Source organism: Streptomyces sp. NPDC006602 (assembly GCF_042870385.1).
Lineage (GTDB): Bacteria > Actinomycetota > Actinomycetes > Streptomycetales > Streptomycetaceae > Streptomyces.
Genome location: NZ_JBIAHG010000001.1, coordinates 846,056 through 901,760 on the forward strand (window position 1 = coordinate 846,056; position 55,705 = coordinate 901,760).

Below are 55,705 nucleotides of genomic sequence, written 5' to 3' on the forward strand. Positions count from 1 at the left end.
TCCCCGTCATGACCAGCGGCTTGCCGACAGCACCGTTCAGCGATCTGCCCGTTCACGGGTCCGGCGGAGGTCGTCGGACGCGGGAGTGAACACGCGGCGCAGCGGCAATTGGAGGATTTGGGCCAGGCGCGGCCCACAAACACGCAGGCGGAGCAGGCCTGCGGCGCGCGAGCTTGGCCCAATTCCTCCAATTACTGGAGAACGACAAGGGACTGGCCCACCCGGGCCCCCAGCCCAACGGTCACTCCAGCGGCTCGCGGTTGGGTACCCCCCTTACACCCCCGGCCCGAAGTCCGCCTCCAAGCGCTCTCTCCAGCCCGCGTCCGCCAGCCCTGCCCCCACCAGCACATCGCGCCAGTCCTCCTTGGCCAGCTGCAGGGCGTCGAGGAGGCGGTCCATGCGGCCGCGGCTGCACAGGAGGGTCGCGGCGGCGATACGTTCCTTGTCCTCGCTGTCGCCGCGCTCGGTGAGGTGGTTGACGAGTTCGGCGAGGAGTTCGCCCACGACCTGGCCGTCACGGCCTGGGAAGTCCTTGGCGATGCGCTGTTCGACGCGTCCGGTCAGCCTCATTCGTACTCCCATGCGCAAGCCCTTCGAAACTTTTGACCCTTTTCGTCCCTTTAGGGCGCCACGCTACCTCGACCTGGCCCGCCCGACGGGCTGTCTCGCCAGGACTTGACGGATCGTCGCTTAACCCGACCGACAGCCGGCCGACAGGAACCTTTCTTCACGCTGCCGCGCCCATGACAACAACCCCTCTGGGCGACAGAGCCGAAGCAGCCCACGCAGTCCCTGGAGATGGCCGAAGCCCCCGACCGTCGGGCGGCGGCCTAGCCCTGCGAGTCCGGCTTCCAGTCCTGGGCGAGGAGCCCGAGCAGCACCTCGTCCAGGAACTCACCCATCACCCAGGACGAGGAGCGCAGCACGCCCTCGCGGACGAAGCCGTTGCGCTCGGCGGAGCGCAGCATCGCGGCGTTGTCCGACAGCGTCTCTATCTGCAGCCGGTGCAGGCCGCGGACCACGAAACCGTAGTGGCACAGCACCGCGACCACATCGGTGCCGTAGCCCTTGCCGCGCGAGGAAGGCAGCAGCCCAAGGCCGATGTGCGCGGACCGGTGGTGGTTGTCGATGCCCCACAGCGTCGCGGTGCCGACCAGCGTGCCGCCCTCCAGCTCCACCACGGAGAACGGGACGTGCTGCTGCTCCTTGTCGTCCACCACCAGCCGTGCGTCCTCCGAGCCGGGCGTGATCGGCCGCCACGGCCGGCCTTCGGCCCGCGAGGCGTTGACCACGTCGTCGTAGAGCTCGGCCCGCAGGATCGGGATGTCGTCCTCATGCCGGGCCCTGAGCCCGACCTTGCTGCCTCTCAACATGCAAGCTTCCTATCCGACCGGGCTGGTCGGCGGCAATCCAATAGGAGGTCGTCTCGGTCGGTGTAGCGGCGGTAGCAGCTGAGAGCGCCGGCGATGGCGACGAAGGCCAGGAAGTGCTCGGCTTCGCGCTCGTAGCGCCTGTGCGGGCGGCGGCGGCCGTTGAGACGGCACACGGCGCGCTCGACCAGCCCGCGGTGGCGGCCCAGGCGGCCCATCCCGACCGCCTCGCCTCAGTGACCGCGGTGGGCCCGGGTGGGCTCAGTGGAGGCAGAGGCAGAACGGATGGCCGGCGGGGTCCGCGTAGATCCGCCAGTTGGCCCCTGGGCGGAGCTGGTCCGTCCGCTCCAGCACGGTCGCGCCGAGGGCGAGGGCCCGCTTCTCCTCCCCGTCGAGGTCGTCCACGTCGAAGTCCAGGTGGAGCTGCTGCGGGCGGTCCTGGCCGGGCCATTCGGGCGGTCGGTAGCCGTCCACCTTCTGGCAGGCCAGCGGCGCCCCCTCGAACCCGTGCACTTCGACCCACTCGGCCTCCCCCGGATCCGCGACCACCCGGCCGCCGAGCAGTTCCGCGTAGAACTCCGCGAGCCGTACCGGATCGGCGCAGTCCAGCGCGACCGCCTGCAGCTTTCGAATCACTTCCGACACCCCTCGCCCTTCGGCCACTTCCGCGACGCCTCCGTACGGGAGGGGTCGTACCCGCCGCGACGGCGGCCATGCGCCGCGGCATGCCGGACCCGCAGCAGCGGCGACGGCGAATGCGACTGAGACTGCGTCGACGTACCCGTCTCCCCCGACGTCCGGGCCGACTTCCTTACGCACGTCGCGAACCGACCGACGGTGGCCCCGCCGCTCACGGGGCCACCGCGGCACGTCGCTACGACTCCGGGCACTCCTTCCACGCCATGTGGTACACCGTGCTGATGTCCCCGTCCGTCGAGTCCATCGTCATGAAGCTGACCTTGCCCGGCGCCTGACTGCCGGCCGTCACGCGGAGCTCGGTGTTGATGTTGAAGTTGCGCTGAACTCCGCAGGGGGCCCAGACCAGTTGGGCCCAGTCCGTGGTGTCGGTTGCCTGCCAGTTGTCGTTGAGGGGGCCGGTGAACGGATGGTTCTTGAACACCGTGCTCGACGAGCCCTGGAAGTAGTACGAGGCTCTCTGGACGGCGCTCGCCCCGGACTGGAGTGCGGCGAAGCCGCGATAGTCCGCGCTGGCGATGGCGTACGTGAAGCCCTGCGGGACGTGCACGATCAGGTTGAGCTGGCAGTTCCTGCGGAAGGCCGTGGGGTCGGAGTTGCCGCCGGCCTGGGCGAGGTAGTCGCTGTAGGTCACGGTGAAGGCGGTGTTGTCCTCGGAGACGGCCACCGCGGCCGTGCCCTGCGGACAGCCGGAGCCGTTCACGGTGGCGACCTTGATGACGATCTTGTCCGGGGGCGGGTCCTCGAACCCGGAGGACGGGCCCTGGGCGGGCAGTGCGGCGGTGAGGAGCGCGGCGGTCACGGCGCCACTCAGGAGCAGGCCAGTAGTCACTGTCTCTCCCCTTCGGTGGGATCGGTGGGGGGTGGAGGCCCCCGACTCTCCGAGTTCCGACTCTGTGGAGAAATCGTGGAGTCCCTGTGGAGGCCCGGGGCGATCGCATCGTAGGGAGACCTGGCATGTCATGGACAGGTCGAACTCCGGCCATTCACCCCGGCCCGTTCACACCGCGACCCAGTCGCTCGCGCGCGGGCGTGCCGACCGCTGGGTTTCCTGCCGGGTGAGTGGGGATGAACGGGACGTGACCACAGGTCGTCATTCCGAGTGGAATCTGAGACCCGAATGAGGAGTACTCACAGGCTCAGGGGTTCTCCCAGGCCGCCGGTTCCGCCGCCAGCTGCCGTACCGGCTCGGGCAGGGCGTCCGCCGCGATGTCGGCGATGGTGACGCCCTCCAGGATCCTGCGGACGTTGGCGCGCAGCGCGATCCACAGCGGCAGCAGCGGCTGGGCCGATCCGGTGTACTCCAGGCCGGTGGGGCGTTCGCCGCGCACCGACACGATGGGCCCGTCCACTGCGCGGATGACGTCGGCGACCGTGATCGCGGTGGCCTCACGGGCGAGCCGGTAGCCGCCGCCCCCGCCACGCCGGCTGTCGACGATCCCGCCGCGTCGCAGGTCGCCGAGAATGCCCTCCAGGAACTTGTGCGGGATGCCCTGGACGGCTGCGACGGTCTCCGCCTTCACCGGCCCGCCGCCCTGTCGTACGGCGAGCTCCAGCACCGCCCGTACCGCGTAGTCCGCCCGCGCAGAGATCCTCATACGACAATTGTGCGGCGTCCGACCGTACAGAATGACCCAGCACCCTCGGTCGCGGACGGCACAGGCACAACAGGAGGCGCTCCCTTGGGGCTCAGCAGACGTACTTTCAGTGCCCTCGCCGGCACCACGGCGCTCGGCCTCGCGCTGAGCGGCAGCGGCAGTTCCCCGACGAACGCCCAGGCGTCCCGCAGCGTGCCCACAGGCCCCGCGCCGGGCCCGCCCGCCACCGACGGCGTGCGCCACACGGTGGGCTTCGACCGGTACTCGCTGCTGGTCGACGGCAAGCGGCTGGTGCTGTGGTCGGGCGAGATGCACCCCTTCCGGCTGCCGAGCCCGTCGCTGTGGCGGGACGTCCTGCAGAAGATGCGCGCGCACGGCCACAACGCGGTCAGCGTGTACGTCGCCTGGAACTACCACTCCCCCGCGCCCGGCGAGTACGACTTCACGGGCGTCCGCGACCTCGACCTGTTCCTGCGCACGGCCGCGGAGACCGGTCTGTACGTCGTCCTGCGCCCGGGCCCCTACATCAACGCCGAGGTCGACGGCGGCGGCCTCCCCGGCTGGCTCACGGCCACCGAGGGCCGGGCCCGCACCGCCGACCCGACGTACCTCTCACATGTCGACGAGTGGCTGACCGAGGTGAACGCGATCGCCGCCCGGCACCTGTTCACCCGGGGCACGGGCACGGTCCTGCTCTACCAGATCGAGAACGAGTACGACTCCTTCGCCCGCGACCCGATCGGGCGGGAGTACATGTCCCACCTGTACAAGAAGGTGCGGGCCGACGGGATCGACGTACCGCTGTTCCACAACGACAAGGACGGGAACGGTCGTTGGGTCCCCGGGTCGTTCGACACCGGGGGCGAGAAGGGGCGTTGGCTGTACGGCTTCGACCGGTATCCCGATCCGGCCGAAGTGCCTTTGGACTGGGGTCACTTCGGGGTCGGCGGGAGCACGGGCGGGGCCACGGCCAGTCCGCGGACGCCCGGGTTCCTCCCCGAGTTCGGCGGGGGCTGGTTCGACTCCTGGGGCGGTGCCACGTTCGGGGGGAAGGGGTACGCGGAGGCGCGGCGGACCCGGGACGCGGCCTACGAGCGGCGCTTCCACCTCACCAACCTCGCCAACGGCATCACGCTGAACAACGTGTACATGACCTTCGGCGGCACCTCGTGGGGCTGGCTGCCCGCGCCGGCCGTCTACACGTCGTACGACTACGGGGCGGCCTTCGACGAAGCGCGCAACGCCACCCCGAAGGTGGCGCCGATGCACCAGCTCGGGCATCTGCTGCAACGTGTGCCGGACTTCGCGAAGCTGGACCGGGCGGGGAAGGTGAGGGCGACGAACGACCGGCTGAAGGTCTACCACCTCACCAATCCCGACACCGGCTCCCATGTCTACGTCGTGCGCAACGACACCGACGAGGACATCTCCTCGACCATGCCGGACGCCGGGATCGACGTCCCGTTCACCGTGCCGGCCCGGGACGCGCTGCTGCTGACCGGGGAACTGGCGCTGGGGCGGCGGACGTTGAAGTTCACCACCGTGCAGCCCATGTTCTGCCTCACCGCGGGGCGGCTGGACATCGCCCTCTTCGCGGGGCGGTACGGCGAGATGGCGCAGATCGCGCTGGAGAGCGCACAGGACGTGGAGGCGACGCGGCTGGACACCGAGGCCGCGTGGATCTACGACCGCGGTCTGCTGCGGGTGACCGCGCCCCTCGGCGTCGGCGGGCTGACCCGGGTCAGGGTCGAGGCCGCCGGGTCCGAGCGGCCGCTGCTGCTGCTCTTCGCCGACGAGGCGACCGCTCTTCGGCTGTGGCCGTACGACACCCCGTCGGGCACGGTGCTGGTGTACGGTCCGGCGCTGGTGCGCGAGGTGACCGTGCGCGACGGCACGGTGCATCTGACCGGTGACACGATCGGCGAGACCGGCCTGGAGGTGTGGGGGCCGCGCGGTATCGGTGAGGTCACCTGGAACCGGCGTCCGTTGCGCACGCGGCACAGCGTCACCGGCAGCCTGGTGGCCGAGCGGCTGCTGCCCGGCGTGAGCCCGGTGCCGCTGCCCACGCTGGACTCCGGCTGGCGGCGGCGGACGGAGGACCCGGAGTCCCAGCCGGACTTCGACGACTCGGCGTGGACGGTCGCCGACAAGAAGACGTCGTTCAGTATCACGCCCGTGCCCGAGGGGCAGCCCGTCCTCTTCGCGGACGACTACGGCTTCCACTACGGCGACGTCTGGTACCGGGGGCGCTTCACGGACGCGGCGGGCGTCGAGTCGGTGTCCCTGTCCTACAGCACGGGCACGCAGGGTCTGCTGATGGCGTGGCTGGACGGGGTCGCGCTGGGCACGCACCGGATGCCGGTGCCGGACAAGGAGACGGTGGGGCAGGGCAGTTGGGCGCAGACGGCGACCTTCGACCTGCCCGAGAAGAGCCGCGAGGCGCTCCGCGCGGGGGACGGTGAGGGTGGCCGTGACTCGCACGTCCTGTCCGTCCTCGTCCGGCGGATGCAGCACGACCAGGACGGCGCGGCGGACGACGCGCACAAGGTGGCGCGCGGGCTGACGGCGGTCACCTTCAAGGGGGCCTCCCCCAACGGCGCCTCGCCGGAGCCGGAGGTCAGGTGGCGGCTGCAGGGTGCGGCGGAGCCCGACCCCGTGCGCGGACCGATGAACAACGGCGGGCTGTTCGGGGAGCGGGAGGGCTGGCACCTGCCGGGGTTCGCGGACGGCGAGTGGCGGACGGTGGACCTCCCGCACGCCGACCACGGCCAGGGCGTGACCTGGTACCGGAAGACCTTCCGGTTGGCCGTGGACGCCGGGACCGACGCCTCGATCGGACTCACCCTCGACGACGCCCCGGACCGCGCCTACCGCGTCCAGATCTTCCTCAACGGCTGGAACGTGGGCCAGTACATCAACGACGTGGGCCCCCAGCACACCTTCGTCCTGCCGAACGGGATCCTGCGCACACGTGGCACCAACACACTCGCCCTGGCGGTCCTGTCCGACGGGACCACACCGTCAGGTCTGCGGGACGTACGCCTGACGCTGCTGGGCGCGGCGGCCGGAGGAGTGCCGGTGACACCGGTGGACTCCCCCGGCCGCTGATCGTCGAGGAATCGAGGCTCGCCGAGTCCTACGCCAGCCTGATCACGTTCCAGGACAGCGGCTCCAGTACGGCGGTCAGCGTGCCGTCCGTCAGCGCCGTGCCGTCGACCGTGTGCGGGGCGACCCGCTCAGGCTCGTCGAGGGTGTTGCGGGCGTCCGGGTCGGCGTCCGCGAGGGCGCTGTGCTCGACGACCGAGGTCAGGTCGAGGCCGTTCAGGGCGACTTCGAGCGGCAGCGCGTCGGACCGGCTGCGGTTGACCGCGAAGACGGTGACCGTGCCGTCCTCGGCGCGTACGGCGGTGGCGTGCAGCAGGTCCGCCTCGCCGTACTTCTTCGTCTCGTACGTCGGTGAGTCGACGCGGACGTCGAGGACCTGGCCGCGGCCGTACTTCGAGGCCTGCGCGAACGGGAAGAACGTCGTCTGGCGCCAGGCCGGGCCGCCGGGCTCGGTCATGATCGGGGCGATGACGTTGACGAGCTGGGCGAGGCAGGCGACGGTGACGCGGTCGGCGTGCCTGAGGAGGGCGATGAGCAGCGAGCCGAAGACGACCGCGTCCGTGACGCTGTAGTTGTCCTCCAGCAGGCGCGGGGCCTCGGGCCAGTCGTCCTGCTGGAACGTCTTCGCGTGCTCCTCCCACTTGGGCAGGTACCAGACGTTCCACTCGTCGAAGGAGAGGTTGATCCGCTTCTTCGACTTGAGCCTCGCGCCGACGTGGTCGGCGGTCGCGACGACGTTGTCGATGAAGGACTCCATGTCGACGGCGGAGGCGAGGAAGGAGTCGACGTCGCCGTCCTCCGGCCAGTAGTACGCATGCAGGGAGATGTAGTCGACGAGGTCGTACGCCTCCTCGAGGACCGTCGCCTCCCACGCGGCGAAGGTCGGCATGCTCTGGCTGGAGGAGCCGCAGGCGACCAGTTCCACGCTCGGGTCGATCTGGCGCATCGCGCGGGCCGTCTCCGCGGCTGTACGGCCGTACTCCTCGGCCGTCTTGTGGCCCGTCTGCCAGGGGCCGTCCATCTCGTTGCCCAGGCACCACAGCTTGATGCCGAAGGGGTCCTTGTCGCCGTGCGCGATGCGCTTCTCGGCGAGGGCGGTGCCGGAGGTGTGGTTGGCGTACTCCTGGAGCTCCAGGGCCTCGGCGACTCCGCGCGTGCCGAGGTTGACGGCCATCATGGGTTCGGCCTGCGGGCCGACCTTGCGGAGGAAGGCGATGTACTCGGAGAGGCCGAAGCGGTTCGTTTCGGTGGAGTGCCAGGCGAGGTCGAGGCGGCGGGGGCGGTCCTCGGCCGGGCCGACGGAGTCCTCCCACTTGTAGCCGGAGACGAAGTTGCCGCCGGGGTAGCGGATGGCCGTCGCGCCGAGTTCGCGGACCAGGTCGAGGACGTCCGTGCGGATTCCGTCCTCGTCGGCGGAGGGGTGGCCGGGTTCGAAGATGCCGGTGTAGACGCAGCGGCCGAGGTGTTCGACGAAGGAACCGAAGAGGCGGGGGTTTACTTCGCCGGTGGTGAAGGCGGGGTCGAGGGTGAAGCGGGCAGTGCGCATGGGGTCCTTTCGGGATGGTGCTGTTTCGTCGCCGGGTGCGGGTCCGTCTGTGGCTGGTCGCGCCCGCGCGGCGGTAGCCGCATATCGAGCACAGCCCCGCGCCCCTAAGAGCTCCGAACAAAAGTGGAGCCCGGCTCGCGACGCCTGGCACGCACGCTCGCCGCGTTGCCGAAAGCCCCTAGTAGCTCCGCTACGAGGAGCTTCCGGCGCCTTGCGATCGCACGCACCAGACGCCGCGAGCTGATCGGACTCCACTTTTGTTCGGAGCTCTAAAAGACCATTGGCCAGCCGTTCTCTGTCCAGCTCAGCCTATTCAGCCCCAGCTTCGGCGTGCCCTGGTCCTCGGCGTCGTAGTAGTGGTACGCCAGCCAGTCCTGGCCTCGGTCGGTGAACACCGACTCGCCGCCCGTGCCGACGTACCTGCCGTGGCCGGCGAGGAGCAGGTCGCCGCCGCCCTCCAGCAGGGGCTTGCCCGCGCTGTCGACGTACGGGCCCGTCACCTTCGTCGATCTGCCCACCCTGATCCTGTACGTCGAGTTCACGCCGGAGCAACAGGCGTCGTAGGACGCGAAAAGGTAGTGGTAGCGGCCGTGTTTCACGATGTACGGGCCCTCTACCGCGTACGGCGCGTCCGGGCGGGTCGCCAGGTGGTGGACCGTCGCACCCTCGACCGCCTTGCCCGTCCTCGAGTTCAGTTCGACCATGCGGATGCCGGTCCAGTACGAACCGAACGTCATCCACAGCCGCCCGTCCGCCTGGACGATCGCCGGGTCGATGGCGTTCCAGGTGTCGGTCGTCTCGGAGGTGAAGACCTTGCCGTGGTCGGTCCAGGTGCCGGGCAGGCCGGTCGGGGAGGTGGCGACGCCGATCGCGGAGTGGTTGGTGCCCCAGGAGGAGACCGCGTAGTAGAGCCAGTACGTGCCCGCCCGGTAGGAGATGTCGGGGGCCCACGGGTCGCCGGTGTCGTTGTACTCGTACCACCAACTCGGCGGCTGGGCGAAGGCGTTGCCCGCGTCGTCCCACTGGACGCGGTCCTTCGACACGCGGGCGCCGATCACTCCGCCGGTCGAATAGGCCACGTAGCCGCCGGACTTGAGGCGGATGACGGTCGGGTCGTGGATGATCTGCTGGCCGGTGATCGGCTGCGGGTCGGGGTAGGTGACGTCCGCCGAGGCCGTGGTGGGCAGCAGGGCGAGGAGGGTCGCGGCGACGATCGCCGCGAGTCTGTGGCGCTTCAACTGCACAGCTCCTTCGGGTGGTTACTGGCCCGCGAGGCCGGTGTGCGCGACACCCGCCACGATCTGGCGCTGGAAGAAGACGAAGACGATGATCAGCGGCAGGCCCGCCATGAGGCCGCCCGCCATGAGCTGGGCCCACTGGATGCCGTAGGAGTTCATGACGGTCGCGATGCCGTTCGGCATGGTCATCAGGTCGGGGTTGTTGGTCACCATGTACGGCCACAGGAAGTTGTTCCAGGAGGCGATGAAGGTGAAGATGCCGACCGCCGCGAGGGAGGGGCGGGAGAGGGGCAGCACGATGGTGAAGAAGACCCGCCAGCGGCCCGCGCCGTCGATGAAGGCCGCCTCCTCCAGCTCGCGCGGGATGCCCTGGAAGAACTTGTAGAGGATGTAGACCATCGCGGCGGGCGCACACTGCGGCAGGATCATGCCCCAGTAGGTGTCGACCATCCCCATCTGCTGGACGGTCGTGAAGAGGGGAACGCCGAGGACCGCGGGCGAGACCATGAGGCCGGTCATGACGAGGCCCATCAACGCGCCCTTGCCGCGGAACTCCGTGCGGGCGAAGCCGTATCCGGCGAGCGCGCTGACCAGCAGCACGACGGCCGTCACGCACACCGACACCACCAGCGAGTTCACGAACCAGTTGGTGATGTTGCCGGTCTCGAAGATGGCCTTCCATGCCTGGCCCGTCCACACCTTCGGCAGCCAGTGCGGCGGCACCTCGACGGCCTCGGTCTCGGACTTGAGGGAGGTGAACAGGGCCCAGACGAGCGGTGCGAGGAACACCGCGGAGACGGCGGCGCCCAGGAGGGTGAGCACGATCTGGCTGGGCGTCCAGACCTTGCGGGGCTTGACGCGTATCGGTGCGGCGGTGGTCATCGGCCGCCCTCCTCACGGTTGCGCAGCAGCCACATCCGGGCGAGGGCGACGGCCGCGATGATCACGAAGAAGATGATGGACATCGCGGAGGCGTAGCCCACGCGGTAGCTGGTGAAGCCCTGTTCGAGGGTGTACTGCACGAAGGTGCGGGTCGATTCCTCCGGGCCGGGGGTGAAGTCCATCATCACGACGGCCTGGTCGAAGACCTGGAGCGAGGCGAGGATCTGCAGGGCGATGACGAGGCCGGTGATGTTGCGCAGCATCGGCAGCGTGATGTGGACCATGCGGTGCCAGGCGTTCGCGCCGTCCAGCTTGGCGGCCTCGTAGAGGTGCGCGGGGATGCCCTGGAGGGCGGCGAGGTAGAGCAGGAAGCTGAAGCCGACCGTCCACCACAGGGTGGTGATGACGACGGCGAGCATGGCGTACGACTTGTCGGTCAGCCACGGCGTGTCGATGCCGAAGACGTGGTTGACCATGCCCGTACCGGGGTTGAACAGCCACTGCCAGAGGTTGCCCGCGACGGTGGAGGGCAGCAGGAACGGGGCGAAGAAGCACAGCCGCCACAGCCAGGTGCCGCGCTCGATGTGGTGGGCGAGCATCGCGAGGAGGAAGGCGAGGACCGTGAGGCACGGCACGACCAGGAGCGTGAAGTAGGCGCTGTGGCCGAGCGCGTCCCACATCAGGGGGTCCTGGAGGGCCTCGCGGTAGTTGTCCAGGCCGACGAAGTTCGCGCCGTCGCCGGAGATGTTGGCGTCCGTGAAACTGAGGTAGACGCCGCGCAGCAGCGGCCAGATCACGAAGAGCAGGAACAGGGCGAGGAACGGGGCGACGAACCAGCCGCCGTGCTGGAAGCCCTGCTTGCGGCGGACGGTCGCGCCGGCCGCGGCGGTCCTCGCGCGGGCCGGCGCGAGGACGGTCTGTGCGCTGGTCGTCATGCGACCGCACCTCCCTGCGCGGCGGTCTTGCCGTCCATGGGGTTCTTCATGGCGAGCAGCGCGGTGAGCGTGCTCTTCATGCGGCGGGCGGCGGCGTCCGGCTTGGCGGAGCCCATCGTCGAGGAGACGACGATCGGGCCGACGCGCTGGGCGAGGATGCCGGTGGAGCCCGCGAACCACACCTTCGGCTCGGTGGCCTGGTGGTCCATCGCCGACACGTACTCGTTCTGCGGGCTCAGCTTCTTATAGGCCGCCGTGGACAGGGTCGGCGTGTAGGCGGGGATGTGGCCGCCGGCCGCCCACTGCTGGGCGTGCTTGACGACGTAGGCCGCGAGTTGATGGGCGCCCTCGTTGGTGGCGCCGCCGCGGTCGGACTGGTGCGGCAGTACGAAGGAGTGCGACTCGGCGTGCGTGGCCTGCTTGCCGAAGACGGGCGGCAGTGGGGTCGCGCCGTAGTCGAGCTTGGCGCCGGAGAAGACCGGCACCGACCAGTTGCCCTCCCAGGTGAAGGGGGCGCCGTTGATGAACTGTTCGCCGTCGGCGGCACCCGCGATGGAGTATCCCTCGGTGACGTGACGGCGCAGGAACTCCAGGACCTCGGTGGCCTTGTCGGTGTCGAAGGTGACGTCGGTGTCGGCGTCGTTGAAGTAGGTGCCGCCGAGCTGGGTGTAGAAGGCGACGAAGAACCACCACATGAAATTCTGGTCGTTGGCGTGCACCCCAAGGGTCTGCAGCCCCTTCTTGGTGGCCTTCTTGGCCTCCTTGAGCACGTCGAACCACTCGTCGGTCGACGTGACCGGGACCATCCGGCCGTCGTCGCCGAGCAGGCCCGCCTTCTTCAGCACGTCCTTGCGGTAGAAGCAGAGTTGGACGTGGATGTCGAGCGGGAGGGCGTAGAGCTTGCCGTCGATGACGGCGCGCTTCCACAGCGCGGGGTTGAAGTCCGCTTCCCGCACGCCGTACTTGGTGAGCAGGTCGACGTCCCAGGGGTCCAGGAGGCGGCCGGGCGAGAAGCCGGTGACCCGGCCCAGGTGCATGACGCCGAGGTCCGGTGCGCGGTTGCCCGCCGCCGCCATGGCCAGCTTGGTGTAGAAGGGGCTGCCCCACTGGAGGGTGGAGTCCTTCACGTCGATGCCGGGGTTTTCCTTACGGAAGGCGTCCAGCATGGCGATCATGTTGTAGCCGTCGCCGCCGCTGAAGAGGTTCCAGTACCGCACGCGGGTCTGTGCGCCGGAGGCGAGCGCGTCGGCGCCGGTCCCGAGTGCGGCGAAGCCGAAGCTGCCCGCGACCGTGAGGCCGCCTGCCGCGGCCAGGAGTTGCCTGCGATTCAGGCCAGGTTGTCCCATTCCCCGCCCTCACTGTTCGATATTCCGGATGGTGCTCGTAACTTCGAACGGTGACCGTAGGTTCGAAGCGCTTCCGCGTCAATGGCTGGGACAGCAATCAGCCGCATCGAAAACCTCCCGAAAGTCGGCCGAAAAGAGGCGGGCAGGACTTTCGGAAAGTGACCGTTACCGATTGAACAATGGTCGCGGGATCGCATGACGCGGACAGTTCCGGACGCGTAATCTCGGACGAGCCGCCGAACGGCGGTGAGAAGGGGGAACGATGGACATCGCGGGCGCGCGGAGGACTGCGTCCCGGATCGCCGCGGCGCTGCGGTTCTCGCGGCGCGGCGCCACGATGCGGGGCCTGGCGGCCGATCTCGCCACCGCCCTGCGTACGAGACCCCGTCCCCCGGCCGACGTCCGCGAGTTGTGCGCGGCGCTGTGCCAGGAGATGAGCGGCCGCCGCGGCGGCCGGCCCCTCGAGCTGCGCTTCGAGCGGTTCCCCGACGAGATCGAAGTGACCGGCCTGTGGGTGGAGTTCCAGGACTTCGACCTGGTCATCGTCGAGGAGCGAGCCGAGGCCGTGCAGCAACTGGTCATCCTCGGCCACGAGTTGTGGCACGTCCACGCGGCCCACACTCACCACCACGTGGCCGGTACGGCGGCGGCGCACGCCCTGGCCGACCGGCCCGGCCTGAAGGACACGGCGCTGGCCGTCGCCGCCCGTGACGGCTCCCGTGAGCGGGACGAGGCCGAGGCCGACGACTTCGGCCACCGCCTGGCCGCCGTCTTCCGGCCCCTGCTCTCCCGCACCGGGGAGCCGGGCGCGTCCCTCGACCCGGTGCAGCGGTCCATGGGCTACCGCGGACGCGGAGGTACGGCGCGGTGATCACCGCCTTCGTCGCACCAGTGGGCGGTGCCCCGCACCTGGTGGCGGGCCCGGCAGCCCTCGCGCTGGACTCGTCCCGCCTCCTCAGCGAGCTGCACATCTCCTTCTGGCTCCCGACCGCGGTCCTGACCGCCGCCCTGGCGATCAAGCTGCCCAGCATCGTCAAGATGTGGCGGGACCCGCTGCTGCGCGCCGTCGGCGGCCTGCTGCTCTTCGCCTGCGCGGTGTTCGTCTTCGCGGCCCCGGGCACCATCGCCTGGACCAACCGGGTCACCGGTGTCCCGAACATCTCGTCGCCCTGGGTGTACTCGCTGCTCACCACGCTCTGCGCGTCCTGGCTGCTGCTGATCATCGCCTGGCGCAACGGCCTCACCGACCGCGCGCACCGCACCCGCCGCGCCACCCGCTGGGTCATCTCCGTCTACGCGGGGGTGATCGTCGCCCTGTGGGTGCTGTTCGCGTTGGCGGACGCCCCCGTGGAGCGGCTGCGGGACCTGGACACGTACTACGCCAACACGCCGTTCATGCGCGAGGAGATCCTCCTCTACCTGACCGCGCACACGGTGGCCTCCACGGTCACGGCCCGCCTCGTGTGGAACTGGATCCGCACCGACGGCCTCGACGCCTGGCTGCGCTGGGGGCTCAGGCTCCTGGGCATCGGCTTCACGACGAACCTGTTCTTCGCCGTGTTCAAGCTCACCGCCATCGTCGCCCGCTGGACCGGCCACGACCTGGACTGGCTGTCCACCAACCTGGCGCCGTCGGCCGCCTGTGTCGCCGCCACCCTGGTCGCGGTCGGCTTCATCGTCCCGCACGCCGGCCAGTACCTGCAGGAACGCTGGCGTGTCCGGGTCCGCCACCGGCGGCTGCGGCCCCTCTACCTGCTGATGCGGGGCGCGACCGGCGGCCGCGAGCCGTTCACGCTGCGCGCCACCGCGGAACTGCGCCTGATCCGCCGCGAGACGTTCATCCGCGACGGCCTGCTCCATCTGTCCCGGCATCTCGACGAGGACCTGCGCACACAGTCCTACGACGCCGCCGTCGCCCTCGGCTTCGAGCGCGGCCGTGCGCAGGCCCTGGCCGCCGCCGTGACGATCCTGGACGCCGCCGGGCGACAGCATCGGCCCCCGGACGCCGGCTCCGAGGAGCGGTCGGCCGAACCGGACACCACGTATCTGCTGCGGGAGATCCTGGCCGTCTCCGAAGCACTTCGCCGCCCCGACGACATCAAGGCGGTGCGCGCACGCGCCGCCGCCCCTGCAGAGAGCGTGTCCGCGCATGACTGAACCGTCCTCCCCCCTCAGAACCGCCGTCGTCCTGGGGGGCTCCCACACGGGCATGCTCGCGGCGCGCGCCCTGGCGGAGTTCGCCGACCGGGTCGTCGTCGTCGAACGCGACGTACTGCCCGAAGGACCCGAGCCCCGCAAGGGCCTGCCGCAGGCGCGGCACGCCCACATGCTGTGGTCGGGCGGCGTGCGGGCCGTGGAGGAGCTGCTGCCCGGCGTCACCGAAGTGCTCCGGGAAGCCGGGGCGCGCCGGGCGCCGGTCACGACGGACATGGTCGTCATGGGCCCGCGCGGCTGGTTCCGGCGCTGGCCCGAGTCCCACCATGTGATCCTGTCCGGCCGGGATCTGCTGGACGCGACGATCCGCGCGCGGGTCCTCGCGGATGAGCGGATCCAACTGGTCGACGGGGCCGAGGTGGTGGGGCTCGAAGGTACGGCGGCCGCGGTCACCGGCGTACGGGTGCGGGTGGGCGACGAGGGCGAGCGGGTCATCGAGGCGGGCCTGGTCGTCGACGCCACGGGACGCGGTTCCGGCGCCTGGCGCTGGCTCACGGCCCTCGGGCTGCCCGAGGCGGAGCGGCGCGAGGTCGACTCCGGGCTGGTGTACGCCAGCCGTCTCTACCTCGCCCCCGAGCAGGCCCGGGACGGCTACCCGGTGGTCAACGTGCAGCCCGACCCCCGCGACGAGGGCCCCGCCCGGGCGGGCTTCATGCTGCCCATCGAGAACGGCCGGTGGATCGTCACCCTGAGCGGCACCCGTGGCGGCGAACCCTCCGCGGCGAACGACGACTTCGTGCGGTTCGCCCGCGAGGAGCTGCGGCACCCGATCATCGGCGAACTGCTGGAGCGGGCCGAGCCGTTGACCGACGTGTCGGTCACCCGGACGACCCTCAACCGCCGTCACTTCTACGAGCGGATGCGGGCCTGGCCCGAGAACTTCACCGTCCTCGGCGACGCCCTCGCCGCGTTCAACCCGCTCTACGGCCACGGCCTCGCGGTCGGCGCCCAGAGCGCGCTTCTCCTGCGTGACGTACTACGGCGTCAGGGCTGGGGTTCGCCGGGGCTGTCCCGTCGGGTCCAGAAGGCGGTGGCCCGGCCGACCGGCGCGGCCTGGGACCTCGCCATAGGCCAGGACGTCTTCTACCCCGGCGCCACGGAAACCGGCCCCACGCTCAGAGACCGCGTCCTCGCCGCATACGTCGGCCGGCTCATGTACACGGCCACCGGCAACGGCCGCATCGCCCGCCGCGTGACCGACGTGACCTCGCTGGAGCGGGGGGCGGCAGTACTGCTGACTCCGTCGGTGCTCATGGCGGCGACGGTGGGCCCCCTCAAACCGCCGCTGACCGCCCCACCACTGACAGTGCTGGAGCGAAAGGCGGCCGGGCTGGATTGACCCGCCCGCCCGCGCCGGGCGGCGCGCGGCCGCCAGTGGCGCGGGCAGTCGTGCCGCTGGGGCGATGGGGTCCCCCCGCTCGGGAGAAGCCGAGTGGGGGGCGGGCCCGGGCGGCACCCCGTAGCGCCGGGCTGCGCGGCCCACCCCCTGGCGCCGACACGCCTCAGCCTTCGAACGCCGGTTGCTGCAGCCCCTTCCCCGCGCCCCGCACCACCAGCAGTGACCCCGCCACCGGATGCGGCGCGGACAACCCGACACGGGCTGTCGTGATGTACAGGTCGGTCAGGTCCGCGCCGCCGAAGGCGCACGCCGTCACGCGAGGGGTGGGCAGTTCGATCACGCGGTCCAGTTCGCCGCCCGGCGTGTACCGGCGTACCGCCCCGCCGTCCCACAGCGCGACCCACACGCAACCGTCGGCATCGACCGTGAGCCCGTCGGGGAACCCGGCGCCCTCCTCGATCTCCACCAGCGGACGCCTGTTCACGGGCCGTCCGTCCACGAGGTCGAAGACGTCGACGCGACGGGTCGGCGAGTCGATGTAGTACAACAGCCGGCCGTCGGGGCTCCAGCCCGTGCCGTTGCTCACCGCCACGTCGTCCAGGAGGACCTCGGCCGCGCCGTCACCGGTGATCCGGAACAGCGTGCCCCCGCCGGGTGCCTCGTCGTAGCGCATGGTGCCGGCCCACAGGGAGCCGTCGGGGGCGACGGCGGCGTCGTTCGCGCGCCGCCCGGGCACGGGCTCGTGGTGCAGCCAGCGGAAGGTGTCGTCCTCGTCCAGCAGCCCCACCCCGTCGCGCAGGTTGAGGACGAGCCCGCCGCCCGCGCGCGGCTTGACCGCGCCCACGTGCTGCTCGGTGGTGCGGGACGTACGACGGCCGGACACCGGGTCGTACGTGTTGATCCGCGAGCCCAGGATGTCGATCCACAGGAGCCGCCCGGCCGCCGCGTCCCACGTCGGGCCCTCGCCGAGGGTCGCCTCCGCCGGGACCGCCACCTCGTACACGGCCGTCATGCCACGCTCCGGTATCCGAGCCGCTCGGACAGTTCGGCGGCGCCCTTCGCGGCGAGCTGCTCCAGCTCGATACGGCGCTCGTCGCTCCAGCGGATCATCGGCACCGAGATGGACAGCGCGGCGACGACCCGGCCGGTGCGGTCGCGGACCGGCGCGGCCACACAGGAGACGTCCGGGTTGGACTCGCGGCGCTCCACGGCGATCCCGCGCTGCCGGATCTCGGCCAGGGCCTCGCGCAGCGCGTCCGGATCGGTGATGCTGTTGGGCGTCATCGCGATGAGGTCCGCGTCCTCCGGGATGCGCGCGGTGAGTTCGTGATCGGGGAGGGAGGCCAGCAGCATCTTCCCGACGGAGGTGCAGTGGGCGGGCAGGCGCCGGCCCGCCGCCGAGACCATGCGCACGGCGTGCGTGGAGTCCACCTTCGCGATGTAGATGACGTCGGTGCCCTCCAGGATGGCCACGTGCACGGTCTCGTCGCAGGTCTCGGCGACCGAGCGGGCCACGTGCTGGCCCTCGGCGGCGAGGTCGAGCTGCTCGGCGTACCGGCTGCCCAGCTGGTACGGCCGTACGCCGAGGCGGTAGCGTCCGGGCTGACCGGGCACCTGCACGATGTACTGCCGGGCGGCGAGCGTGGTGACCAGCTCGTGCACGGTGGTGCGCGGCAGCTGCAGCCTGCGCACTATGTCGGGGGCGGAGAGCGTCCCGTCCCCGTCGAGGAAGAGCTCAAGAATGTCGAGAGCCCGGGTCACCGCAGGTACAAGACGTCCCACGACCGGCCCCCTCCCTTACTTCTAAGGCGTCTGCGTTCGAAATTTCAACAGACGATCGGCATGACGAACACAGGCTAGTCATATGCGTTTGCCCGGGCAATGGGCATGCGCGATCGGACGCCCCCGATCGCTTCGGAAACCGGGCGGCGTATCCGGACGCCGAAGGAGGGCCGTACGGCTCAGTCCCGGCTCAGTCCCGCCCCCGCATCTCCCCGAGCGTCCCCCTCAGCCGCTGCGCCCGCAGGACCAGCTCCAGCTCGAAGCGGCGGTCCGGGTCGTCGATCTCCTCGCCCCACAGCTCCCGGATCTGGCGGAGCCGGTACCTCACCGTCTGCGGGTGGACGCCCAGGCGGGCCGCGACCTCCGGTGCCCCGCCCCTGGTCTCCAGCCACGCCAGTAACGTTTCCGCGAGTCGTCGGCGGTGCGTCGGACCGCAGTGGGTCAGCGGGGTGAGGCAGCGCCGGGCGAGGTCGTCGATGAGCTCCTCGGGCTGGAGGAGGACGAGGGCCTCGGTGTGCTCGGTGCAGTACAGGACGCCGCCCGCCGGGAGCAGACCGCGTTCCATGAGGTGTACGGCCGCCTCGGCCCAGCGCAGCGACTTCGCCGCGTCGGCGAGGGGGACCGGGGGGCCTATCGCACCGGCCCATCCGGTCAGGGCCCGGTGCAGCAGTTCCGGGCGGCCCGCCGCGTCGGGTTCCGGGACGACCATGCGGGGCCGCTCGTACTCCATGTCGAGCAGCACTCCCTGCCCCACCGCGGGCGCCACCGCCTCCCGTGCCGGGCGCAGCAGTACGCCCACCGCGACCTTCGCGGGCAGCGGCCAGCCGATGCGGGCGGCGCGTTCGGTGAGGGCGTCGGCGGGGTCGCCGCGGTGGTTTTCGACCAGCAGCAGTTCCATCAGGCGGCGCTGGAGCCTGAGCCGCTCCCCGGCCTGCCGTGCCGCCGCCTCCGCGTACCCCCGTACGGACTGGTCGACCAGGCCGTCCAGGTACTCGTAGCCCGCGTCGACCAGCTCGTACATCGCCGGCGGCGGGATCTCCACGCGCTGGCCGATGTCGGCGAAGCGGCGCCAGGCCAGCCGTACGCCCATGCGGTAGATCGCCTGGAGCGAGTCCAGGCTGCGGCCGCCCAGGCCCTCGCCGCGGCCGAACTCCTGGAAGACGCCGGGCGGTACGGTCGGGCGGCCCGCCGAGTGGTCGGACTGCTCCAGGTGCTGGACGAAGACCTCGATGGCGCGGCGGATGCCGATCATGGCCATCGGTTCGCCGGACTCGTCGAGGACCTCCGGCAGATGCGGGTACTCGCGGCGGATCTCGCGCAGGATCTCCTCGGCGAGCGCGGGCGCCTCCGCCATGGCGATGGCCGCGAATTGGCGGACCTGAAGGCGGGGCACGTCCTGCCAGGCCGAGCGGGTGGAGACGGTTGCCGGGCGAGGCGTCACGGATCAACTCCCCTGGCCCGCTTGCTCGTAGGTGATCAAGGGCGTGTTGGGCTGGTCGGGCGTCGCTTCGAGCAGCGCGACGACACCGAGCGCCGCGCCGACGGCGAGGACGGCGCCGAGCGCCACGGCGAGTGCGGCGGCAAGCAGTCTGGACATCGCAGGGTCAGCCTCTCTGTCCGGCTCGATCCGGAGGTCCCACCCCGGCGTCCCACCCTGCCTGTCGGCCCCAGTGTCGACACGACATTGACACTTCGTCAAGGGGCGCCTACGGTTCCCGGCCCAAGGACCCTGTCGTCACGCTCCCGTCTGCCCCGCGGCGTCCGGCACGCGCATCCGCGGCGTTGTCGTCGGTCGCCGGTGCTCCGCGTCGCCCGCCGCGGCAGCGGCTGATGTCACAGCCTCCTCCGCCTTGCGGCTGCACGCACCAGACCCCGCGGGGCCCGCCCTCCGGGCGGACGACGGGAGCGTGACGACAGGGCCCGGAGCGGCCCGAACTCCGTCATCCCACGCCCCAGGAGTGCCCGGATGCGCCGTACAGCCTCACCTCTTTCTCTGATTCTGCTGGGACTTGGCACGTTTCTGCTGGTGCTGGCGCCCCTGCTCGCCTGGTACGTCGAGCCACGAGCGGCCGTGAACCCCATCGACATCGACACCACCGCCGTCTACCACGGCACGGGCAGCGTCTTCGACACCGAGCGCGTCGAGACCGTGCCCGACCAGCGGATCACCGTCACCCAGCGGGTGCGCGGCAACGTCGCGGACAGCGAGCGCAGCGGCAACGCCGTGTGGGACGTGACGACCACGGTCGACACGGACAAGTCGCTGCCGGCCGCCGATCCGCACGACGCGCTGGAGTTCATCCCGCACCGCTGGGTGATGGACCGCAAGACCACGAAGCCGGTGCACTGCTGCCGGGAGACCCCGTACATCGAGGGCGAGGCCTATCTGAAATTCCCGTTCGACGTGCAGAAACGCTCGTACCGCTGGTGGGACAACTCGCTGGGGTCGACGGTCACGTTGAGCTACCAGGGTACGAAGAAGGTCCAGGGGTACACGGGTTACCGGTTCACCGGCACGGTCCCCCCGTCGAAGGTCGGCACCCGGCTGGTGCCGGGCAGCATCGTCGACCAGCCGAACCGGCCGCAGGTGCTTGCCGAGGAGTGGTACTCCAACCACGGCGTCGAGCTGGTCGTCGACCAGGCCACCGGCCGGGTGATCTTCGCGCAGACGGGCCCCAGGCGCACGCTGCGGGCGCCCGGTACGAAGAAGGACGCGGTGGTGCTGCTGGACAGCCGGAACATCGCCTTCACGACCGCGACGCAGAAGGAGGCGGTGCGGCAGGCCGATCGCGACAGTGGTCAACTGCGCGCGGTGGGCGAGACGTTGCCGATCGGTGCTGCTGTGGCCGGATTCGTTCTGGCGGCCGTGGGGGGCGTTTTGGTGGTACGGGGACGCAATCGTCCCGAATCCGAGGAAACGCCCGATACGCCCAGGGTCCCCGTCACGATATGACATGACGTCAGCTTCAACAAAGCCGGAAATTGTCACTTGCGTGAGTAGCCGTGGCGGACGGCTCGGCGAAAACTGTCCACCCCACCCCGAACACAGTCCGTCCACACCCACCTCGCAAGAAGCTCCCAGATCCCCCACAGGAACCGAAAACCCTCTTCCCCCACGCTGAGTTCCGCACCCTGAGACGAGTTGGAGCACCCATGCCCCAGCACGTGCCATCCCCTCCCCCACTCTCGGCTTCGCTCGAGCGGGGGGACCCCCATCACGCCCCGGCCCCCCGGGGGTCGCAGCTCCCTTCGGCGCTCCCCCCACCGCCGCGCCGAATCGTTTTCCTCGCCCATCGAGATCTGGACAACCCGGCTGCCGGCGGCTCCGAGCTGCTGGTCGACCGACTCGCCGACGGCCTGACCCGGCTCGGCCACCAGGTGACCCTGCTGTGCGGAGGGCCCGCCTCGTACCGTGACTACCGGGTCGTGTCGGCCGGCGGCGAGTTCGGCCACTACCTGCGCGCCCGCACCGCCTTCGCTCGTCAGGTCGGCGACTGCGACCTGCTGGTCGAGGTCTGCAACGGCATGCCCTATCTGGCACCCCTCTGGCACCGCGGCCCCACCCTGTGCCTGGTCAACCATGTGCACACCGATCTGTGGAAGATGCGGTTCGGCGGCCCGCTGGCCCCGGCCGCGCGGATCGGCCGAAGACTCGAGCACTGGGCGCTGGCCGGTGCGCAGCAACGGAACCTGCTGGTCGCCGTCTCCCCGTCGACGGCCCACGCCCTGCGCGCGATCGGCGTGGAACGCGACCGCATCCGGGTCGTGCACAACGGCGTGGAGGAGCCCGGCCCGCGGGCCGACCGCTCCCCCGACCCGCTGTTCGTCGCGGTGGGCCGGCTCGTCGAGTACAAGCGGATCGATCTGCTGCTGAGGCTGTGGGAGCGGGTGCGGCCGGTCACCGGCGGCCGGCTGCTGATCGTCGGCGACGGGCCCGAGCGCGCGCGTCTGGAGCAACTCGCCGGTGCCGGCGTGGAGTTCACCGGTCACGTCTCCGAAGCCGAGAAGCACCGCCTGCTGTGCGAGGCATGGCTGCTGCTGCACCCCTCCGCGGTGGAGGGGTGGGGTCTGGTGGTCACGGAGGCCGCCGCCCGGCAGACCCCGTCGATCGCGTTCGACGTGCCGGGTCTGCGCGACTCGGTCGTGGACGGTGAGACGGGTGTCCTCGCGCCCGGCGAGTCCTCCTTTGCCGCGGCCTGGTGCACGTTGGCTCTGTCCCATCACCGCCGTGAGCTCATGGGCAAGGCGGCCCGTGACCGCGCGGCGCGCTATCGCTGGGATCGGACGGTGAGGCAGTTCCGGGCGGTGGCTGCGGAGGCGGTGCGGGGTTGGGTGCGGTGACGCCTGCGCGCCGTGGCGGGAGGGTTGTCTCGCGAGTGCCGGTCGTTCGTGGCTGGTCGCGCAGTTCCCCGCGCCCCTTTGGGGGCGCTGTGGCGCACCGGGGTATGAAAGATCCCTCTTTTCGGCGTTCCCTCGCCCTCTTCCGGGCCTTTCTGCACGAGCAGGAGGACCCGGAGTCCTGCTACTCGCTCCTCGCCCGGGACGCCGTGGACCAGGTGGAGGAGTACGACGGTCCGGTGGCCGGCCGTACGGTCGTGGACGTCGGTGGTGGCAGCGGCCACTTCACCGAGGAGTTCCGCAGACGCGGCGCCCAGGCCCACCTCTTCGAACCGGACGTACGGGAGCTGGGCGAGAAGCCGCCCGAGGGCACCGTGATCGCCGACGGCTATCTGCTGCCCCTCTCCGACGGGGTCGCGGACGTCACCTTCTCCTCCAACGTGCTGGAGCACGTGGCCGATCCGCAGACCTTCATCAGCGAGCTGGTGCGGGTGACCCGCCCGGGCGGGCTGATCTACGTGTCGTTCACCAACTGGCTGTCCCCGTGGGGCGGCCACGAGTGGGCGCCCTGGCACTACCTGGGTGCCGAGCGGGCCCGTGTCCGCTACCGGCGCCGTACCGGAAGGGCCGCCAAGCACACCCTCGGCGAGAACCTGTTCGCCGTGCACATCGGCCCGACCCTGCGGCAGGTGCGCGCCCGTGACGACGTCCGGGTCGTCTCGGCGCGCTCCCGCTACTGGCCGTTCCTCGCGGAGACCGTGGTCAGAGTTCCCGGGATCCGCGAGGTGGCCACCTGGAACCTCCTCCTCATCCTCCGGCGGTGTCCACCATGACGACGTCCACGGTCCAGGCCCCTCCTCCGGCAGCGGTCCCCGCCACCGCGATCATGTCGGGCCCGCCCCAGGGCCCGAGGTCCCGGCGCTGGCTCCTGGGGTTCTGGGCCGTGGTGTTCGTGCTGTTCCTGGTGGTGCATCCGGGCCGCCAGACCTTCGACACCAAGCTCGGCGTCACCACCGACCCGGGCCGCTTCCTGGCCGACCTGGGCCAGTTGTGGCACGACCAGGGCTCGTTCGGCGGGATCCAGGACCAGTACGTCGGCTATGTGTGGCCGATGCTGCCGTTCTACTGGCTCGGCCACGCCGTGCAACTGCCGGTGTGGCTGATCGAGCGGCTGTGGCTGTCGCTGATCGTGTCGGTGGCCTTCTGGGGTGCGCTGCGGCTGGCCGAACGGCTGCGCATCGGCAGCGGCGCCTCCCGGCTCCTGGCCGCGGTGGCGTACGCGCTGTGGCCGGTGTTCACGATCGTCGTCGGCTCCACGTCGGCCGCCGCGCTGCCCGGCGCGTTCCTGCCCTGGGTCCTGCTCCCGCTCGCCGACGAGCGCTACACCGCACGGATCGCCGCCCTGCGCTCGGCGCTGATGGTCCCGTTCATGGGCGGCGTCAACGCGGCCTCGACCCTGGCCGCCCTGCTCCCGGCCGGCCTCTACCTGCTCTCCCGCCCGCCCGGCCCGAGGCAGCGCAAGCTGATCGCCTGGTGGGTGCCCGGCGTGATCCTGGCGACGGCCTGGTGGTGGATCCCGCTCCTGCTGCTCGGCACCTACGGCGAGAACTTCCTTCCCTACGTGGAGAGTTCGCAGACCACGACCGAGACGATGTCGGCTACGGAGGCGCTGCGCGGCACCGGTAACTGGGTCGCCTATCTGCACCTGGTGGAGTCCTGGCTGCCGGCCGGCTGGACGGTGGCGTCCTCGGTGGTGGTGATCCTCTGCTCGGCGTTCGCGGCCGGGCTCGGGCTCGCGGGGCTGGCCCGGCGCGACATGCCGGAACGGCGCTGGCTGGTGCTGACCGCGCTGACGGCCGCACTCGTCCTGCTCGCCGGGTACGGCGGCCCGTTCGGCGCGCCCTTCCACGGGGCCGTGCAGGACTGGCTGGACGGCGGCCTCGCGCCCTTCCGCAACATCTACAAGTTCCAGGTGGGTCTGGCCCTCGCCCTCGTGCTGGGCATCGCCCACCTGGTGGGAGTCGCCGCCGAGCCGCGCGGCGCCCGCCAGGTGCGCGGGCGTCGTTTCGCCCCGCTGATCGCGGCGGTGCTGATCCTGCCGGGTCTGCTGTGGCCGTACCTCAACGGCTCGATCCTCAACCCGGGTTCCTTCCAGGAGCTCCCCAAGTACTGGCAGTCCACGGCCGACTGGCTGGAGAAGTACTCCCCCGACTCGCGTGCCCTGGTCGTCCCGGCGACCGCGCACGGCATCTACACCTGGGGCTCCCCCATCGACCAGCCCCTCGACGTGCTCGCCGACTCCCGCTGGGCGCAACGGGACTACGTCCCCTTCGGCACCCCCGGCAACCGGCGTGCCATGGACGCGGTGGAGGAGGCGCTGCTGACCGGCGGCGAAGTCCCGGGGCTGGCCGACTACCTGAGCCGGGCGGGCGTGTACTACGTCGTCGTCCGCAATGATCTCGACCCCGACCAGATCGGCAACGTGCCGACCTCGACGGTGAAGCGCACCCTGGAGCAGTCGGGGTACGAGCGGGTGACGGGCCTCGGTCCGCTCATGACCGGCGGCAAGATCCAGCCCGACACCCCGCTCCAGATCGAGGGGCTGTACCCGAGGCAGCGGGCGGTGGAGATCTACCGTCCCGCGAGCGAGGACGTGCCGCGGCCCGGGCAGGCCGGGCTGGCGCCGGTCGCCGACACGGCGGTGGTCTCCGGCGGGCCGGAGTCGCTGCTGCCGCTGGCGACCGAGCTGCGGGGCCGGGCGACCGTCCTGACCGGCGACAACCACCCCGGGCTCGGCACCCCGCCGCTCCAGGTGGTCGGCGACGGGCTGCGCCGTGCGGACACCCGCTTCGGCCTGGTCAACGCGAACACGTCGTACACGTACACCCGCGACGAACGCAACGCGTCCGGTGCCGCCCAGGACGCCGGCGACAAACCGCACCAGATCCTGCCGGTCACGGGCCAGGACCACCAGACGGTGGCCGAACTGCGCGGCGCCCGCACGGTCACGGCGTCCTCGTACGGCAACTGGCTCTTCCACCTCCCGCAGTTCGACCCGGTGAACGCCTTCGACGGCAACCCGGACACGGCGTGGGCGGAGGGCGTGCCGGGCTCGCCGAACGGGCAGTGGCTGCGGATCGGCTTCACGGACGACGAGTTCGACATGCCGTCGTCCTTCAAGGTCACGCCGTTGCCGCAGGAGACCGTGCGGTCGGCGGCGACAAGGGTGCGGGTGGAGACGGAGAAGGGGTCGGTGAGCAGCTTCCTCCGGCCGGACGGCTCCACCCAGAGCATCAAAGCGCCTGAGGGCGCGACCAGCTGGATGAAGCTGACGATCACCGACTCGGTGGCCCGGCGGACCGGGCTCGCGGGCGCGGGCTTCTCCGAGATCGACCTGCCGGACGTCCAGGTGACCCGCCTGCTCCGGCTTCCCACCGACGCCGAGAACGCCGAGAACACAGCCGCCTCCGCCGAGGTCGTCTCGCTGCACCGCACCGCCGACCCGGCCGGGTTCTCCCCGACGGGCACGGAGGCGGGCCTGCACCGCCGCTTCTCGACGGCGACGGCGGGGACGTACGACGTGAAGGCGAGCGCGGTCCCGGTCACCGGCGAGGAACTCGACCGGATGCTGTACGAGATCGCGCCCGACCAGACCGCCCGCATCACCGCGACCGCCGACTCCACGGCCACGCTCGGCGCGGGCCTGTCGGCGCGGAACCTCACCGACGGCGACCTGACGACGGCGTGGATCGCGGGCGACCGACCCACGATCCACCTGCGCTGGCCCGACAAGCAGGCGGTCGGCGAGATCGTCCTGCCCGGCGCGGGCGGCCTGTCCACCCGGCCCACCGAGGTGGACATCAGCTCCCCCGACGGCGCGGTGATCGCCGGCGTCGACGAGAACGGCTGGGTCCGCTTCCCGGCGATCACCACGGACCGTCTCGACATCACCATCACCAAGACGGCCCCGATGACCCTGCACAACCCGGTCGCCGACGAGGACCTGCAACTGCCGGTCGGCCTCACCGAGGCGTACATCCCGGCCCTCGACCAGTACCGCACACCTCAGCCGAAGGCGACCCGCACCTTCTCCCTCCCCTGCGGGAAGGGGCCGGTGCTCGCGGTGGACGGGGAGCTGTACCAGACGAGCGTGAAGGGGACGGTGCGGGACCTCACAGAGCGCCGGCCGGTAGAGGTGACCCCCTGCCAGTCGGGCCGGGACGACAGCGAGTTGGAGCTCTCCGCCGGCTCGCACCGGGTCGAGGGCGGCGACGCGGGACCGCTCACCCTGACCGACGTGACGCTGACCCGGGGCACGGTCACCGAGCCCACACCGGTCGCGCGCGACCTGCGGATCCGGGACTGGCTGGGCGACCGGCGCGCGGTGACGGTCGGCTCGGGCGCGGCGTCCTACCTCACGACCTACGAGAACTACAACGACGGCTGGCAGGCCACGCTGAACGGTAAGGAACTGTCGCCGGTGCGGCTGGACGGCTGGCAGCAGGGCTGGCGGATCCCGGCGGGGGCGGGCGGCACGGTGAAGCTGTCGTACGAGCCCTCGACGACGTACGACGCCGGGCTGATCGGCAGCGCAGTGGCGATCGTCGCGCTCGTGGGCCTGGTGCTCTGGCGGCGCCGCGACCCCAACCCGGACGACCCGCAGCCGCTGCCGCCCGCGCCCGGCGTGTGGCTCGGGGCGGTGGCGCTGACGCTGGTCGGCGCCGTGATCGCCGGGTGGTTCGCGCTGCTGGTCCCGGCGCTGGCGCTCCTCGCGTACCGACGGCACTCGCTCCTCGTACCGATCGCGTTCGTGGCCCTCGCGGGGGCGGGCATCGCGGCGGCGGTGGGGGCTGGGGAGCCGGTCGGCGCGGAGGAGGGGGCGTTCGGACCGGCGGCCCAACTGCTCGCACTGATCGGGTTGTTCGCGGGACTGGTGAGCGTCTGGGAGCGGAGCGGGGCGCCGACGGGGTCCGAGGCGGAGTCCGAGCCACCGACGCAGCAACTCCCGCCGGTGGAGGCCCAGACGTACAAGGGGAGGGACGAACCCGCATGACCAGCACACCGCTGCGCATCCCGTTCCCGGTGGTGGACGAGGTGGCCCGGCACTGTCTCCAGGAGGAGGAGCCGGAGACGGTCCACATCGAGGTGCACCTGCCCGGCCGGTTGGACCCCGTACGCCTACGGAAGGCCTTCACGGAGGCGCTGCACCGGCACCCCCGCATCCTCATGCGGGAGGCTCCGGGCGGGTGGTACCGACGCCGCTACGAGTGGGAACTGACGGCCGAGCCGGACGTGGAGGTGGTGAGTTTTCCGGCGCCGGGGAGGGACGCGCTGCGGGATGCGCGGACGCGGGCGCTGGTGGAGGCACCGCCCCTTTCGGCTTCGCCGCCGGTGCGGTTGGAGGTCGTTGAAGGGGCGGGGCCCGTGGAGGGCAGCGAGGCTACGGACGGAGTGGGTGAAGCACGTGCGGGGAGTCGGGGCTCGCGGGTGGGTTCGCTCGCCGGCGCCGGCGGGGTGCCTCCCTCACTCTCGACCCCGCTCGAGCGGGGGGACCCCCCTCGCCCACCCGCCCCCACTCTCGGCTCCGCTCGAGCGGGGGGACCCCCATCACCCCAGCGGCACGACCGCCCGCGGCTGGGTCGCTCCCAGGGCAGCGTGCTGTTCCTCACCATCAACCACACCGCCCTCGACGGCCCGGCCTGCCTCCGCGTCCTGGCCACCGCCGCGGAGCTCTACGGCGGCAAGGACAACGCCCCGGCAACACCCCCCGTCCGCCTGCCGGAGGCCCCCCAAGACCAACCGCCCGCCCCCTCGAACTGGTCCCGCCCGGCAAGGGTGGCCCCCGGCTCCCCCGAGCCCTCCCCCGGCAACGGTCTCCTCGTCACCGAACTCCCCCTCCCCCACCGTCCCAAGGGCTCCCCCTACACCGTGAACGATCAGCTCATGGTCACCACGGCGCTCACCATCGCGCACTGGAACAGGGAGCACGGCGCCCGCCCCCGCCCCCTGCGCATCACCATGCCGGTGGACGACCGCCCCCGCGACACGAGCATGCCCATAGGCAACGGCACCCGTCTCGTCGAAGTCCCCTTCGCACCGGAGGAGTTGGACCACCCTCCGATGCCCGACCTCCTGCGCCGCACGGCGACCCGCACCCGTGCCCTCAAGTCCCTCCCCCGCCCCCAGCTCGGCCACGGCGCCTCCCTCCTGACCGCCCCGGTGACCCCCGTGGCGTGGCGGGCCGCGCTCACCCGGGGTCTGCGCAGGGCCGCCGCGCCCTGGACGTCGACGACGCTCCTCAGCAACATCGGCCGGATCCCGTACCCCCTGGACTTCGGCGAGGAGGCCGGCCGCGCGCACGCCGTGTGGTTCTCCGCGCCGGCCCGGATGCCCCGCGGTCTCACGGTCACCACCGCCTCCACCGCAGGCCGCCTCCACCTGGCCCTGCGCTGGTCGCGCTCCCTGCTCGGCCACGGCGACGGAGCCCACCTGCGGGACCTCTTCGAGCACTACCTGCACACCACGGAGGCCGGCGCATGACCACCACCGCGCGACCCCCCAAAGACCTACGGGACTTCTACGAGGACCCCGCCGTCCCCGTCGCCTCCGGCCCCTCCCGTTCCCTCCGCCAGGCCCGCATGCTGGCAGCCGCCCTCGGCTCCGAGAGGGCGGACACGATCCTCGACATCGGCTGCGGCGACGGCACCGCCGCGGCCACCGCCGCCCCTCTCCTTGCGGGCCACCGCATCGTCGGCGTCGACTGGTCCCAGGACGCCCTGAAACGCGCCCGCGCCCACCTGACGTACCCGATCCGCGGCGAACTGACCGGTGACGGGCTGCCGTTGGCCACCGGTTGTGCCGACGCCGTGCTGTTCAGCGAGGTGATCGAGCACCTCGTCGACCCGGACGCCGCGCTCGACGAGATCCGCCGCGTGCTGCGCCCAGGAGGCCACCTGATGCTGTCCACGCCGAACCTGGCGGCCTGGTACAACCGCGCCCTGCTGCTGGCCGGCGTCCAGCCGGTGTTCTCGGAGGTGAGCCTGCGGGGCATTCACGGCCGGCCCGGGCGCGAGGTCGTAGGGCATCTGCGGCTGTACACGGCCCGGGCGCTGCGGGAGTTCGTCGCCGCGTCCGGCTTCGAGGTCGTACGGCTCGAAGGGGCCCCCTTCCACGGCGTACCGCGTGCGCTTCGCCCGCTCGACCGGCTGGCCTGTGCCAGACCGTCCCTGGCGTCGATCCTGCTCCTGCACGCACGAAGGACGTAGGCGATGTGGTGGGGAGTGGCCGCGGCGCTGCTGGCGAACGTCCTGTACAGCACCGGATTCGTCCTGGAGAAACGGGCGTTGGCCGCCCTGCCCGAGGTCAGCGTCCGGCAGCCCGCCCGGCTGCTGGGACTGGTGCTGCGCAGCCCGCTGTGGATCGGGGGATCGCTCTCGCTGGCCGCCGGCTTCGGTGCGCAGCTCGCCGTGTACCGGACGCTGCCGATCGCCGCCGCGCAGGGCATCTTCGTCTCCGGTCTGGTTCTGCTCGTGCTGCTGTCCGCCCGGCTGCTGGGCGAGGAGACCACCGGCCGCGAACGGTACGCCCTGGCCGCGATCCTCGCCGCGCTCCTCATGGTCGTCCTGTCGCTGAGCGAGAGCTCCGACACGGTCAGCCAGCAGGCGCCGTACCCGCTGATCCTGCTGGTGTGCGTACCGTCGCTGGCGGCGGGCGTCTGGCTGTACAACTCCGCCGAGCGCCGCACCCGGCACCGCCACCGCGCACCGACCACGGGCGTCGAGTACGGCGTGGCGGTGGGCCTGCTGTACGGCGTCAGCTCGCTCGCCATCAAGGGCATCTCGAGCTACCTGACGGCGAGCGGCCTGGGCGGGGCCGTACTCGACGTGCTCCGCTCCCCGTATCCGTATCTCCTGCTCTTCACCGGCGCCTTCGGGCTCGTCATGTCGCAGGCGGCGCTGCAACGCTGCCGGGCCTCGCTGATCGTGCCCGTGTGCACGACCGTGACCTGCCTGTTCACGGCGGTGCTCGGCACGCTCTCGTTCGGCGAGGCGCTGCCCCACGACCCGCTCAGACTCGCGCTGCGCCTGTCGGGCATCGTGCTCGCCGTCGCCGTACTGCTGAGCATGCCGAAGCACGACCGGGCGCCCCAACCCTCCCTCGGTGCCAAGGAGTTGACCCCACCGTGAAACCCGACGACCCGCTGCTGAAGATCCTGGCGTGCCCGCTGGACAAGGGGCCGCTGCACCTCGTCGTACCGGACGGTCCGGCGCGGACCGAGGCCCTCTACAACCCGCGTCTGCACCGGCGTTACCCGATCCTCGACGGCATTCCGCAACTGCTGCCGTCCTCCGGGGAGCAGGTCTCGGACGAGGAGCACGAGGATCTTCTGTCGCGCCTTTCCGGGGGTTCCCCCCAGACCCCCGGGATGGCTCCATGACCGGCCCCGCGCGCACCTGGGCGGCCCGCCTGGCCCCCCACCTCCCCACCCGCCTGGTCGCGGCCGCCGCCAGAGCCGTGTACCCGCGGTTCGAGCCGGAGTTGGCGCGGCTCGACGAGCTGTGCCCGGCGGGCTGCGGTACGGCCGTGGACGTCGGCGGCTGGTACGGCCCCTGGACGCGGCGGCTGTCCGCTCGGGCCCACCGGGTGGTGACCGTCGAGCCGGTGCCCCATCTGGCCCGGCTGCTGACCTCGGCGGCCCCCGCGAACGTACGGGTGATCCAGGCCGCCGCCGCGGACCGCCCGGGCACGGCCCGGCTGTGGCTGCCGCCGGACGACGCGGGCGACCGGGGGGTGTCGTCGCTGGTCCGCCGGGACATCCACGGCCGCGCGCTGGAGGTGCCCTGCATCACCCTCGACGAACTGGCCCTGCACGACGTCGGCTTCATCAAGATCGACGTGGACGGCAGCGAGCTGGCCGTGCTGCGTGGGGCGACGGCGCTGCTGGCACGCGACCGGCCGGCCCTCTTCGTCGAGCTGGAGTCCCGTATCCAGCCGATCGCGCCGGTGGTGACGTACCTGTCCATGCTCGGCTACGACGGCTGGGTACTGCCCGGTGACAACTGGGTGCCGCTCGCCGCGTTCCCGCTGGAGGCCCACCAGTCGGTGTCCTCGTACGTCGTCGCCCACGGCCTGCTGCGCCGCGTCCTGCCGTTCCGCAAGCGCCCCCGGTACGTGAACTCGGTGCTGTTCCTGCCGGACGGCCGCCGTCCGGGGTCCCCTCGGGTGGGGGACGATGGTTCGCATGCCCTCCGCAAAGCCCGCCGCTAGTCCCTTCACCCCGCTCGACTTCCAGCTGGTGCTGCTGCGCCGTATGGCCGACCACAATCCCGACCTGGTGGAGGAGGCCCGCCACGACCTGGGCGTCTCCATCGCGGACATGAGGGAGGCCAACCGACGCTGGCAGGCGATGGTCCGCTCCCCGCGGTCCCGGTCCGCCGCCTCCCGATACCGGTCGATCCTCGGCGCACCCGAGTCGGTACTCAGCCGCAAGATCGGCGACCTGGAGTGCGAGGCCCGCCTCTGGCCGCTCCCGCTCTGGCCCGACCTCCGCTTCGAGGTGCTCCTCGCCCCGAACGGCGCCGTCTGGAACGAGTGGCTGATCCGCGCCCCGGGAGCCGAGGGACCTTCGCTGCGGACCCTCGACGACCTCACCCCCTGGTCCTGCACGGTGGACGAGGCGGCCCGCGCCTTCGCCCCGGCCCGCCCGCTCCAGGGCACGGCGCCGACGCGCTGGGGGCTGGCCTTCACCGCGCCGGACGGTCAGGGCGCGCGGTGGGAGTGCGTCGCCGAGTTCACGTGGGGGCTGTTGCAGCGGGTGGCGGTCGACGACCGGTCCGCCAAGGGCGGTTAGGCCAGGTCATCGACCCCCGGCGCCACTCCCCCGAGGCTCTGGGTGATCGCGCCGGTGGCGGCGACGAGGAGGGCGCCGAGTTCCGGGACGCGGTCGCGGGTGACGCGGGCGGCCGGGCCCGAGACGCTCACGGCCGTGGTGACATCGCCCTTGTGGTCGTGGACGGGGGCGGCGACGCAGCGGATGTCCAGCTCGTTCTCCACGTCGTCGACGGCGTAGCCGCGCTGCCGGATGAGCGCGAGTTCCTGGCGCAGCCGCTCGGGCGAGGTGAGGGTGGCCGGGGTGCGGGCGGGCAGGCCGGCCGCGATCACCTTGTCGACGACGTCGTCGGCGCTGTGGGCGAGGAAGACCTTCCCGGTGGCGGTGCAGTAGGCGGGCTGCCGGCTGCCGATCCGGGAGTGCATCCGGACCGCCTGGGTGCTCTCGACCTTGTCGATGTAGACGATCTCCGGGGGATCGAAGGTCACGAGGTGCACGGTCTCGCCGCTGTCCTCGGCGAGTCGGTGCAGCACAGGCGAGGTGATCTGCCGGGTGTCGCGCCGCTCCAGATAGGCCTGGCCGAGCAGCGCGTTCTGCGGGCCCAGGCGGTAGCGGCCCGACTCCGGGTCCTGGTCCACCAGCCGCACGTCCCGCAGCGGGGCGACCAGGCGCAGCACGGTGGACTTGCTCATCCCGAGCCCGTCGGCGAGGTCGGTCAGGGTGACGCCGTGCGGATGGCCCCTGTCCTCGGCCAGGTGCATGAGGATGCCGAGCGCGCGCCGCAGGGAGGAGGAGGCGTTGCGGCGGGCCGGAGGAGTGTCGGGTGCGTCAGTCACGTCGACATCCTAACGTGCTGCATAGCAAAACTCCGTGTTACATATTGAAATCCTCCATTGACCGGTCGCGAGCACTCGGGCTAGCTTCGGCGCAACGTTCTGCGAAACGACGTTTTGCATTGCAGAACACCTTCTCCCCGAGACTCCTCGAAGACTCCCCGAGGAGTCACCCTCCCCGAAGGGACCCGCGATGCGAGTTCGTCACCGTACCCGCCCACTGATGCTGGTTTGCACGGGTGTGACCACCGCCGCTCTCCTCACCGCCTGCAGCTCCGCCTCCGGCACCACCGCCGCCGGCACCCAGTCCTCGACACTCCAAACGGTCATCAAGCGCGGCACGCTGAACGTCGCCAGCTGTCTGACGTTCCCGCCCTTCGGTTCGCTCACCAAGGACAACAAGCCCGAGGGCTTCGACGTGGACGTCGCCGGCGCGATGGCCAAGGCGCTGGGCGTCAAGGTCAAGGTCGTCGACACGACCTCCGCCAACCGCATCCCCAACCTGCAGACCAAGAAGGTCGACGCGGTGGTCTGCAACTTCACCACCACCGCCGAGCGCGCCAAGCAGGTCGCCTTCAGCGACCCGTACATCGTCGCGGGCGAGGTCCTGCTGGTGAAGAAGTCCAGCGGCATCGCCACGATCGGGGACCTGACCGGCAAGACGGTCGCCGTCACCAAGGGCTCCACCAACGGGGACGCGGTCAAGTCCGGCAACCCCGGCGCCAAGATCCAGGAATACGACACCTCCTCCGCCGCCGTCCTCGCGGTCAAGCAGGGCCAGGCCGACGCCATGGTCGAGGACTCCAACTTCCTCAACTACCAGGCGAAGCTCGACCCTTCGCTCAAGGTCACCAAGGACTCCGTGGTCCCGCTGGAGTACAACGGCATCGGCGTCCAGTTGGGCGACCCCACCTGGCTCCAGTGGGTCAACACCTGGCTGCGGGAGTTCAACACGTCCGGTCAGGCCAACGCCGTCTACAAGAAGTGGTTCGGCGTCGACCGCGTCTTCCCGCTCAACCCGTCCTACTGAGTTCCGGCGGGCGGCGGGCACCCGGCCAAGGAATGGCCGGGGATCGTCGCCCCGCCGTGAACATGGGGAGGAGCCCTCATGCTCACCGACTGGTCCTACGCCCTCCAGGACTGGCCCACCTACCTGAGCGCGGCCTGGCTGTCGCTGAGACTCTCGCTCGCCGCCTTCGCGCTGGCCTTCTTCCTCGGGCTGGGCGGCGCCCTGGCCCGTAGATCCCGGTACGCCGTGCTACGCGCACCGGCCGCCGTGTACGTCGAGGTCATCCGCAACACCCCCGTGCTGCTGCAGATGTTCGTCGCGTACTTCGCGCTGCCGTCGGCCGGGGTGCGGCTGAGCCCCGTCCAGGCGGGCGTCCTCGCACTCGGCGTCAACGTGGGCGCGTATCTGACGGAGATCTTCCGGGCCGGCATCCAGGCCGTCCCGCCCGGCCAGCGCGAGGCGGCGCGTGTCCTGGCGCTGAGCCCCGCCCGCGCCTTCGCGCACGTGGTGCTCCCGCAGGCACTGCGCAACGTCTACCCGGCGGTGGTGAACCAGCTCGTCCAGATCATCCTGGGCTCGTCGCTGCTGTCCGCGATCTCCGTGCCCGAGCTCACCGGCACGTCGATGGTCATCAACTCCCGCACCCTGCTGACCGTCCAGGTCTTCGGCATCGCCGCGGTGCTCTACCTCGTCCTCACCAACCTGGTGGTGCTGGCGGCCGGGCTGATCGGCCGGGTGGCCTTCAAACCGCCACTGCCGACGGCCGTACGGCCGCGCCCGCCGGCCGCCGTACGACGGCTGCTGCTCGCGCGAACCGCCCATCCCGCCCGCGTCGGCAAGGAGGCGTGATCACCATGGACTGGTCGGTCATCTGGTCGAACCGTCAGCTGTTCACCGACGGACTGTGGGCCACGGCCCTGCTGTCCCTCGCGGCCATCGCCACCGGGACGCTCGCAGGGCTGGTCGTCGCGGCCGTACGCACCAGTCGCATCCCCCTGCTGGCCCAGGTCGCCCGGGTCTATCTGGAGGTCTTCCGCGGTACCCCGCTGCTGATCCAGATGCTGTTCCTCTACTTCGGCGCGGCCTATCTGAACCTCGCGGGCATCACAGTCTTCGGCGCGGCCCTTCTCGCGCTGACCCTTTACGAGGGCGCGTACATCGCGGAGATCTTCCGGGCCGGCATCGAGGCCGTGCCCCGGGGCCAATGGGAGGCCGCACGGGTCCTCGGGCTCAGCCGCGCGCAGACCTTCACCACCGTGATCCTGCCGCAGACCCGGGCGATCGTGCTGCCGCCGCTGGTGGGCCAGTACCTCTCCCTGATCAAGGACACCTCGATCGCCGTCGTCATCGGCTACGTCGAACTCCTGCGCCAGGGCCAGGCGGTCATCGACCGCGCGGGCGATCCGGCCACCACCTATCTCGCCGTCGCCGCCCTGTACTTCGTCATCTGCTACCCGCTGTCGCTCGTCGTGCGACGGATGGAACGAAAGGCTGTCACCGCATGACGACCACCGGCACCACGACCGTGGAAAAGACGGTCGCCCGTATCTCCCTGTCCGGCGTGCACAAACGGTTCGGCGCGCTGGAGGTCCTCAAGGGCGTCGACATCGACGTCGAGCCGGGTGAGGTGGTCGTCCTGATCGGCGCGAGCGGCTCCGGCAAGAGCACCCTGCTGCGGATCATGTGCGACCTGGAGCGCGCGGACGACGGCGAGGTATGGGTCAACGGCGTACCGCTGCACGACCGCAAGCGCGCCCCGGAGATCTTCGGCCAAGTGGGCATGGTCTTCCAGCAGTTCAACCTCTTCCCGCACAAGACCGCGCTCGGCAACGTCACCCTCGCCCTGCTCAGGGTCAGGAAGCTGGCACGCGCCGAGGCCGAGGAACGCGGCCGTGCCGCACTGACCCGGGTCGGGCTCGCCGACAAGGCCGACTCCTATCCGGCGCAGCTCTCCGGCGGCCAGCAGCAGCGGGTCGCCATCGCCCGCGCGCTCGCCATGGACCCGGCGATCATGTTCTTCGACGAGCCGACCTCCGCGCTCGACCCGGAGCTGGTCGGCGAGGTCACCGGCGTCATGCGCTCCCTCGCCGAGGACGGCATGACCATGGTCGTGGTCACCCACGAGATGCGCTTCGCGAAGGACACCGCGGACCGGGTCGTCTTCATGGACGGCGGGGTCGTCCTCGAACAGGGCCCGCCGGAGCAGGTGTTCGGCAACCCGGCGGAGGTCCGCACGCAGCAGTTCCTGCACCGGGTGCTGGACACGTGAGAGAACCGAAAGCGTCCACCCCCGCCCACGACGTGGTGTGCGTCGGCGAGACCATGGCCGTGCTCAGCCCGCCGGACGCGCAGCCGCTCGCCCGTCAGCGCTCGCTCGCGCTGACCGTGGGCGGCGCGGAGTCCAACGTGGCCTGCTCGCTGGCCGCCCTCGGGCACCGCGTCGCCTGGCTGAGCCGCGTCGGCGCCGATCCGCTCGGCCGCCGCGTCCTGGACGACCTCACGGCCCGCGGGGTCGACGTCTGTGCCGTGGAGATCGATCCCGAGCGGCCCACCGGCGTGTACTTCAAGGACCCGACCCCCGACCTGACCCGCACCTACTACTACCGCCGAGGCTCGGCGGCCACGGGCATGGGCCCCTCCCTGGCCCGCCTCCCCTTGCTCCGCGAGGCGCGGCTGCTGCACCTGTCCGGCATCACACCGGCCCTGTCGGACAGCTGCGCGGCCCTGATGGACGTACTGATCACCCACCGGTCCGCCCCTGGCCCGCTGGTCTCCTTCGACGTCAACCACCGCCCCGCCCTGTGGCGGCACCGGCCCGCCGACGCAGCGGACGTGCTGCTGCGCCTGGCCCGCGCCGCCGACGTCGTCTTCGTCGGCCGGGACGAGGCCGAGACCCTGTGGGGCATCGGCAAGTCGGCGGACGTACGGGACCTGCTGCGCCCCGCCCGCGTCGTCGTGGTCAAGGACGCCGGGCACGGGGCGACGGCGTACACCGAGGACGGCGAGGAGACCTTCGTCGCCGCGCCACCGTCCCGGGTCGTCGAACGGGTCGGCGCCGGCGACGCCTTCGCCGCGGGCTACCTGTCGGCGGCGCTCCTCGAAGGCCGCGGCCCCGAGCAGGGCCTGCGCCGCGGCCACCGGCTGGCGGCCGCGGCCCTGGGTACGCGGGACGACGTACCGACCTGATCAGCGGGCCGCCGCCAGGATCGCCTCCACGACCGCGGGCAGCGAGTCCGGATGCAGGAACAGGAACAGGTTCGGCTCGACCAGCTCCAGTTCCATCACCCGCGGCTGCCCGTCCTCCCCGTCCACCAGGTCGACGCGGGCGTACAGCAGTTCGTCCGCGTCCGGTACGGCGGCCAGGGCGCGCTCGGCGACGGACAGTTCGGCCGGGGTCGGGGTCCAGGGCTGCAGGCCGGGATGGGCGACCTTGTCGGCGTCCGAACACGGCCGGCGGCCCGGACAACGTGAGCTGTGTCGTGGCGGATGTGGTGGAGGCGGCGGTCTAGGGCCTGTCCGGTTCCCAGTCCAGCAGGCGGACCTTCGCGACCGTACGGACATGGCGGCGCATCGCGGTGGCCGCCTGCTTCGGCTGCCCCTCCGCGATCGCGTCCAGGATGGCCTGATGCTGCGCCAGGGAGCGGTGGGGGCGGTGGGGTTGGCGGAGGGACTCGGTGCGGCTCTCGGCGATCTGGTCGGCGATGGAGCGCATGAACTCGGCGAGGAGACTGCTGTGGGCGGCCGCGGTGACCGCCGCGTGGAACAGGCGGTCACCCTCGATGCCGTGACCGCCCGCCTCGATCTCCTCGGCCATGTGGGCGAGTGCCGCCCGCATCGCCGCGAGGTCGTCCTCCGTGTGGCGCTCGGCGGCCAGTTCGGCGAGTTTCGTCTCCAGGGCCTCGCGGGCGTCCAGCACGTCCGGGAGGCGCCGGCGGCGCTCGACCATCTCCTCGACGGGCTCGACGTCCAGGCTGTCGCGGACCAGGTACGTCCCGCCGCCGTGCCGCGCCTCCACCAGGCCCTGCACCTCCAGGACCACGATCGCCTGCTTGACCGAGGCCCGGCTGACACCCAGCCGCTGGGCCAGGTCACGCTCGGGCGGGAGGCGGTCGCCGGCCTTGAGGCCGCCCTCTGTGACGTACTGGCGCAGCCGGTCGAGCACCTGCTCGTACAGGCGCTGTTTCGTCATGGGGCGCAGGGCGCCGGTCACAGGCTCGGTCACGGGGTCCCCCTCTCGTCGGGAGCGTAGCACCGGGCCCCCTGATGGCCGAGTGGCTGAGCCAATTTCTGCGCGACCCCTTGACGGCGTCCCCGGCCGCGCCCACGCTAACGAGCCAACCGACCCGTAAGTGGCTGAGCCACTCGTCCACTCCCCCGGATACCCATCCCGCCGCTCGGCACCCAAAGACGGGAGCCCGTATGTCCCCCGAACTCATCTCGATCCTCGTCCTCGTCGTGGTGTTCGTCATCGCCACCACCCGTTCCGTCAACATGGGCGCGCTCGCCTTCGCCGCCGCCTTCGCGGTCGGCGAGCTCGTCGCCGACCTCGACGCGGACGGCATCTTCGCCGGTTTCCCCGGCGACCTGTTCGTCGTGCTCGTCGGCGTCACGTACCTCTTCGCCATCGCGCGGGCCAACGGCACGACCGACTGGCTGGTGCACGCGTCGATCCGGCTCGTCCGGGGGCGCGTCGCGCTGATCCCCTGGGTGATGTTCGCGATCACCGGCGCGCTCACCGCGATCGGCGCGGTCAGCCCGGCCGCGGTCGCGATCGTCGCGCCGATCGCGCTGAGCTTCGCCGCCCGCTACGGGATCAGTCCGCTGCTGATGGGCGCGATGGTGGTGCACGGCGCCCAGGGCGGCGGCTTCTCGCCGATCAGCATCTACGGCACGATCGTCAACGGCATCGTCGAGCGCGAGAAGCTGCCGGGCAACGAGATCGCCCTGTTCCTCGCGTCACTGATCGCCAACCTGGTCATCGCCGGAGTCGTCTTCGTCCTGTTCGGCGGGCTGAAGCTGTGGGCGCGGGGGGCGGTCGCGCCGGACGGAGGCTCCGGCGAGGGCGACCCGGCGAAGGGCGGTGGCGGCGCCCGTACATCTCCGGAGGGCGGTGGCGGCGCCCGTACGTCTCCTGCCGCCACCGGCAACGGCACCAGCCCCTCCGGCACTGCCACCCTCGTCGAAGCCCAGCCCGACACCCCGGACACCACCCGCCTCACCCCGGCCCGGATCGCCACCCTCACCGCGCTGGTCGCCCTCGTCGTCGCCGTCCTCGTCTTCGACCTCGACGCCGGTCTGACCGCGATCACCCTCGCCGTCTGCCTGAGCACCGCCTGGCCGGAGGACAGCCGCAAGGCGGTCGGTCAGATCGCCTGGTCGACGGTGCTGCTGATCTGCGGTGTCCTGACGTACGTCGCCGTCCTGGACGAGATGGGCACCATCACGTGGGCCGGCAAGGGCGTCAGCGAGATCGGCGTCCCACTCCTGGCCGCCGTACTGCTCTGCTACATCGGCGCGATCGTCTCCGCGTTCGCCTCCTCCGTCGGGATCATGGGCGCACTGATCCCGCTCGCCGTGCCGTTCCTCGCGCAGGGCGAGATCGGGGCGGTCGGCATGGTGGCGGCGCTCGCGGTGTCGGCGACGGTGGTGGACGTGAGCCCGTTCTCGACGAACGGCGCCCTGGTGCTGGCCGCGGCGCCGGACGTCGACCGCGAGCGTTTCTTCCGGCAGCTGATGGTGTACGGAGGGATCGTGGTGGCGGTGGTACCCGCGGTGGCGTGGCTGGTGATGGTCGTGCCGGGCTGGGGGTAGGCACGGCGCACGACAGACAGCGACAGTCGGCGATTTCCTCGTCGATTCTCGGCGACATTAAGGAGCAAGACGCGTGTCCTCTCTCTTCCCGGCCCTGACCGACGGCCGGATTGACCGTCCCGCCCTCCGGTTCGGCGACCGGTCCCTGACGTACGGCGAGCTCGGCGCCGCCTCCGGTGCCCTCGCGGCGCGGATCGGCGGGGCGGGCAGGGTGGCCGTCTGGGCGACCCCGGCGCTGGAGACGGCCGTGGCGGTCGTGGCGGCGCTGGAGGCCGGCGTCGCCGCGGTGCCGCTGAACCCGAAGTCCGGGGAGAAGGAGCTGGAGCACATCCTGTCGGACAGTGCGCCGTCGGTGGTGCTGGCGGCTCCGGGCGACGAACTCCCCTCACCGCTACGGGATGTGGAGCGCATCGACGTCGACGTGCGGGCCACCGGGCCCGTCCCGAACGCCGAGGCGGCCGAGGACGAGAGCCCCGCCCTCGTCGTCTACACCTCCGGCACCACCGGCCCGCCCAAGGGCGCCGTCATCCCCCGCCGGGCCGTCGCCGCCACCCTGGACGCCCTCGCCGACGCCTGGCAGTGGACCGGCGACGACGTGCTCGTACACGGGCTGCCCCTCTTCCACGTCCACGGCCTGGTCCTGGGCATCCTCGGCCCGCTGCGGCGCGGCGGCTCGGTCCGCCACCTGGGCCGGTTCGGCACCGAGGGCGTGACGCGCGAGCTGAACGCCGGCGCGACCATGCTGTTCGGCGTCCCGACGATGTACCACCGCGTCGCGGAGGCACTCCCCGACGATCCCGCGCTGGCCAAGGCGCTGAGCCGGGCGCGGCTGCTCGTCTCCGGCTCCGCCGCGCTGCCGGTGCACGACCACGAGCGGATCACGGCCGCGACCGGGCAGCGCGTCATCGAGCGGTACGGCATGACGGAAACGCTCATGAACACGAGTGTCCGGGCGGACGGTGAGCCGCGCCCGGGCACGGTCGGCGTACCGCTGCCGGGGGTCGGGCTGCGGCTCGTGGAGGAGGACGGGTCGCCGATCACGTCGTACGACGGCGAGACCGTGGGCGAGATCCAGGTGCGCGGCCCGAACCTGTTCACCGAGTACCTCAACCGGCCGGAGGCCACGGCCGCCGCCTTCACCGCCGACGGCTGGTTCCGCACCGGGGACATGGCCGTGCGCGACCCCGACGGCTATGTGCGCATCGTCGGCCGCAAGGCCACCGACCTGATCAAGAGCGGGGGTTACAAGATCGGGGCGGGTGAGATCGAGAACGCCCTGCTGGAGCATCCAGGGGTACGGGAGGCCGCGGTCACCGGCGAGCCGGACGCCGACCTGGGCGAGCGGATCGTGGCGTGGATCGTCCCGGCGGACCCCGGATCGCCGCCTACGACACAGGAGTTGGCGGATCATGTGGCGAGCCGTCTCGCCCCGCACAAGCGCCCCCGCGTCGTCCACCACCTGACCTCACTGCCCCGCAACGACATGGGGAAGATCATGAAGCGGGCGCTGGCCCATGACTGACCGCCCGACCGCCCGCGAGACCATCGCCGCGGTCACCGACGACCTCACTTTCACGGAACTCCCGTACCCGGCAAGGGAATCCGGCCCCGACGGGCCCCTCGCATGGCAGGGTTACGACACCTCGCGCGCCCGCGCCGCCGAACGCACCGGCGAGCAGGAGTCCGTGGTCTGCGGCACCGCGCAGGTGGAGGGCACGCCGGCCGTGCTGATCGCGTTCGAGTTCGGCTTTCTGGGCGGCTCGCTCGGCGAGCGCACCGGGGACCGGATGGAGGCGGCGTACACGTACGCCCGCGAACACCGGCTGCCGGTCGTGCCGTTGATCGCCACCGGCGGCAGCCGTATGCAGGAGGGCATGCTCGCACTGACCCAACTCCAGCGTGTGGCCCGGCAGTCGGCGCTCACCAGGGAGGCGGGGCTGGCGCAGATAGCGGTCCTGCGAAACCCGACCACCGGCGGTGGCTGGGCCACGCTGGGCGCGGGTGCCGACGTGATCCTCGCGCTGCCCGGCGCGCAGGTCGGCTTCGCGGGCTCCCGCGTCCGGCCGCCGGACGCGGACCCGGCGGCCTACACGGCCGAGGCCCAGGTGGCGGCGGGCGCGGCCGACGCGGTCGTACAACCGGAGGACCTGCGCCGCACGCTGGGCCGGTGGCTGGGCCTGCTGACGCGTCGGTCTGCCGTCCCCGCCCCGGTGCCACCGCCCCTCGGCGCCACGGACCTCCCGGCCACGGGCTGGGCCGCGGTCCAGCGCGCCCGCTCCCCCCGACGACCGCGCGCCGAAAGCTACTTGGACGCCTACTTCACGCACCGTCTCCCGGTCAACGGCGACCGCTGCGGCGGCACCGACCCCGACGGCATGCTGTGCGGCTTCGGCGACCACGAGGGCCGTACGGTCGCCTACGCCGCCCAGACCGGCACGCCGACCCGCCCCGCCGGGTACCGCACCGCCACCCGCCTGATCCGCCTCGCGGACCGCCTCGGCATCCCGGTGCTGACCCTGGTGGACACACCCGGCGCGGCCAACGACGCCGAGGCCGAACGGCAGGGCGTGGGCGCGGCGATCGCGGACCTGTTCCTCACGGTGGCCGCCGCCCGCACCCCGGTCACCACCCTGCTGATCGGCGAGGGCGGCTCGGGCGGCGCACTGGCCCTGGCGGCCCCCGGCAACACCTGGGCCACGCCGGACAGTTACTTCTCCGTCATCGCACCCGACCTGGCGGCGGCGATCCTGAAGCGAACGCCCCAGGAGGTCGAGGCGACGGCGGACCAACTCCGCATCCGACCGCAGGACTTGGCCGAACTGGGCGTGGTCCGGCACGCACCGGGCGACAACCCCGAGTACCGTCCGTGATCAACCGGGAGTGGATCCAGCCGGAGGCCTGGCAGCCGGGCGGCCGGCCGCCCGGCGCCCGGGTTCAGCGGCTCGGCGGTCACGCTCGTCGGCACCGGCGAGGTCGCCGGCATGGTCACGGCGGAGGGTGCCCCGGGCGGGCGCGACGGCGGATGATGCCCACCGAGGTCAGGTCCGGTACCGGCCCGACCTGAAGGGCCTGGTGCCCACCTCGCACCATGCGACCGCCGCCCGGGCGCGGCTCGCGGGCTGATGGAGCGGGCGGTCCGCGCCGCTCTGGAGTACGACCCGGTACGGCTCTGCACGGCTGCCGCCGACCGGTTCGACCCGTTGCCGCCCGAGGAGGGCTTCGACTCACTCTGGTCGGCGGCGCTGTTCGTACTGTACGAACTCGACGGGCCCGGCGCCGCCGGCACGGTCACCCGTTTCGCCGACCACCTGCAGACCCGGCTGGACGACCTGTTCCGGGCCCTCGCGCCCGCCGAACCGGAAGCGGCCCCCGACCGGTCGCCGATCCTCGTCGAGCCGGCCCACAGCGGCGCCGGCGACGACCTTCCAGTACCCGGCACGCAAACCCGACCGTCGACCGGAGCCTACGCGAGGCCGGCTGCGAGATCACCGTCCCGTTTCCCTCGCGCCGGTGCTCGAGGCCGCCCGCTCCCTCTGACCCGAAACCCCCGTTCAGCCGCACCCCACCCGGCCCACCACAAGACGCGTCCCCACCCCCGCCCCCGCACGATGCCTATGAGGCCACCACCCGGCGGCCCACGGTCTGTGCTCTCGGGAGGACTGCCATGACCGCCAGTCTGGAGCAGCTGCGCCGCTGCCACTTCGCCGTCGACCTGGGCGCGGCGAGGACGCGGGTGTACGTGAAGGGGGCCGGGCTCGTCGTCGACCAGCCGTCCGCCGCCGCCGTGAACACCCGTACCGGCGCGCTGATCGCGGTCGGCGATTTCGCGGAGAAGATGACGGGTCGTACGCCCGACTACATCCGTGTCGTCCGGCCCGTTTCCGGCGGCACGGTCGTCGACATCGAGATGGCGCAGCGCATGCTGCGGCACCTGCTCGGCCACAAGATGCGCCGCGCCCTGCGTCGCAAGCCCCGACTACGGGCCGCCGCCTGCACCCCGCACGACGCCGACCCACTGGCCCAGCGGGCGGCCATCGAGACGCTCGTCGGGCTCGGGGCGCGCCGCGTGGAGCTGGTCGACACGCTCATCGCCGCGGCCGTGGGATGCGGACTGCCCGTCGAGCGCCCGGAGGCCACCATGATCATGGTGTGCGGGGCCGCCGCGACCCAGGTGGCCGTGCTCTCCCTCGGGTCGATCGTGACCGCCGAGCGGATCCCGGTGGGCGGGGAGGCCGTGGACCACGCGATCGTGCAGCACCTGCGTCACGAGCACGAACTGATGCTGCCCAGCCAGTCGGTACGGCCGCTGCAGCTCGCCCTCTCCGGCAACGGCCTGACCTCGCACGGCCCGACCCGCACCGAGATCCACGGGCGGGACGTCGCCACCGGCCTCGCCCGCTCCGTCCAGGTCGACACCGCCGCCGTGCGGGACGCGATCGAGACTCCGCTGACCGCCGTGCTCGACGGCATCGGCAGGGTGCTGCGCAACTGCCCGCCCGACCTGGTGGCCGACCTCGCGGACCGCGGGATCATGATGGTCGGCGGCAGCGCCCTGCTCCCCGGCTTCGACCAGATGCTGCGGCACGCGACGGGCATGCCGGTGCACATCGCCGAACGGCCGGACGTGTGCGCCGCCCAGGGCCTCGGCTACATGCTGGAGGGCAAGATCGAGCCGCTGGTCCTGGACCCGCTGGCCCCCTGACGTCGGCGATGAGGAGACGCGCGTACGGTCCTCAGCGCGCGAACCAGCAGCGCACCGTCGTCCCCTGCGCCCCCGTGTGCACCCGCACCAGGTCGGCGACAAGGTTGACCATGAGCAGCCCCCGCCCGCCCCGCTGATCGCGGGGAGCGGGGCGGCGGCCCGCCAAGGGGTCCACGAGGCGGCCCGTGTCGCGGACCTCGCACACCACGTGCGCGTCCTCGGCCCACACCCGCAGCGTCCCCGAACCGCCCCCGTGCACCACGCTGTTGGTGGTCAGTTCGGCGGTGACGAGGGCCAGGTCCTGCAACCGGACGCCGGCCAGTCCCAGCTGTGCGGCCAGGTCGGTGGCGACGTGCCGGGCCTGCGAGAGCGATTCCGCGTCGAAAGCGAGGCTCGGCACGTCGGCCACGGGCGGCAGCGGCTCGTTGTAGCGGGCCACGACGTCGTCGGGGTCATACGCCCCGCTGTCCCGTTCCCCTCCCGCGCCTGCCTGGATGACGGTCGGGTGGGTGGCGTACGCGTCGGCGACGACCTGCGGTGCGAGGCGCCGGACGTCGTACGGACACAGGATGCTGACCGGACGGCCCTGGAAGGCCGCGTTGATCAGCGCCTCGTGCTGGACGCAGGCGGGGTACTCGGTCTCCGAGCGGCCCGCCCAGATCGGCTCGCCGATGATCCGCACCCGGCGGCCGGGCGGCTGGGCGTCGGCGAAGGCGCGCAGCACGCCGGGGATGATCCGGCCGGGGTTGCGCCCGGCCTCCCGCATGTCCAGGAGCCGTACGGCGTCGGCGTCGGCGCCGAGCCCGTCCCGGATGAGCTCGAGGTTCTCGCCGGGGACGGCGACCGCCACGGGGTCGCCGGCGGCGAGGCCGGCGCGGACGAAGGACACCGTGCCCGCGACGTACTCCTGCTGGTCGCCGTAGAAGAGGGCGGGGTGGACGAAGGGATCGGCGAGTTCGGCTGCGGCACTCATGACATCGACACCTCGATCGCCGAAAGGTCGGGCCAGAACATCTCCAGCACGCGTTGAAGGGTGTCGGGCGGCCGGTCCAGCACGATGCGCCGACCGTCGCCCAGTTGCTGGGCGGCGGCGGCGAGCGCTCCGGCGCCGGCGACGTCGACGAAAGTCACGGACGACAACTCCAGGTGGTAGACGTCTTGGTCCTCACGCACCGCGTGTTCCAGCGCGCGTTCCCACACCGCGTGCGTCGCCAGGCCGACCTCCCCCGCCACGCGCAGTCCCCTGCGCTCGGCCAGGGGGGACACCGTCAGCTCCGGAACCGCGCCCGCGGTCCCGGACAGGCTCAGGTATCGGTTGCCCACACCGCCTCCCCACTCTTCCCGGACTCGATCGCACATACCCCGGACCGCACCCGGCATTCCCATGGACGGTGTGTAGTACGCCGTACGGCGGGCAGGCGCTCAGTCAGCACCGCCTGGGCCCACGGAGTCGGCCCGGCGGACGGGGGCACGCAACGTCATGAAGACTGTCAGTCACCAACAAGGCGGGGACATGACCTCAGCGGCACACACACCTCTCGCGGGGCGGCTGAAGGCCCTGGTGATCGAGAGCCGCGTGGAGGCGGGCCGAGCGGTGCTCGTTCCGCGCGGGGAGCTCGTCCACGGAGCCACGGACATCCTGGCCAAGACACTGGCCGAACTGCCGGACGGCGTGCACAAGTTGGAGCTGGACATGACCGGGGTGATCTTCATGGACACGGCCGGACTGGAGTTCCTGGACACCCTCGGCGACTACGGCCGGCGGCATGGGATACCGGTCGTGACCGTGAACTGGGACGGCCAGCCGCTCCGCATCCTGGAGCTGGTCGGTCTGGACACCAAGGACCCGGTGCGGGCCGTGGACGACGGATCCGCCCCGCGCCCCTCGCACCCGTCCGCCTCCTCGGCGGTGGCCGTGGAACGCGCGGAACAACTGCGGCACCTTCAGGAGGAGGTCGACCAGCTCCGCCAGGCGATCGTCTCCCGCCCGGTGATCGACCAGGCGCGCGGCATCCTCATGGCCACCCACGCCTGCACCTCCGACGAGGCCTGGACGATCCTCCGCGAGGCCTCCCAGCTCTCCAACACCAAGCTTCGTACAGTCGCCGCGGCGGTCACCGCCAGCACCGGCTCCGATGGCTCACCGCCCCCGGAGGAACTCCGCGCGGCCCTGCGCACGGCGGCGGCACGGCGCGAACGGTGACGCGGTGACGCAGTAACTAGTAACGCTGAATACCTCATTGATCCGCCGCTCGGCCGGAGCATAGGTTCCGACGCATGACGAACCTTCGGATCGGTGTGATGTACGACCGCGACTGGGCCCCGGAAGAGCTGCCCGTCTTCGCGCGCCAGGCCGAGGCGCTCGGTGTGGACGACCTGTGGGTGGTCGAGGACCTCGGCTGGAACGGCGGGGTGTCGGCGGCGGCCGTGGCGCTGGGCGCGACGGAACGCGTCCGCGTGGGCATCGGGATCACGCCGGCTCCCTTGCGCAGCCCCGCGTTGCTGGCGATGGAACTGGCGACGCTGGCCCGGGTGTTCCCGGGGCGGCTGGTGGCCGGGATCGGACACGGGGTTCGGGAGTGGATGGTCTCGGTGGGCGTCGCGCCGAGTTCACCGCTGGCTCTGCTGGAGGAGACGATCACCTCCGTGCGCGCGCTGCTGCGCGGGGAGCGGGTCGAACTGGAGGGCCGGGAGCTGCGACTCGACGGCATCCGGCTGGTGCACCCGCCCACCGAACCGCCGCCGCTGGTCGCGGGCGTGGTCCGGCCCCGCTCGCTGGAACTGTCCGGCCGGGTCGCGGACGGCACGCTGATCGCCGAGGGCCACGGCCCGCGCGACCTGAAGAACACCCGGGCGCTGACCGCGAAGGGCGGAGCCGCCGACGACCACACGCTGACGGTGCTGTCCTTCTGCTGCGTCGGCGCGGACCCCGGCGAGGTGGCCCGGACCCTGCACCCGCACACCGAGGGCCACGGCGCCTGGCTCGGCCGCCCGCAGGAGGAGGTTTTCACCGTCTCCGGCAGCCCGGCCGAGGCCGCCGGCCGGCTCCACGAACTGGAGACGGCCGGGGCGGACACGATCGTACTGCGCATCGTCGGCGCCGAGCCGCTGGGCCAGTTGGAAGCCGTACTGGAGGCACTCGGACGCTGAACCTTCGGGACCTCTACCGGGCGCGTCGGCCTTGAGGATCTTCCTGGCCACCGTCTTCGCGGCGCGGAAGTGACCGGACTCGGAGCGCTCCGGATGCTTGACGCTGCGCATCTTCCCCAGACGGGTCGCCCCATGGGGACGGACCCCCATCGTGCGGCGCCGACCCGACGGCGTCGACTTGTGGACCGGCGCTGGGACGGTTTGCCGTGCCGGTCCACGGCCGGTAGAGCGGCACAGCTGCCTCGTCCGGATCGGCGATCTCCGAATGGGTCGCGCCGCGGCCGGGTACTCGCACAGGCCGTACGGCAAGTGCTCTCGGAAGGACGCGGACATGGCCACCATCAGCCCCATCGATCTGCAGAAGGCACTCAAGGGAGCCGACTACCCGGCCGACCAGAAGGACCTGGCGCGGCTCGCACGGGACAACGGCGCCGACAGCTCACTCGTGGAGCGCATCGAGTCCCTGCCGAAGAAGAAGTTCGACGGGCCCAACGACGTCAGCCAGGCGGTCTTCGGATCCGAGTGACCACCCACGACCGACCCAGCGGGTGAACGGGGTCGTCGCCTGGGGCGCGAAGGAGTCGAGCAGGGCGTACGGCTCCTTCAGCGCCCCCTCTGGCCGCCACTCCGGCAGGGGTCGCCGGAGTGACGTCGTCCTCAGTGCGGTACCGGAGTCTTCCGACCAGCGGCACCCGGCTCCTCGGCGGCAACCGCCTCAGCGGCCCCGGGTACGAGCACCCGCTCCGCCATCACCCCGAAGACGAGCCCGAAAGAGGTCCACAGGGTCACCTGGACGGCGAGCGCCGCCAGGCGGAACTGCCACAGCAGGGTGGCCGGGTAGTGCTCCGGGACCTCGTTGAAGGACGGCAGGAACCCGTACGCGAGCCCGACGACCAGGACGAGGAACGCGCCCGCGGCGAGCGTCGCGTTCCAGTTGCCCAGGCGCGGCGCCAGGCGCTTGCCCAGGATCACGGTGGCGACAGCGAGCAGCACGCTCAGCACCACCATCAGGAAGTACAGGGCGGTGCGCCTGCCGATGGTGTCGGGGTCACCCACGGCGGGCGGGTTGGCCGGGTACTTCAAGAACGGCACGACATACACGGCGACCAGGCCGGCGACCGCCAGGAGCAGCGCACTCGCGCGCGGCCCGAAGCGGCCGATACGGCCGAGCGCGAAACAGTACGCGAGGGCGGCGATGCCGCCGAACGCGACGCCGTAGACCAGGACACCGGTGGACAGGCCCGCGGTGGACTGCATCGTGCGGCTGACCAGTTCCTGGCCGTGTTCGTGGGCGTGGGCGTGGGCCTCCTCGTAGGCGATCGCCGCGTCGACGCGCGGCTCGCCCAGGAAGTAGGAGACGGCAAGGGCGAGCAGGCCCGCGGCGAGACCCGCGAGCATGCCGCGCACCAGAAGGTTGCGGACGGTTACCGAATTCATGGGCTCGTGCGTTTCCCCGCGCCGTCAGTGGCAGGGGAAGCCGAGCAGGTGGCGGGCGTCGTGCACCCACTCGTGGACGCTCTCTCCGCTCATCGCCGAGGTGGCGCCCTGTTCGAAGCCGACGAAGTAGAGCAGGACCAGCATGAGGATGCCGAAGAAGACCGCCCACGGGGCGATCGCGCCGATCGGCAGCTTGGCCGGTACGGCGGTGGGAATGGTGGTCGGCTGAGCGACAGACTGCGCCATGGCAGGCCCTCCTGGGGAACTCGCGTCCCGTTTCGGTGGTGCACAGGACGACGGGGCGGGTCTGACTTGCCCTGCTGGCACCTGGGGGTGCGAACCGGGCTTACAGTGGCGCGACCGTGCCGGACTCTCACCGGCTTCCACGGAACCGTCGTCGATGTCCGTCCTGGACATCGTCCCAGAAGGTACCGCGAAGCAGGGGCGCGGCCAAGAGCGCATGGGCGCACGCCGGCGAGCGTGGGACCTGAAGTCCTGGGCGACGCCGGGATGTTGAGCATGGGAACGGGAACATGACAAGCCGAGTGACCTTGATCTCACCCGCGATCAGTGCGGCGCTGCGGGAGGCTCGTTTCGACGACGGTTGTCCGCTCGACGCCGCGGGACTCCGGCTCGCGCGGAGCGCGGCCGGGACGCTCACGGCGGTGGACCGGGCTTGGGTGTCCCCCGCGGTGCGCTGCCGGGAGACGGCCGAGGCGCTCGGCCTGGACGCCGTGCCCGTACCGGAGTTGACGGGGCTCGACACGGGTCGTTGGCGTGGCGCGGCCCTGGCGGAGGTGAGCGCGAAGGAGCCCGAGGCGGTTGCCCTGTGGCTGGCGGATCCCACATCCGCGCCGCACGGCGGGGAGTCGGTACGGGAGTTCTGCGACCGGATCGCCGCCTGGCTCGCGTCGGCCGCTCGGTTCGAGGGCCGGACTGTCGCCGTGGTGGATCCCGAGGCCGTACGGGCTGCGGTGGTACGGACGCTCGGGGCTCCCGACCCGGCCTTCTGGCGAATCGACGTGCCACCGCTGACGGCGACGGAGTTCAGCGGACGGTCCGGGCGCTGGAATGTGCGGCTCGGGCAGCCGCTCGGTGGGGCACGGCCCGGGGCCGGGCGGCTGCCCGAGCCCTCGTAGTCCAGGGCCCTCGTAGTCCAGGGCAGGCTGACGAGCCGTCGTCCCCCCAGCGGGATGACGGCCTCACCCCGTGACGCGGTACCCACTTCGTTCTCGCGCGCGAATCCGCCCGGGTGAATCACCCCGATCCGGGTAGTTCACACACACGGCGACCCCGAAGGTGGAGCTCCATGGTCTCTGCGACACCACGTGTGACCTGGGCGGTGGTCGCCGCCGCTGTCCTGGTCCTCACCGGCGCCTGCGACGACAGCGGCGACGGCGACGCGCCCAGAAGGACACCGTCGCCCGTCACCGAGTCGTTCAGCCCCACGACGGCCGGTACGTCACCGTCGGTCTCCGAGTCCATCACGCCGACAGGGACGGCACCGGCGGACCCGGAGGAAGCCGAGCAGGACATCAGGGAAGCCTGGCGGATCTTCTTCGATCCGGCGTCCTCCCTCGACGAGAGAAGCGAGGCCGTCGAGAGCGGCGAGGAGAACGCGCTGATGATCGACAATCTCTTCCGCGACCGGCTCGGCCGCCGCCTCCGCGCCGACGTGACCTCGGTGTCGTACACCTCCGACCTGCACGCCGACGTCACCTACACCCTCACTCGCGACAGCCGACGGCTGGACACCGGCGGCCCGGGGGCGGCCGTCCTCCAGGACAACACCTGGAAGATCGCGCTGGGCACGGTCTGCGACCTGACGCGGCACGCCAATGACGCCCCCCAGGCACCGGCCTGCGAAGAGCCGACCGACCCAGCCCCTTGACGTGCGGTGCGCCATCACCGCCGCGGCCGGCCGCGGCGAGGCGGGTCGGTGACACGGGCCGGCCGGCGTCCACCGCCTCGAACTCGCCCGCAGCGGATTCTCGCCGGGACACGGCACGCCACCCCAAGCAGTCAGGCATTCCGGCCGACCGACAGGGACACGGTCCGACTTAGGCGTGCCAGTGGTAGCGACGCTCGGGGCGGCCCGCCTGCCCGTAGCGCAGCGACACCTCCGCCTGGCCCGTGACACTGAGGTATTCGAGGTAGCGGCGAGCGCTGACGCGCGAGATGCCGACCTTCGTCGCGCACTCGGCCGCGGACAAGGTTCCGTCAGCCGCGCGCAGAGCGCGTTGGACCAGCTCCGCGGTCTCCACGCTCATGCCCTTCGGCAGAGTGGACGTCACCGTCGGTGCCGCCACCCGTCCCAGTGCGCGGTCCACATCGGCCTGTCCGCTGACCATGGCGGTGTGCGGATTGCCGCGCCGGGCACTGTAGCGTTCCAGCCGGTCCTTGAGGTCGTCGGCGTCGAATGGTTTCAGAAGGTAGTCGACCACGCCCTGGCGGACGGCAGCCCGGACCGCCTCTGCCTCACGGGCGGCACTGATCACCAGCACATCGCAGTCGTGGGCCGCCGTCCGCAGTCCGCGAATGACATCCAAACCGAACATATCGGGCAGATAGAGGTCGAGCAGAACCAGGTCGGGCTGCAACTCGGCGGCGGCGGCGAGCGCCTTCTCCCCGCAGTCCGCCGATCCGACCACGCGAAAGCCCTCGACACCATCGACGAATCCGCGGTGGATCCGCGCCACCATGAAGTCGTCCTCGACAACCAGTACGTCGATCACCGGACTTCCTCCGTCTCCCGATCGGTGAGCTGACCTACGGACATCCGGGCGGTGAACACGGCGCCAGGATGTGTGTTGGCCACCGACACCTCGCCTCCTCTGCGTGTACAGACCAGCCGGGTGAGCGCCAGGCCGATACCCCGGTCGCCGCCCCGCGCGGCCTTTGTGGTGAAGCCGCGGGAGAACACCTCCTGCGCGAGCTCAGGAGCCACGCCCGGGCCCGAGTCACGCACCACGATCTCCACACTCGATGCGTCCTGGCGCAGCTCCACCTCCACCCAGGCGTCGTTGCCCTGGTCCGGGGCCGCGGCAGCGTCGAGGGCGTTGTCGACGAGATTGCCGAGCACCGTCGCCACGTCCGCGGAGTCCGTCGGCTCCAGCCGGTCCAGGGCCGTGAGCTCCGAGATGCGCAGCCGGACCCTGCGCTCCGCCGCGAGCGCGGACTTGGCCATGAGCAGCGCGGCGACGGCCCGGTCGCGGACCCGGCTGGTGAGAGTCAGATCGAGCGACTCACGGTGCTTTCGCAGGGCGCGGACATAACGCACGACCTCGTCGTGCTCGCCGATCTGGATGAGCCCGGAGATGGTGTGCAGCTGATTGGAGAACTCGTGGGCCTGCGCGCGCAGCAGCTCGGTGCTGCTGCGGAACGAGCCCAGTTCGCGTTCCAGCTGGGCCAGCTCGGTACGGTCCCGCAGGGTCGTCACCGAGCCCAGCCGACGGCCGTCCTTGGTGACGTCCATCCGGTTCATCACCAGCACCCGACCCCGGCGTACGACCACCTCGTCGCGCCGCTCGGTACCGTGCTCGGCGCCGTGCTCACCGTCCGTCCCGGCCAGTACGTCGTACAGCCTGCCCCCGATCCCCAGGTCGGCCAGGCTCATCCCGACGCAGTCCTCGGGAAGGACGAGAAGTTTGCGGCCGACCTCGTTCACCAGCGTGAGCCGCAGCTGTGGGTCGAGCGCGATCACGCCCTCGGCGATCCCGAACAGCATCGCCTCGCGGTGCTCGGCGAGACCGGCGATCTCACGTGGCTCGAGGCCGAAGGTCTGGCGCTTGATCCGCCGGGCCAGCAGCCATGATCCGGCGCCCCCCAGCAGGCTCGCGATGCCCAGGTAGGCGAGCAGATACGACGAGGCGCCGTTCAGCCGCTGCCAGGCCGTGGGTGAGGCCCGCCCGATCATGACTGTGCCGAGGTGCTCGCCGACGTGGTTGTCGTTGTCTGCGAGCACCGGGACCTGGGCCACCAGCTCGCGGACCCCGTCCACCGGCAGCTCCCCCGACCAGCCGCGCGCTTGCGCGACGTCGGGCCCGTCGACCGGCAGCCGTGTCCCGACCAGGGTGGGATTGGTGGCGGCGACGATCTCACCGGCGGCGTCGGCGACCGTGACGGAGGTGACGTTCGACTGGGTCAGCTTGGTCTGCAGCAGCGGTGCGAGGGTCTCGGCGGGCGCGGGATTGCGGAGCTGGCTGCGCAACAGTGGGTTTCCGGCCATCTCCTCGGCGAGGGCGGTCACCCGGCGTCCCTCGACCCGGTCGAACGTCGCCTTCGACTGCGCCAGCGAGACCCCGGCGACCGCGACCAGCACCAACACAACGACGGCGAACTGCAATACCAGCAGCTCACCGGCCAGTGTGTGACGGCGTGACGTAACGACCACTATGAACTCAACCTTCAATGCTCACACAAGGCAGACGGGCTGTCCGCGGAACCGCACAATCATGGCGCCGGACTCGCCCAAGCGAAAGAGATGAGCCATGAGAACTCGCAGAGCCGCACTTCTCGGAGCTCTTGCCACCGTGTCGATGCTCGCCGTCAGCGCCTGCGGCGCCACCGCGGAGAAGGAGGATTCCGGGGGCGGAAGCGGGAGCGGCAAGCCCGTCACCGGTCTTCGGCTGATGGTGCCCAACACCCCGGGCAGCGGGTACGACGTCACCGCCCGGACCGTCGCGCAGGTGATGCAGGACAGCAAGGTGGCGTCCGGGGTCCAGGTCTACAACCTGCCCGGGGCCGGCGGCACCGTGGGCCTGCAGCGCCTGGTGAACGAGAAGGGCAACGGCAAGCTCGCCATGCAGATGGGGCTGGGCGTCGTGGGTGCCGCGTACACCTCGAAGTCGTCGGCGACGCTGACCGACACCACGCCGATCGCCAAGCTGATCGAGGAGGCCGGCGCGATCGTCGTGTCCAAGGACTCCCCGTACAAGACGATCGACGACCTCGTCACCGCGTGGAAGAAGAACCCCAAGAAGGTGGCCGTGGGCGGCGGCTCGTCGCCGGGCGGCCCGGACCACCTGCTTCCGATGCAGCTGGCGAAGGCCGTCGGCATCGAACCGAAGGACGTCAACTACGTCGGGTACGACGGCGGCGGTGAGCTGCTGCCCGCCATCCTCGGTGACAAGGTCGCCTTCGGTGCCAGTGGCTACGGCGAGTTCCTCGACCAGATCGAGGCGGGGCAGGTGCGCGTGCTGGCGGTGACCAGCGAGAAGCCGATCGACGCCGTGAAGGACGCCCCCACGCTCAAGGACTCCGGGATCGACCTGGTCTTCACCAACTGGCGCGGCATCGTCGCCCCTCCCGGGATCACCGACGCGCAGAAGAAGACCTGGATCGACTCCGTGACCACGATGCACGACTCGGAGCAGTGGAAGGCCGAGCTGACCAAGCGCGGCTGGGCCGACGCCTTCGTCACCGGTGACGAGTTCGGCTCCTACTTGAAGGAGCAGGACCAGTCCGTCGCCGCCCTGCTGGCAGAGCTCGGCCTGGCATGAGCTCCCAGATCGAGGAACGGAGCGTCGAGGACGCCCGTCCACCGCAGGGCAAGGACCGCGCACAGTACGGTGTGTGCGCGTTCCTCGCCCTGCTGGGCACCGCGGTGATCGTGGACGGGCTCGGCATCCCGCACATCACCAGCAGCACCGACCCGGTGGGACCGCGCGCGGTGCCCGTGCTCCTGGGCGTACTGCTTCTGGTGGTCGCGGTGCTGTACGCGGTCGATGTGGCCCGGGGCGGCCACGGTGAGCCGGAGGCCGGCGAGGACGTCGACCTGTCCCAGGGCATCGACTGGCGCACGGTGCTGCTGCTGATCGGCGCGTTCCTGGTGAACGCGGTGCTGATCGAACGGCTCGGCTGGGTGATCAGCGGCGCGCTGCTGTTCTGGGGAACGGCCTTCGCCCTCGGGAACCGCCACTACATACGCAATCTGCTGATCGCGGCGACGATGTCCCTCACCACGTTCTACGCCTTCGCGATCGGGCTCGGTGTCAGCCTCCCGGCCGGTGTTCTGCAAGGGATCCTGTGATGGAGAACCTGAACAATCTTCTCCAGGGCTTCGAGGACGTCGTTGCCCCGATGAACCTGCTGCTGGCGTTGATCGGCGTCGTGGTCGGCACCGCGGTGGGTGTGCTGCCGGGCATCGGCCCGGCGATGACCGTGGCCCTACTGCTCCCGATCACCTACGGCATGGAGCCGGTACAGGCGTTCATCATGTTCGCCGGCATCTTCTACGGCGGCATGTACGGCGGATCGACCACCTCCATCCTGCTGAACACCCCCGGAGAGTCGTCCTCGGTGGTGACGGCCATCGAGGGCAACAAGATGGCCAAGGCCGGGCGGGCGGCGCAGGCGCTCGCCACCGCCGCGATCGGTTCCTTCGTGGCGGGCACGATCGGCACCCTGCTGCTGGTGCTGGTGACTCCGCTCGTGGTGGACTTCGCGATCAGCCTGGGTGCTCCGGACTACTTCGCCCTGATGCTGCTCTCCTTCATCGCGGTCACGTCCGTGCTGGGCGCGTCACGCATCCGTGGTCTCATCTC

At 71.4% G+C, this 55,705-nt stretch carries 53 protein-coding genes, 3 pseudogenes and 1 riboswitch (1 of these 57 only partly in view); of the genes and pseudogenes, 31 read left to right on the top strand and 25 right to left on the bottom strand.

What is annotated here, in order from left to right:
- Positions 1-273: 273 nt before the first annotated feature.
- From ACFYO2_RS03895 to ACFYO2_RS03920, 6 genes and pseudogenes are all read right to left on the bottom strand, one after another.
- Positions 274-570: a hypothetical protein gene (locus ACFYO2_RS03895; RefSeq protein ID WP_388343573.1), complete on the bottom strand. Its 297-nt coding sequence runs from the start codon at positions 568-570 to the stop codon at positions 274-276.
- A 260-nt stretch (positions 571-830) separates the two neighbouring features.
- Entirely contained in the window at positions 831-1,373 is a 543-nt protein-coding gene (locus tag ACFYO2_RS03900; protein ID WP_388343575.1) for a GNAT family N-acetyltransferase, read from the bottom strand.
- A gap of 56 nt (positions 1,374-1,429) precedes the next feature.
- A pseudogene (locus tag ACFYO2_RS03905) lies at positions 1,430-1,579 on the bottom strand (IS5/IS1182 family transposase); the annotation flags it as partial.
- Between the two features lie 52 nt (positions 1,580-1,631).
- Positions 1,632-2,006 (bottom strand): VOC family protein, encoded by a 375-nt coding sequence (locus ACFYO2_RS03910; protein ID WP_388343577.1) that lies wholly within the window; start codon positions 2,004-2,006, stop codon positions 1,632-1,634.
- A 238-nt stretch (positions 2,007-2,244) separates the two neighbouring features.
- Positions 2,245-2,898 carry a DUF4360 domain-containing protein gene (locus tag ACFYO2_RS03915; protein WP_388343580.1) on the bottom strand — a complete coding sequence of 218 codons (654 nt, stop codon included), beginning with the start codon at positions 2,896-2,898 and terminating at the stop codon, positions 2,245-2,247.
- A gap of 307 nt (positions 2,899-3,205) precedes the next feature.
- Positions 3,206-3,664, bottom strand: coding sequence for an RrF2 family transcriptional regulator (locus ACFYO2_RS03920; protein ID WP_388343583.1), 459 nt, complete (start codon positions 3,662-3,664; stop codon positions 3,206-3,208).
- 84 nt (positions 3,665-3,748) lie between these two features.
- On the opposite strand from ACFYO2_RS03920, the gene ACFYO2_RS03925 reads away from it, so the two are divergent.
- Positions 3,749-6,772 carry a beta-galactosidase gene (locus ACFYO2_RS03925; protein WP_388343585.1) on the top strand — a complete coding sequence of 1,008 codons (3,024 nt, stop codon included), beginning with the start codon at positions 3,749-3,751 and terminating at the stop codon, positions 6,770-6,772.
- 28 nt (positions 6,773-6,800) lie between these two features.
- Here the strand turns inward: ACFYO2_RS03925 and ACFYO2_RS03930 are convergent, their stop codons facing one another.
- The 5 genes from ACFYO2_RS03930 to ACFYO2_RS03950 form a co-directional block, all read right to left on the bottom strand.
- Positions 6,801-8,315 carry an alpha-N-arabinofuranosidase gene (locus tag ACFYO2_RS03930; RefSeq protein ID WP_388343586.1) on the bottom strand — a complete coding sequence of 505 codons (1,515 nt, stop codon included), beginning with the start codon at positions 8,313-8,315 and terminating at the stop codon, positions 6,801-6,803.
- Positions 8,316-8,584: 269 nt separating this feature from the next.
- Positions 8,585-9,553: an arabinan endo-1,5-alpha-L-arabinosidase gene (locus ACFYO2_RS03935; protein ID WP_388343588.1), complete on the bottom strand. Its 969-nt coding sequence runs from the start codon at positions 9,551-9,553 to the stop codon at positions 8,585-8,587.
- 21 nt (positions 9,554-9,574) lie between these two features.
- The gene (locus tag ACFYO2_RS03940) at positions 9,575-10,435 is read right to left on the bottom strand and encodes a carbohydrate ABC transporter permease (protein ID WP_388343591.1); all 861 of its coding nucleotides are present in this window, start codon (positions 10,433-10,435) and stop codon (positions 9,575-9,577) included.
- A complete protein-coding gene (locus ACFYO2_RS03945) occupies positions 10,432-11,370 on the bottom strand; it encodes a carbohydrate ABC transporter permease (RefSeq protein WP_388343593.1) in 939 nt (312 codons plus the stop codon). Before ACFYO2_RS03945 ends, ACFYO2_RS03940 begins: the two co-directional genes overlap by 4 nt.
- Positions 11,367-12,716 carry an extracellular solute-binding protein gene (locus ACFYO2_RS03950; RefSeq protein WP_388343596.1) on the bottom strand — a complete coding sequence of 450 codons (1,350 nt, stop codon included), beginning with the start codon at positions 12,714-12,716 and terminating at the stop codon, positions 11,367-11,369. The genes ACFYO2_RS03945 and ACFYO2_RS03950 overlap by 4 nt, the downstream gene beginning before the upstream one ends.
- 262 nt (positions 12,717-12,978) lie before the next feature.
- Between ACFYO2_RS03950 and ACFYO2_RS03955 the strand changes: the two genes are divergently transcribed.
- Genes ACFYO2_RS03955 through ACFYO2_RS03965 form a run of 3 tightly spaced genes read left to right on the top strand, consistent with a single transcriptional unit; the run spans position 12,979 to position 16,269 of the window.
- Complete coding sequence (locus ACFYO2_RS03955; protein WP_388343599.1) at positions 12,979-13,587, top strand: toxin-antitoxin system, toxin component family protein; 609 nt, start codon at positions 12,979-12,981, stop codon at positions 13,585-13,587.
- 41 nt (positions 13,588-13,628) lie between these two features.
- Positions 13,629-14,873, top strand: coding sequence for an MAB_1171c family putative transporter (locus tag ACFYO2_RS03960; RefSeq protein WP_388343991.1), 1,245 nt, complete (start codon positions 13,629-13,631; stop codon positions 14,871-14,873).
- On the top strand, positions 14,866-16,269 hold the full coding sequence (locus ACFYO2_RS03965; RefSeq protein WP_388343602.1) for a pyridine nucleotide-disulfide oxidoreductase: 1,404 nt from the start codon (positions 14,866-14,868) through the stop codon (positions 16,267-16,269). The genes ACFYO2_RS03960 and ACFYO2_RS03965 overlap by 8 nt, the downstream gene beginning before the upstream one ends.
- 163 nt (positions 16,270-16,432) lie before the next feature.
- On the opposite strand, the gene ACFYO2_RS03970 is transcribed toward ACFYO2_RS03965, so the two are convergent.
- The 4 genes from ACFYO2_RS03970 to ACFYO2_RS03985 form a co-directional block, all read right to left on the bottom strand.
- Positions 16,433-17,281 (bottom strand): SMP-30/gluconolactonase/LRE family protein, encoded by an 849-nt coding sequence (locus ACFYO2_RS03970; protein ID WP_388343604.1) that lies wholly within the window; start codon positions 17,279-17,281, stop codon positions 16,433-16,435.
- Positions 17,278-18,051 (bottom strand): IclR family transcriptional regulator, encoded by a 774-nt coding sequence (locus ACFYO2_RS03975; protein WP_388343607.1) that lies wholly within the window; start codon positions 18,049-18,051, stop codon positions 17,278-17,280. The genes ACFYO2_RS03970 and ACFYO2_RS03975 overlap by 4 nt, the downstream gene beginning before the upstream one ends.
- Positions 18,052-18,241: 190 nt before the next feature.
- A complete protein-coding gene (locus ACFYO2_RS03980) occupies positions 18,242-19,492 on the bottom strand; it encodes a PucR family transcriptional regulator (protein WP_388343610.1) in 1,251 nt (416 codons plus the stop codon).
- A gap of 3 nt (positions 19,493-19,495) precedes the next feature.
- Entirely contained in the window at positions 19,496-19,648 is a 153-nt protein-coding gene (locus tag ACFYO2_RS03985) for a hypothetical protein (protein WP_217240508.1), read from the bottom strand.
- A gap of 369 nt (positions 19,649-20,017) precedes the next feature.
- Between ACFYO2_RS03985 and ACFYO2_RS03990 the strand changes: the two genes are divergently transcribed.
- The 10 genes from ACFYO2_RS03990 (at position 20,018) to ACFYO2_RS04035 (ending at position 32,239) form a co-directional block, all read left to right on the top strand.
- Entirely contained in the window at positions 20,018-21,004 is a 987-nt protein-coding gene (locus tag ACFYO2_RS03990) for a DUF3068 domain-containing protein (RefSeq protein ID WP_388343614.1), read from the top strand.
- Between the two features lie 200 nt (positions 21,005-21,204).
- A complete protein-coding gene (locus tag ACFYO2_RS03995) occupies positions 21,205-22,392 on the top strand; it encodes a glycosyltransferase family 4 protein (protein ID WP_388343617.1) in 1,188 nt (395 codons plus the stop codon).
- 104 nt (positions 22,393-22,496) lie between these two features.
- A complete protein-coding gene (locus ACFYO2_RS04000; RefSeq protein WP_388343619.1) occupies positions 22,497-23,222 on the top strand; it encodes a class I SAM-dependent methyltransferase in 726 nt (241 codons plus the stop codon).
- Positions 23,219-27,442, top strand: a complete 4,224-nt coding sequence (locus ACFYO2_RS04005) for an alpha-(1->3)-arabinofuranosyltransferase family protein (RefSeq protein WP_388343994.1) — start codon at positions 23,219-23,221, stop codon at positions 27,440-27,442. Before ACFYO2_RS04000 ends, ACFYO2_RS04005 begins: the two co-directional genes overlap by 4 nt.
- Entirely contained in the window at positions 27,439-28,929 is a 1,491-nt protein-coding gene (locus ACFYO2_RS04010; protein WP_388343622.1) for a condensation protein, read from the top strand. Before ACFYO2_RS04005 ends, ACFYO2_RS04010 begins: the two co-directional genes overlap by 4 nt.
- The gene (locus ACFYO2_RS04015; protein WP_388343625.1) at positions 28,926-29,654 is read left to right on the top strand and encodes a methyltransferase domain-containing protein; all 729 of its coding nucleotides are present in this window, start codon (positions 28,926-28,928) and stop codon (positions 29,652-29,654) included. The genes ACFYO2_RS04010 and ACFYO2_RS04015 overlap by 4 nt, the downstream gene beginning before the upstream one ends.
- 15 nt (positions 29,655-29,669) lie before the next feature.
- Positions 29,670-30,575, top strand: a complete 906-nt coding sequence (locus ACFYO2_RS04020) for a DMT family transporter (protein ID WP_388343997.1) — start codon at positions 29,670-29,672, stop codon at positions 30,573-30,575.
- Positions 30,572-30,826 carry a Trm112 family protein gene (locus tag ACFYO2_RS04025; RefSeq protein ID WP_388343627.1) on the top strand — a complete coding sequence of 85 codons (255 nt, stop codon included), beginning with the start codon at positions 30,572-30,574 and terminating at the stop codon, positions 30,824-30,826. The genes ACFYO2_RS04020 and ACFYO2_RS04025 overlap by 4 nt, the downstream gene beginning before the upstream one ends.
- Positions 30,823-31,656, top strand: coding sequence for an FkbM family methyltransferase (locus ACFYO2_RS04030; protein WP_388343630.1), 834 nt, complete (start codon positions 30,823-30,825; stop codon positions 31,654-31,656). Before ACFYO2_RS04025 ends, ACFYO2_RS04030 begins: the two co-directional genes overlap by 4 nt.
- Positions 31,622-32,239 (top strand): hypothetical protein, encoded by a 618-nt coding sequence (locus ACFYO2_RS04035; protein ID WP_388343633.1) that lies wholly within the window; start codon positions 31,622-31,624, stop codon positions 32,237-32,239. Before ACFYO2_RS04030 ends, ACFYO2_RS04035 begins: the two co-directional genes overlap by 35 nt.
- Here ACFYO2_RS04035 and ACFYO2_RS04040 read toward each other — a convergent pair.
- Positions 32,236-33,054: an IclR family transcriptional regulator gene (locus tag ACFYO2_RS04040; protein WP_388343636.1), complete on the bottom strand. Its 819-nt coding sequence runs from the start codon at positions 33,052-33,054 to the stop codon at positions 32,236-32,238. The genes ACFYO2_RS04035 and ACFYO2_RS04040 overlap by 4 nt on opposite strands.
- A 220-nt stretch (positions 33,055-33,274) precedes the next feature.
- Here ACFYO2_RS04040 and ACFYO2_RS04045 point away from each other — a divergent pair, with 220 nt between their 5' ends.
- The 5 genes from ACFYO2_RS04045 (at position 33,275) to ACFYO2_RS04065 (ending at position 37,246) form a co-directional block, all read left to right on the top strand.
- Positions 33,275-34,081, top strand: a complete 807-nt coding sequence (locus ACFYO2_RS04045) for a transporter substrate-binding domain-containing protein (protein WP_388343639.1) — start codon at positions 33,275-33,277, stop codon at positions 34,079-34,081.
- A 78-nt stretch (positions 34,082-34,159) separates the two neighbouring features.
- Entirely contained in the window at positions 34,160-34,909 is a 750-nt protein-coding gene (locus tag ACFYO2_RS04050; RefSeq protein WP_388343642.1) for an amino acid ABC transporter permease, read from the top strand.
- Between the two features lie 5 nt (positions 34,910-34,914).
- Entirely contained in the window at positions 34,915-35,565 is a 651-nt protein-coding gene (locus tag ACFYO2_RS04055) for an amino acid ABC transporter permease (RefSeq protein ID WP_388344000.1), read from the top strand.
- Positions 35,562-36,329 carry an amino acid ABC transporter ATP-binding protein gene (locus tag ACFYO2_RS04060; RefSeq protein WP_388343644.1) on the top strand — a complete coding sequence of 256 codons (768 nt, stop codon included), beginning with the start codon at positions 35,562-35,564 and terminating at the stop codon, positions 36,327-36,329. Before ACFYO2_RS04055 ends, ACFYO2_RS04060 begins: the two co-directional genes overlap by 4 nt.
- Positions 36,326-37,246 (top strand): sugar kinase, encoded by a 921-nt coding sequence (locus ACFYO2_RS04065; protein WP_388343647.1) that lies wholly within the window; start codon positions 36,326-36,328, stop codon positions 37,244-37,246. The genes ACFYO2_RS04060 and ACFYO2_RS04065 overlap by 4 nt, the downstream gene beginning before the upstream one ends.
- On the opposite strand, the pseudogene ACFYO2_RS04070 reads toward ACFYO2_RS04065, so the two are convergent.
- Together ACFYO2_RS04070 and ACFYO2_RS04075 are read right to left on the bottom strand one after the other, a co-directional pair.
- A pseudogene (locus ACFYO2_RS04070) lies at positions 37,247-37,501 on the bottom strand (hypothetical protein); the annotation flags it as partial.
- A 64-nt stretch (positions 37,502-37,565) separates the two neighbouring features.
- Positions 37,566-38,270: a FadR/GntR family transcriptional regulator gene (locus ACFYO2_RS04075; protein ID WP_388344003.1), complete on the bottom strand. Its 705-nt coding sequence runs from the start codon at positions 38,268-38,270 to the stop codon at positions 37,566-37,568.
- 209 nt (positions 38,271-38,479) lie between these two features.
- On the opposite strand from ACFYO2_RS04075, the gene ACFYO2_RS04080 reads away from it, so the two are divergent.
- The 4 genes from ACFYO2_RS04080 to ACFYO2_RS04095 all read left to right on the top strand — a co-directional run bounded on the left by ACFYO2_RS04080 (position 38,480) and on the right by ACFYO2_RS04095 (position 44,573).
- A complete protein-coding gene (locus ACFYO2_RS04080; RefSeq protein ID WP_388343649.1) occupies positions 38,480-39,871 on the top strand; it encodes an SLC13 family permease in 1,392 nt (463 codons plus the stop codon).
- Between the two features lie 73 nt (positions 39,872-39,944).
- Positions 39,945-41,393: an acyl-CoA synthetase gene (locus ACFYO2_RS04085; protein ID WP_388343651.1), complete on the top strand. Its 1,449-nt coding sequence runs from the start codon at positions 39,945-39,947 to the stop codon at positions 41,391-41,393.
- Entirely contained in the window at positions 41,386-42,741 is a 1,356-nt protein-coding gene (locus tag ACFYO2_RS04090) for a carboxyl transferase domain-containing protein (protein WP_388343654.1), read from the top strand. The genes ACFYO2_RS04085 and ACFYO2_RS04090 overlap by 8 nt, the downstream gene beginning before the upstream one ends.
- A 794-nt stretch (positions 42,742-43,535) precedes the next feature.
- Positions 43,536-44,573 (top strand): rod shape-determining protein, encoded by a 1,038-nt coding sequence (locus ACFYO2_RS04095; protein WP_388343657.1) that lies wholly within the window; start codon positions 43,536-43,538, stop codon positions 44,571-44,573.
- Between the two features lie 31 nt (positions 44,574-44,604).
- Here the strand turns inward: ACFYO2_RS04095 and ACFYO2_RS04100 are convergent, their stop codons facing one another.
- Positions 44,605-45,546: an anti-sigma factor RsbA family regulatory protein gene (locus ACFYO2_RS04100; protein WP_388343659.1), complete on the bottom strand. Its 942-nt coding sequence runs from the start codon at positions 45,544-45,546 to the stop codon at positions 44,605-44,607.
- Positions 45,543-45,896: an STAS domain-containing protein gene (locus ACFYO2_RS04105; protein WP_388343661.1), complete on the bottom strand. Its 354-nt coding sequence runs from the start codon at positions 45,894-45,896 to the stop codon at positions 45,543-45,545. Before ACFYO2_RS04105 ends, ACFYO2_RS04100 begins: the two co-directional genes overlap by 4 nt.
- A 190-nt stretch (positions 45,897-46,086) precedes the next feature.
- Between ACFYO2_RS04105 and ACFYO2_RS04110 the strand changes: the two genes are divergently transcribed.
- Positions 46,087-46,776: an ANTAR domain-containing protein gene (locus ACFYO2_RS04110; RefSeq protein ID WP_388343664.1), complete on the top strand. Its 690-nt coding sequence runs from the start codon at positions 46,087-46,089 to the stop codon at positions 46,774-46,776.
- A gap of 74 nt (positions 46,777-46,850) precedes the next feature.
- Complete coding sequence (locus ACFYO2_RS04115; protein WP_388343666.1) at positions 46,851-47,723, top strand: LLM class flavin-dependent oxidoreductase; 873 nt, start codon at positions 46,851-46,853, stop codon at positions 47,721-47,723.
- Positions 47,724-47,750: 27 nt separating this feature from the next.
- Here ACFYO2_RS04115 and ACFYO2_RS04120 read toward each other — a convergent pair.
- Positions 47,751-48,074, bottom strand: a pseudogene (locus ACFYO2_RS04120) (DUF6424 family protein); the annotation flags it as partial.
- Between ACFYO2_RS04120 and ACFYO2_RS04125 the strand changes: the two are divergent.
- Positions 48,055-48,249: a DUF2795 domain-containing protein gene (locus tag ACFYO2_RS04125; protein WP_388343668.1), complete on the top strand. Its 195-nt coding sequence runs from the start codon at positions 48,055-48,057 to the stop codon at positions 48,247-48,249. The pseudogene ACFYO2_RS04120 and the gene ACFYO2_RS04125 sit on opposite strands and share 20 nt — an antisense overlap.
- Positions 48,250-48,380: 131 nt before the next feature.
- Here ACFYO2_RS04125 and ACFYO2_RS04130 read toward each other — a convergent pair whose 3' ends face one another.
- Both ACFYO2_RS04130 and ACFYO2_RS04135 read right to left on the bottom strand, forming a co-directional pair.
- Positions 48,381-49,160: a CbtA family protein gene (locus ACFYO2_RS04130; protein ID WP_388343671.1), complete on the bottom strand. Its 780-nt coding sequence runs from the start codon at positions 49,158-49,160 to the stop codon at positions 48,381-48,383.
- A 24-nt stretch (positions 49,161-49,184) separates the two neighbouring features.
- The gene (locus ACFYO2_RS04135) at positions 49,185-49,406 is read right to left on the bottom strand and encodes a CbtB domain-containing protein (protein ID WP_388343673.1); all 222 of its coding nucleotides are present in this window, start codon (positions 49,404-49,406) and stop codon (positions 49,185-49,187) included.
- Positions 49,407-49,442: 36 nt separating this feature from the next.
- Positions 49,443-49,587, bottom strand: a riboswitch (cobalamin riboswitch).
- Positions 49,588-49,693: 106 nt separating this feature from the next.
- On the opposite strand from ACFYO2_RS04135, the gene ACFYO2_RS04140 reads away from it, so the two are divergent.
- Positions 49,694-50,299: a histidine phosphatase family protein gene (locus tag ACFYO2_RS04140; RefSeq protein WP_388343676.1), complete on the top strand. Its 606-nt coding sequence runs from the start codon at positions 49,694-49,696 to the stop codon at positions 50,297-50,299.
- Between the two features lie 170 nt (positions 50,300-50,469).
- A complete protein-coding gene (locus ACFYO2_RS04145) occupies positions 50,470-51,051 on the top strand; it encodes a hypothetical protein (protein WP_388343679.1) in 582 nt (193 codons plus the stop codon).
- 169 nt (positions 51,052-51,220) lie between these two features.
- On the opposite strand, the gene ACFYO2_RS04150 is transcribed toward ACFYO2_RS04145, so the two are convergent.
- On the bottom strand, positions 51,221-51,895 hold the full coding sequence (locus ACFYO2_RS04150; RefSeq protein ID WP_388343682.1) for a response regulator: 675 nt from the start codon (positions 51,893-51,895) through the stop codon (positions 51,221-51,223).
- Positions 51,892-53,553 (bottom strand): ATP-binding protein, encoded by a 1,662-nt coding sequence (locus ACFYO2_RS04155; RefSeq protein WP_388343684.1) that lies wholly within the window; start codon positions 53,551-53,553, stop codon positions 51,892-51,894. Before ACFYO2_RS04155 ends, ACFYO2_RS04150 begins: the two co-directional genes overlap by 4 nt.
- Positions 53,554-53,698: 145 nt before the next feature.
- Between ACFYO2_RS04155 and ACFYO2_RS04160 the strand changes: the two genes are divergently transcribed.
- The 3 genes in view from ACFYO2_RS04160 to ACFYO2_RS04170 are tightly spaced (each overlapping or abutting the next) and all read left to right on the top strand, a layout consistent with a single transcriptional unit that may run on beyond the window.
- Positions 53,699-54,661, top strand: coding sequence for a Bug family tripartite tricarboxylate transporter substrate binding protein (locus ACFYO2_RS04160; RefSeq protein WP_388344006.1), 963 nt, complete (start codon positions 53,699-53,701; stop codon positions 54,659-54,661).
- Entirely contained in the window at positions 54,658-55,191 is a 534-nt protein-coding gene (locus ACFYO2_RS04165; protein ID WP_388343687.1) for a tripartite tricarboxylate transporter TctB family protein, read from the top strand. The genes ACFYO2_RS04160 and ACFYO2_RS04165 overlap by 4 nt, the downstream gene beginning before the upstream one ends.
- Positions 55,191-55,705 carry the beginning of a tripartite tricarboxylate transporter permease gene (locus tag ACFYO2_RS04170; RefSeq protein ID WP_388343690.1) on the top strand. 985 nt of this gene lie beyond the right edge of the window, so only the first 515 of its 1,500 coding nucleotides appear in the window; the start codon lies at positions 55,191-55,193; the stop codon falls past the right edge of the window. The genes ACFYO2_RS04165 and ACFYO2_RS04170 overlap by 1 nt, the downstream gene beginning before the upstream one ends.

Coding starts and splice junctions, on each gene's coding strand:
- ACFYO2_RS03995 (WP_388343617.1), top strand. CDS start 21,205: ATGCCCCAGCACGTGCCATCCCCTCCCCCACTCTCGGCTTCGCTCGAG.
- ACFYO2_RS03990 (WP_388343614.1), top strand. CDS start 20,018: ATGCGCCGTACAGCCTCACCTCTTTCTCTGATTCTGCTGGGACTTGGC.
- ACFYO2_RS04160 (WP_388344006.1), top strand. CDS start 53,699: ATGCTCGCCGTCAGCGCCTGCGGCGCCACCGCGGAGAAGGAGGATTCC.
- ACFYO2_RS03970 (WP_388343604.1), bottom strand. CDS start 17,281: ATGACGGCCGTGTACGAGGTGGCGGTCCCGGCGGAGGCGACCCTCGGC.
- ACFYO2_RS04035 (WP_388343633.1), top strand. CDS start 31,622: ATGGTTCGCATGCCCTCCGCAAAGCCCGCCGCTAGTCCCTTCACCCCG.
- ACFYO2_RS04125 (WP_388343668.1), top strand. CDS start 48,055: ATGGCCACCATCAGCCCCATCGATCTGCAGAAGGCACTCAAGGGAGCC.
- ACFYO2_RS04095 (WP_388343657.1), top strand. CDS start 43,536: ATGACCGCCAGTCTGGAGCAGCTGCGCCGCTGCCACTTCGCCGTCGAC.
- ACFYO2_RS04060 (WP_388343644.1), top strand. CDS start 35,562: ATGACGACCACCGGCACCACGACCGTGGAAAAGACGGTCGCCCGTATC.
- ACFYO2_RS03920 (WP_388343583.1), bottom strand. CDS start 3,664: ATGAGGATCTCTGCGCGGGCGGACTACGCGGTACGGGCGGTGCTGGAG.
- ACFYO2_RS03955 (WP_388343599.1), top strand. CDS start 12,979: ATGGACATCGCGGGCGCGCGGAGGACTGCGTCCCGGATCGCCGCGGCG.
- ACFYO2_RS04135 (WP_388343673.1), bottom strand. CDS start 49,406: ATGGCGCAGTCTGTCGCTCAGCCGACCACCATTCCCACCGCCGTACCG.
- ACFYO2_RS04005 (WP_388343994.1), top strand. CDS start 23,219: ATGACGACGTCCACGGTCCAGGCCCCTCCTCCGGCAGCGGTCCCCGCC.
- ACFYO2_RS04100 (WP_388343659.1), bottom strand. CDS start 45,546: ATGAGTGCCGCAGCCGAACTCGCCGATCCCTTCGTCCACCCCGCCCTC.
- ACFYO2_RS04115 (WP_388343666.1), top strand. CDS start 46,851: ATGACGAACCTTCGGATCGGTGTGATGTACGACCGCGACTGGGCCCCG.
- ACFYO2_RS03930 (WP_388343586.1), bottom strand. CDS start 8,315: ATGCGCACTGCCCGCTTCACCCTCGACCCCGCCTTCACCACCGGCGAA.
- ACFYO2_RS04110 (WP_388343664.1), top strand. CDS start 46,087: ATGACCTCAGCGGCACACACACCTCTCGCGGGGCGGCTGAAGGCCCTG.
- ACFYO2_RS04165 (WP_388343687.1), top strand. CDS start 54,658: ATGAGCTCCCAGATCGAGGAACGGAGCGTCGAGGACGCCCGTCCACCG.
- ACFYO2_RS04050 (WP_388343642.1), top strand. CDS start 34,160: ATGCTCACCGACTGGTCCTACGCCCTCCAGGACTGGCCCACCTACCTG.
- ACFYO2_RS04140 (WP_388343676.1), top strand. CDS start 49,694: ATGACAAGCCGAGTGACCTTGATCTCACCCGCGATCAGTGCGGCGCTG.
- ACFYO2_RS03945 (WP_388343593.1), bottom strand. CDS start 11,370: ATGACGACCAGCGCACAGACCGTCCTCGCGCCGGCCCGCGCGAGGACC.
- ACFYO2_RS03895 (WP_388343573.1), bottom strand. CDS start 570: ATGAGGCTGACCGGACGCGTCGAACAGCGCATCGCCAAGGACTTCCCA.
- ACFYO2_RS04055 (WP_388344000.1), top strand. CDS start 34,915: ATGGACTGGTCGGTCATCTGGTCGAACCGTCAGCTGTTCACCGACGGA.
- ACFYO2_RS03965 (WP_388343602.1), top strand. CDS start 14,866: ATGACTGAACCGTCCTCCCCCCTCAGAACCGCCGTCGTCCTGGGGGGC.
- ACFYO2_RS04130 (WP_388343671.1), bottom strand. CDS start 49,160: ATGAATTCGGTAACCGTCCGCAACCTTCTGGTGCGCGGCATGCTCGCG.
- ACFYO2_RS04045 (WP_388343639.1), top strand. CDS start 33,275: ATGCTGGTTTGCACGGGTGTGACCACCGCCGCTCTCCTCACCGCCTGC.
- ACFYO2_RS04000 (WP_388343619.1), top strand. CDS start 22,497: ATGAAAGATCCCTCTTTTCGGCGTTCCCTCGCCCTCTTCCGGGCCTTT.
- ACFYO2_RS04080 (WP_388343649.1), top strand. CDS start 38,480: ATGTCCCCCGAACTCATCTCGATCCTCGTCCTCGTCGTGGTGTTCGTC.
- ACFYO2_RS04090 (WP_388343654.1), top strand. CDS start 41,386: ATGACTGACCGCCCGACCGCCCGCGAGACCATCGCCGCGGTCACCGAC.
- ACFYO2_RS04145 (WP_388343679.1), top strand. CDS start 50,470: ATGGTCTCTGCGACACCACGTGTGACCTGGGCGGTGGTCGCCGCCGCT.
- ACFYO2_RS03985 (WP_217240508.1), bottom strand. CDS start 19,648: ATGTCCAGACTGCTTGCCGCCGCACTCGCCGTGGCGCTCGGCGCCGTC.
- ACFYO2_RS04015 (WP_388343625.1), top strand. CDS start 28,926: ATGACCACCACCGCGCGACCCCCCAAAGACCTACGGGACTTCTACGAG.
- ACFYO2_RS04010 (WP_388343622.1), top strand. CDS start 27,439: ATGACCAGCACACCGCTGCGCATCCCGTTCCCGGTGGTGGACGAGGTG.
- ACFYO2_RS03940 (WP_388343591.1), bottom strand. CDS start 10,435: ATGACCACCGCCGCACCGATACGCGTCAAGCCCCGCAAGGTCTGGACG.
- ACFYO2_RS04030 (WP_388343630.1), top strand. CDS start 30,823: ATGACCGGCCCCGCGCGCACCTGGGCGGCCCGCCTGGCCCCCCACCTC.
- ACFYO2_RS03900 (WP_388343575.1), bottom strand. CDS start 1,373: ATGTTGAGAGGCAGCAAGGTCGGGCTCAGGGCCCGGCATGAGGACGAC.
- ACFYO2_RS03950 (WP_388343596.1), bottom strand. CDS start 12,716: ATGGGACAACCTGGCCTGAATCGCAGGCAACTCCTGGCCGCGGCAGGC.